This window comes from Streptomyces sp. C1-1 (assembly GCF_050214755.1).
In the GTDB taxonomy this organism is placed as follows: Bacteria; Actinomycetota; Actinomycetes; order Streptomycetales; family Streptomycetaceae; genus Streptomyces.
On record NZ_CP189826.1, the window covers coordinates 9,527,124 to 9,582,151 of the forward strand.

Here is a 55,028-nt window from a genome sequence, read left to right on the forward strand (position 1 = left end):
CCGCGATGCGCCACTTTCCGCCCAGTCGGCCACGCGTGCGGCGGTAGGCCCACACCTGGGCCCTGGACGCGTACTTGAAGATCTTGGGCAGCAGCGGGGAGTCGAGCTGACGGGGGCGCGGACGCTGACGTGGCACGGATCGCCTCCTGACGAGCGCTGAGTGGTCGTGCCTGAGTGGGCGCCGCGCGGCAAGGGGGTTCCTACCGTCGCCCTGTGCGGAAGCAAGTTCCTACCGTCACCTTGTGCAGAAGGCAATGGGCACGACACCCCCTTCAGTGTTGACGCTTCGGGCGCGCGTGGTGAGGCCGGTCAGGAACAGAGTGAGCCAGCGGCTGCGGACGGCGGCTGGCCGGCCGGTGGGGGCGGTGGCGAAGAGCAGGTACATGTCTTCGATGGCCGAGAACCTCGAGGCCGCCGAGCTGTCCCTGTCCGTTGACGACGTGGCGCGGCTGAATGCGCCGGCTTGACGGGCGACCCACCTGCTCTGATGGCCAAGGCTTCAGCAGGCGTCAGAGGGGTGGCGTGATAGCGCCGCTTCGGGGCACTCGGGAGGTAACGTCCGGTCACGCCAGGAGGTACGTCATGATCGCGCTCGGCATCATCCTGCTCATCGTCGGTTTCCTCACCGGCATATCGATCTTGTGGACCATCGGCATCATCCTGGCCGTGGTCGGCGCCGTCTTCTGGCTCCTGGGATCCATGGGGCACGCCGTCGCCGGCCGACGCCACTATTGGTGACCGTGACACTCCTCGAGCGGAGCCCGACCTGACTCAAGCTTCCAGAGGACACCTCGCCTCCTTCGTGGCCGCCGGCCGCCTGGTCTCAGAGCCAGGGGCCGGCGGCCCGGCGCTGTTTCAGGCATCTCCCTCACCGTGCTCCCTCCCGACCTGTCTCGGGCAGGACCCGGTCCTGCGCGTCGCGGAATTCATGACGTGGCCCAGAAGATTCGCCCGCCGCTGTGCAAGAGGTTGCTGGATGGGTACCTGCGTTCGGTGGCCGGCCGACGAAGGGTGCCTGCCGGTTCTGTTCTGTGACGCAGGGGGAGGGTGAGTTGAGGTTGCGTGAGAGGCACGACGGAGGGCCCACGCGGTGCAATGCCCGGATACTGGCGGGCCGTTACCGCTTGGACGGGATGATCGGCTGGGGTGGCGCGGCGGACGTGCACCGCGGCTTCGACCTGCAACTGCGGCGGCCCGTGGCCGTGAAGATCTTCCGGGCCGGTACCGGCTTCGACACCGAGGAGAGCTTCCGCAGCGAGGCGGTCATCCTGGCCCAGTTGCAGCATCCGGGGCTGGTGACCGCTTATGACGCCGGAAGGCACGACGGCGACGCCTACCTCGTCATGCAACTCGTCGACGGCCCCACCCTCAAGACCCGCATCGCCGAGCGCCCGCTGTCGCCCGAAGTCACCGCCATGCTCGGGGCCGACCTCGCAGACGCCCTGGACCACGCCCACGAAAAGGGGATCATCCATCGGGACGTCAAACCGTCGAACATCCTCCTGGACGCCTCCGACAGTCCTCATCTCACCGATTTCGGTATCTCCCGGCTGCTGGACTCCACCGCATACACCGCCACCGGCGCCCTCGTCGGCACGGCCGCCTATCTGTCCCCCGAGCAGGTACTCGGCAGGCCCGTCGGGCCGCCTGCCGACGTCTACGCCCTCGGACTGGTCCTCCTCGAGTGCGTCACCGGCAGGCTCGAATACGAAGGCGGCCCCCTGGAGGCGGCCATCGCTCGACTGCACCGCCGACCCGCCCTCCCCGACTTCCTGCCCGAAGCGTTCGGTGACCTGCTGCACCGGATGACCGCTCTGGAAGAACACGACCGCCCCACGGCACGCGACTGCGCTTCGGCACTGGCCCACCTGGCCGACGTCACGCCCGCTGCGGACGCGGTTCCGCCAGTGGCCTCAGTCATGAGCAGCGCCGTATCGGGGTCGACCGCGCACGACAGGGACAGGGACAGGGACAGGGACAGGGACAGGGACAGGGACGGTGACAGCGGCCGTACGCACCGCAGCCTGCTGCCGAGCGCACAGCCGCTCGGTGCCGCGGCCGCTGCGGCCGGTCTTCCCCGGGCGGCATCCCGGCCCGTCTTCGCCCGCAGTCGTGTGGCGATGTGCGGATCAGCGGCCGCACTGGTCGCCGTGATGACCGCCGGCTTCATCGCCACCGACGGCTTCTCACAGCACAGCGCCAACGGCGAAGCGGCTCCGTCCGCCAGTGATCACTCCGCCCCCTCCACGTCCCCGAAGACCCCCGCCGACGGAGGCAGCCCCGCCGAACCGAAGACCTCGCCGTCCTCCCGCTCGGCCGCTGCCCGGCCCCTCCGCGCAACGGTTCCGGACAGCAGTGCCCTCTCATCCCCGGGTGACCATCCAACGCGGCACCTGACCGATCCCGCTTCCCGGACCTCTGGTGACGGCAAGACAACCGACGGGACCCGAGGGAAGGCGGCAGGCAAGAAGAAGTCCCCTGCGGACGCCTCGGGCCAGACGCGAAAGGGCCGAGGGCAGCAGCGCGCACATGAGTGACGGGGCGGAGCGTCATCCCTTCATGTGATGGTCTCGCCGTCGTGGGTGACGCCCTCGCAGTACTTGGTGAACGTGCCGTCCCCGACCGCGTTGATGATGATCACCCCGCCGCCTCTGGCGCAGTCCTGCGCGGAGATGTCCGCGCCAGCCTGTACGGGAGCTGCGGCGAGGCAGAGTGACATGGTTCAGCGCCCCGAGCGGAATCGCCGACGACAGCTTCGTGGGAACCCCGTTTCCGTCCGGTGGCGGGACCGCCGTAGCAGCGTCGCCGTCATCGGGGCCGGTCGCGGCCGGCGCGGGCCACGCGAGGGACACCGGAACCGCCTGCCCCGCCCGCGCCTCACAGCGATGTCAGCCAGGCGGCGGTGTCGTGGGGATGGGCGAAGCGGAGGGTATGGAGCGGGGCGAAGCGGGGGTCGTTCACCCGGCGCTCGATTTCGCGGTGGCGGGTGCCGTGTTGGGACCATGCCCACCAGACCGGGTGTTCCCGGCTCAGCCAGTCCTTCCAGGTCTCCCTGTTGCCGCCGAAGAGGACCTCGCGTGTGACGGTGCGCCGGAAGGACCGGCGCAGGACGCGAGGCATGATGACGCGTTTGGGATATTCGAGCCAGATCACCGTGTCGGCCCGGTTCCACAGCAGGTCACGGACCTCCGGATAGCCGATGGAGTCGATGACCCAGCGCGGCTCGGCGGTGAGCCTCGACACGTCTTCGGTGAGCGCGTCGTTGACGGCCCAGTCGGGGCCGTTGAAGTACAGGGCGTCCATCTCGTGGTGCGGCAGGTCCAGACGACTGCTCAGGGCTTGGGCGAGGGTGGACTTGCCCGCGCCGGTGACGCCCACCACCAAGATCCGTTCCAAGGTCCGTTCCATGGACGCCCCCCACTCCTGACCTGCCACTGCCTACACATCATGGGGCGCTTGAGGAACGGGGTGCCAGCCCAACTCGGGGGCGATCAAGTGCCGTACGTCGTGCAGGATCTGTTCGTACTCCTCGCGGTGGAACTCGTACGGCAGCTCCAGGCGCAGCTCCGACACCTGCGCGAGGACGGGATCGGCCGCCAGCTGCTCCAGGATCTGCTCCGCGGTGCCGACCACGTCCGGGGCGAACAGGATCCGCTTCGCGCCCGGCGACGCAACGGTCTGCGGCTTCAGGGTGCGCTCGTGCCGACCGGCCGCGTAGTCCCGGTAGCGGGCCCGGGTGGCGGCGTCGGCGCTGTCGAACGGCACGATCACCCGCCCGAGCGCCACCCGCGCAGCCCGCCGGGCGTCGCCCAGACCGCGCCGGTACTCGGAGAGCAGTCGCAGCTGGGCGGTGGTGAAGTCGTCGCTGTCCGCGCCGGAGACGATGTTGCCGGACAGCAGGTGGAGACCGTTCTGGGCGGCCCAGCGGACCGATCGCAGGCTGCCTCCGCCGTACCAGATCCGCTGCACCAGACCCGGGTTGTGCGGCTGCAGTCGAGGTCGCTGGATGTTGCCGGGTGAGTGGATCACGGTGTCCGGGCCGCCGAGGTGGTCGCCGCGCAGGTTGTCGACCAGGCGGGCGATCCTGCCGTACGACAGGTCGAAACCGCGCCAGTCCCCGTCGTACACCAGGTCGCCGAGGAGTTCGGCGTGCGGCATGCCGGTGCTGAAGCCGACCTGGAGGCGGCCGCGGGACAGTACGTCGGCCAGCGCCAGGTCCTCGGCCAGGCGGAACGGGCTCTCGTATCCGATGGGGATGACCGCGGTACCCAGCTCGATCCGCTCGGTGCGCTGGCCGGCCGCGGCGAGGAACACGGCGGCCGAGCCGACGCCGTGTTCGAGGTGCCGCTGGCGGATCCAGGCACCGTCGAAGCCCAACCGCTCCCCGTACTCGAAGAGTTGGAGTGTCTCCTCCAGACCTGTGTACGGATCGTCGTCGGCGAAGTTGCCGGGGGTGAGAAAGGCCAGCGAGGTGATGGTGGGTGTGGTCATGCGGTCGTGGTCCTCAACTCGTGCGGCCGGGCCGGGTTCAGGAGCCGCCACGTTCGCGGGGGATCTTCTGCCCGGCCTCGATGGCCACCGGCAGCCGGTTCTCGGCAGGGGGCAGCGGGCAGGTGGCCAGGTCGGTGTAGGCGCACGGCAGGTTCGAGGCCCGGTTGAAGTCCAGGACGACCGTGCCGTCGGCGGCGGGCGCTTCCACGCTCAGGGCCCGGTTGGCCGCGTACGTGGTGACGCCGGAGGTCGCGTCGGTGAACAGCACCAGCAGCCGGCCGCCGCCCGTGCCGGGGAACGCGGTCAGCGACAGCTGCCGCCCGTCCAGCTCGAACTCGATCCTGCCCGGAGCGTCGTAGACGTGCTCCAGTCCCTCGACCGCGGCGCCCACGGTGGTCGGCCGCGGTGCGTCGAAGGGGATGTAGCGGCCGGTCACCGCCCAGCGGGGGTCGGGGGCGTAGGCGGGCGTTCCGGTGAAGGCCGTGCGCAGCGGTGCGTCCGGGTGCCGGGGTCGCACGATGTCGTGTCCGCCGCGCCGGGCGACCTCGATCACGGCGTCTCCCCAGACGGCGTTGACGCCGCCGCGCTCGGGGATCACACCGAAGCGGTGCTCACCGCGCACCGGCGTTCCGTCGACGGCCAGTTCCTCGCCGTCGTCCAGGGCTACGACGACCCCCTCGGGGCCGGTGTGCCAGGCGCCGGGCGCGTCCGGGAAGCGCTGCGGCCGGTCGTCGAGCCAGTGCAGGCCGGTGACCGCCAGGAACCCGTGCGGGTCGGCGAGCCGGGCCTCCTGGGCGCGATACCACTCCAGCCATGTCTCGGTGAAGGCATGGAGGTCCGTCGTGGTGGCCTCGGTGGTCATGGGCGATCTCCTCTGGATCGGGGGTGAATTGGTGCGAGCCGGCGGCGGGCGCCCGGCTCGACGGGCGTGTTCAGCGGGCCAGTTCGCCCAGGAGCCGCCAGGTGCGTCGGCGGTCCGCCTCTCCGGCGATCTCGGTGGACGAGAACACGACCTCCGTGGCGCCGGCGTCGCGGTAGCGCCGTACCTCGGCCTCGACGGTCTTTTCGTCGCCGATCACCGCCAGATCGGCGGCTCGCCGGCCGCCCGACAGCTCGATGACACGGGCGTAGGACGGGATCTGTTCGTAGAACGCGAGGTTCTCGGTGAACCTGGCCCGCACCGCGTCCACGTCGTCCGTGACGACACCGGGCACGAGCGCCACGACCCTGGGTGCCGGGCGGCCCGCGGCCTCGGCGGCGGCGTGCAAGGCGGGCACGATGTGGTCCGCCAGGGCGCGCGGTCCCGCCAGGTAGGGCAGGATCCCGTCCGCCAGCTCGCCGCTGACCCGCAGCGCCTGCGGTCCCATCGCGGCGACCAGCAGCGGCACGCCTCTCTCCGCGCCCGGTACCCGCGCCGGGACGGGGGTGGTGGCCGTGAGCAGCTCGCCGTGGAAGTCGGCCGTGCCGGTCTCGGTCAACTGGCGCAGGGCGGTGAGGAATTCGCGCAGTCGGGCGATGGGCCGTTCGAAGGGCAGGCCGAAGCCGGTCTCCGTCAGCAGCTTCGTGCCCAGGGCCAGCCCGAGGTGGTAGCGGCCGTGGGTCGCGGCCTGGGCGGTCTGGGCCTGGCTGGAGACCAGCAGCGGGTGCCGGCCGAAGACGGGGATCGCCGACGTGCCGACCTGCAGACCGGGCACTTCGCGTCCGACGATCGCCGCGAGCTGGGGTGAATCCGCGCCGAAGGTCTGCCCGAACCAGGCCGACGCGAGTCCGGACTCCGCGGCCTCCCGGGCCAGTTGAACGGTGGCGTCGACCTGGTTGGGCGCGTCGGCCGCGTTGAGCGCTACTCCAACAGTCATGTCAATCCAGAACGGGCGCCGGACGCAGCCGCATTCCGGTCCGCGTGTGACAACTTCTTGTCAGTCATGTGTCCTGGACCTGTGTCGAGAGGTGCGCGCAGGCCGAGGTGTTCGCGCAGGGTGGTGCCGGTGTACTCGGTGCGGTAGACCCCGCGTTCCTGCAGTTCCGGGACGAGCAGGTCGACGATGTCGTCGAGGCCGTCGGGGACGAGGTACGGCGTGATGGTGAAGCCGTCGATCGCGCCGTGCCGCACGAAGTGGGCGAACTTGTCGGCCAGGCCGGACGGAGTGCCGACGTGTCCGCGCTGCGGCCCGAGCGCGATGACGGTCTCGCGCAGCGACCAGCCGTGTGCCTCCGCCGTCCACGGTGCGTGCCGTTCGAGGTCGCCGACGCGCTCGGCGCCGGTCGACTCCGGCGTGTCGAGCGCCACCTCGAAGGCGGCCCGTTCCACCGCGCCGATGCGGCCCACCGAATCCGGTGCGGCGCCGGGCGGCAGCACGCCGTCGTCCAAGGTGATCAGGGTGAACCCGGCATGCTCGGCGACGGCGGCGACCTGGGCCACGCGGCCCGGGGTGAGCAGCTGTTCGGGGGAGTGGGCGGCGCGGCGCCAGGCCGCGGGATGGGTTCCGTCACCGTCGATCTCGACGGCGAGGTGCAGGGCAGGGCTGGACAACGGGGTTCCTTCCGGGAAACACAGGAGGACTCGCGGCGACAGGGCCACGAGGGGACGGCCGGCGGGACGGCCGGCAGATGTCAGACGTGTACGGAAGGACAGACCGCGGAGGAGGTACGGCAGAAGTCGACATGCCGTCGGGTGATGAGTCGCGCACCGGTGCACGTACCGCGCGGTGCCGCGCCCAGTACGTGCATCAAAGCCTCCGGTGGTCAGGGATTTCCTTTTCAACGTACGTCGCCTGCCCCGGCGAGTGTCAAGGTCGGACATGGCGGAGTCACATCCGACCGGACGTGTGCGGCACTGCGTGTCCGCAATGCAAGACCCGACCGGGTAGGCATTGACCGACGAGGTGGGTGTCTGCTGGACTCCCCTGCCATGAACCCGCGCGTGGACCTGACTCGGCGGCGCCACATCGATCTGGCGCACGTCTCCAGCGCGTTTTGTTGTCGCTGACCCGGCGAGTGGTCGTCGGTAGCGGCGGGGCGCGTAGTCGGCCCGCGGCGGCCCGAGGCGTGTGAATCCGCCCCTTCCGCATTGCCTCCCCACGGGATCGAAGTACCCATCTCCCTGTGAGCTCTTCGCGCCGTACGAGCGGGGAGCGCGTCGGCGTACGTCAGCGCGGTCGCTGAGACAACGGCCGTGGCGATCCGGGAGTACGCACATCCTCTGAACCGGCCCGGACGACTCCGTACGCCGGTCGATCAGTCCTGCGCACTGTCAGCGCCGGCACCAAACCGTCGGCACACCTCGGTGTGTCCATCCGTCCGAGAGGGACCCCTCATGCCTCTGTCCATCCGTAAGCTCACCGGCCGTATCGGCGCAGTCGTCGAGGGCGTCGACCTCACGACGTCGCCGGACTTCTCGACGATCACCACGCTCCGAGACGCCCTCAACGAGCACAAGGCGATCGTGTTCGACGACGTGCGCCTGGACAACGCCGACCAGGAGCGCGTGGCCGGCTGGTTCGGCGAGCTGACGACCGCTCATCCCAACGTGCCGGCGGCGGACGGCACGACGAACGTGCTCGCCGTCGACAGTGAGACCTCCAAGGCCAACGAATGGCACACGGACGTCACCTTCGTCGTCAACCCGCCCCAGTTGACCACGCTGCGATCCGTGGTGGTCCCGCCGTACGGCGGCGAGACGCTCATCGCCAACGCCGCCGCGGCCTACCGCGACCTCCCCGAAGCGCTGCGCTCCCTCGCGGACTCACTGCGCGTCGTGCACACGAACCAGTACGACTACGCGCGACCCCCGGCCGCGACCGCCGAACGGCAGGAGTACGACCGCGTCTTCGTCTCGACGCCGTACGAGGCGGAGCACCCGGTCGTGCGGGTACATCCGCTGACGGGTGAACGCGGCCTGTTCATCGGCGGGTTCGCCAAGCGGATCGTCGGCCTTTCGAGCGGCGAGTCGGCCGATCTGCTGCGCGTCCTGCAGTCGTACGTGACGCGTCCGGAGAACATCCTGCGCTGGAGGTGGTCCCCGAACCAGCTGCTGATCTTCGACAACCGGATCACCCAGCACTACGGGGTCGACAACTACGACGGCCACCCGCGCCGCCTCAACAGGGTGACGGTCGCCGGTGAGGTGCCCACCGGTGCCGACGGCCGCCGCAGCGAGCAGCTCGTCGGCGATTCCTCGCACTACAGCGCTTTGCTGGCGGTGGCGGCATGACCGAGCTCGGCCTCAAGGCACCGGCCGCCACCGAGCGTCCGGCCGCCGGGACGACGAGCGCGCGGGAGGTGTTCCTGCCGCGCGGCGCCCGCCGCCGAACACCTTTCAGCAGACTGCGCGAGCGCCTGCGCTGGCCGCTGGGCATCTACACGACCCCGGTCGTGGTCCTCATCGCCTGGGAGGTGCTCGCCCGGGCCGGGGTGGTGTCGAAGACGTACGCTCCGGCGCCGACCTCGGTCGTGCGGTCGGCTGTCGACCTGTGGCAGCAGGGCGTCCTCGGACCCGACCTGGCCGTCTCGCTGCAGCGGGCCGGTATCGGTCTCGCCATCGGCCTGACGGCAGGCATCGTCACCGGCGTGCTCGGCGGCCTGCTGCGCAGCGGCGAGTACCTGTTCAACGGGCTCGTGCAGGTGCTCAACACGATCCCTCTCCTCGCCGTGCTGCCGCTGATGATCGTGTGGTTCGGCATCGACGAACTCACCAAGGTGCTGCTGATCTCCTTCGGCGCCGGCGTGCCGATGTACCTCAACCTGTTCGCCGCGATCCGGGGCGTCGACCAGCGGCTGATCGAGATGGCTCGCACGACGGGCGCGGGCAACTGGCGCCTGGTGACGCGCGTGCTGGTGCCCGGAGCCCTGCCGGGGTTCCTGGTCGGCCTGCGATTCTCCCTCGCGTACAGCGTGCTGGGCCTCGTCGCGGCCGAGACGGTCAACGCCGACAAGGGGCTCGGCTTCCTCATCACCCAAGGGCAGACGTATCTGCAGACCAACCAGGTCTTCGTGGGGCTGGTCATCTACTCGCTCCTCGGTCTGCTCGCCGACCAGTTCGTCCGGGCTCTCGAGCGGGTGCTGCTGCGGTGGCGCCCCGGTTATGAGGCGTCATGAGCAGCACGATCGCACCGCGGTTTCGTCAGCAGACCGGAGTTGTCGTCGAGCAGGTGGTTCGCCGGTTCGGTGACCGGACGGTGCTCGACGGCCTCGACCTCACCATCTCGGACGGGGAGTTGGTGATCCTGCTCGGGCCCTCGGGCTGCGGCAAGAGCACCCTGCTGCGTCTGCTCGCCGGCCTCGACCGGCCCGACGGCGGGCGGGTGGAGGTCCCGGCCCGGCGCGCGATCGTCTTCCAGGCCGACCGGCTGCTGCCGTGGCAGCGGGTGCTGCGCAACGTCACGCTCGGACTGTACGGGTCCGACGCCGAACAGCGGGCCCGCGACGTGCTCGCCGAGGTCGGACTCGCGGGCCGTGAGAAGGCGTGGCCGAAGGAACTCTCGGGCGGGGAGGCCCAACGGGTGTCGCTCGCCCGGGCGTTGGTCTCGGAACCCGAACTCGTGCTGCTCGACGAGCCGTTCGCGGCGCTCGACGCCATCACGAGGCTGCGCATGCACGACCTCGTACGCGCGCTGCGCAGCAGGCACCAGGCCGCCATGCTGCTCGTCACGCACGACGTCGACGAGGCGATCGCCCTGGCGGACCGCATCGTCGTCATGGGCAACGGCCGCATCGGCGCCTCGCACGAGGTGGACCTCCCCGCCCCCGACCGCGAAGCGAGCGTCGCCCGCGAGGAACTCCGCGCACGGCTCCTGGCGGACCTCGGCCTCGCCGGCCGCCACTGACCTCCCCCAACACCCTCACCCGGCACAGAAAGCACGACAACCATGCGAAGAAGAACAAGCAGACTCATCGCCACCATCGGCTCGCTCACCCTGGCGGGCACTCTCGTCGCCTGCGGATCGTCGTCGTCGGACACGGCCGCGCCTCTGAGCAACGCGGCCGACGCCGGCGACGTCAAGCACCCCGAGTGGAGCAAGTACACCTTCACCATCGGCGACAACGGCGGTGACGGCAGCCAGGAACTCGCGAAGGTCACCGGCGTGTTCGACAACGCCCCCTACAAGGTGAAGTTCGCCCGCTTCACCTACGGCCCGCCGCTCGTGCAGGCCGCCGCCTCGGGCGACATCGACCTCGGCAGCGTCGGCGACGTACCACCGATCACCGGTGCCGCGAAGGAGTACGGCTTCAAGATCGTGGCCGTCAACCGCTCGCTCACGCCCGACCAGGCGGTGGAGAACATCATCGTGCCCAAAGGCTCCAAGCTGAGGATGGCCGCGGACCTCAAGGGAAAGAAGATCGCCGTCCCGCAGGGCAGTTCGGCCCACGGTCTGGCCCTCAACGCCCTGAAGAGCGTCGGCCTCACCCCCAAGGACGTGAAACTGGTCTTCCTCGACCCGGCGGCCGGCGCGACCGCGTTCAACACCGGCAAGGTGGACGCCTGGTCGATCTGGAACCCGCAGTCCGCGATCGCGGTCAAGAACGGTGCCCGAATCCTGGTGAAGGGGCTGCCCCCGATCGACCAGACGAGCAGCTACTACGTCGCCAATGACTCCTCGCTGAAGGACAGGACCAAGCGTGCGGCTCTCACGGACGTCCTGAAGAGGCTGTCCCGGGAGTTCGCCTGGGCCGTCAAGAACCCGGACAAGTACGCGCAGGCACTGTCGAAGGAGCAGGGCATCCCGCTCGCCGACGCCAAGGCGTCCCTGGCCGCCTACTCGAACCGGGTCACCCCGGTGGCGCAGTCGGACATCGAACTGGAGCAGAACCTCGCCGACGCCTTCCTGGACGCGGGCCAGATCACCACGAAGGTCGACGTCGAGTCGATCACCGACAACCTCCTCCCGGCCGGTTACGACAGCTCCAAGCTCAAGGTCACCTCATGAGCGCCGGACGGCGGCGGCAGCTGCACCTCAACGCCTTCCTCATGGAAGCGGGCCACCACGAGGCGGCGTGGCGGCTCCCGCACAGCAATCCCCGCGCCGACTTCGACCTGCGGCACTGGATCGAACTTGCGCGCCTCGCCGAGAGCGCCAAGTTCGACTCGTTGTTCCTCGCCGACGGTCCGGCCCTCATCGGCACCGGCGAGTTCCGGCCGCCGGGCCAGCTGGAGCCGCTCACGCTGCTGACAGCGCTGTCGCAGGCGACCAGCAGGATCGGCCTCATCGCGACGGTGTCGTCGACGTACAACGAGCCGTACAACCTCGCCCGCCGGCTCGCGTCCGTCGACCACGTCAGCGGCGGCCGCGCCGGCTGGAACATCGTCACCTCGGCGGGCGCCGTCGAGGCCGCCAACTTCGGCCTCGACGACCGCCCCGGTCACGCCCAGCGCTACGCCCGCGCCGACGAGTTCCTGAAGGTCGCCAAGGCGCTGTGGGACAGCTGGGAGGCCGAGGCCGTCGTCGCGGACAAGGCGGCCGGGCGTTACGCCGACCCCGCCCGGCTGCACCGGCTCGGTCATGAGGGCACGTACTTCAAGGTCGCCGGTCCGCTCAACGTCGAGCGCCCGCCGCAGGGTCACCCGCTGCTCGTCCAGGCGGGTTCCTCGGAGGACGGCAAGGACTTCGCGGCCCGTCACGCCGAGGCCGTCTTCACCGCGCACACCACGTACGAGCGCGCCGCCGCCTTCTACGCCGACATCAAGGCACGCACCCGGGCCGCCGGGCGCGATCCGGACGGTGTGATCGTCCTGCCGGGCATCGTCCCCTACATCGGGTCGACCGAGGAGGAAGCCCGCGCCCTGGCACGGCAGCTCGACGAGCTGCGCATCCCGGAGTACGGGCTGCGCCAGCTGGCCGCGGTGTTCGAGACCGAGCCGTCGGTCTTCGAACTCGACCGGCCGCTACCGCAGTCCATCCTGGCGAGGCCGAAACTGGAGGGTTCGCAGAGCCGCTCCGACCTCATCATCGACCTGGCGGCACGCGAGAGGCTGACGGTGCGGGAGATCATCTCCCGGCTCGGCGGCGGCCGCGGGCACTTCGAGTTCGTCGGTACGCCCGAGCAGGTCGCGGACACGATCATCGCCAGGTTCGAGGGCGGTGCCGCGGACGGCTTCAACATCATGGCCCCGGCGCTGCCGTCCGGCCTGGCGGCCTTCGTCGAGCAGGTGCTGCCGATCCTGCGCGGCAAGGGCCTGTTCCGAGAGGAGTACGAGGGCACGACCCTCCGCGAGCACTACGGGCTCCCGGTCCCGGCGAACCAGTTCCATGTCTGACCCCTCCCGTGCCGGCCGGGTGCCTTGAGCGAGCGAGCCGCCGTCCACCGGGATGTCCGCGATGCGGGACGGCCCCCTTGACGTCGGTGGCCGTCAGATCGACACTCAGTAAGGAATCCTAGTGAACAGGTAGGGAAATATGAGGCGCCTTGATCCGGTCACCGTCCGAGTGAGCCGTTCGCCTCTGCTGACCTCCCGACGTCACATCGACCTGCTCCGCGTCTGCAGCGCGCTCGGCCCCATGGGCTGACCTGCGCCCTTCCCGCGCCGACGGCTTCCCCTGGAACGTCGTGCCGTTCGGCGTGCCCAGGTGAGCCCCGCTCCTGGGGTTCCGTCGTCGCATCCCCGTAGCCCAGGCGGGCCCGGCACCGAGTGCCGGGCCCGCCCGCCGGGTGGAGGAGGGGATGCGGCCACGGGGCCCAGCCCGATGTCGCATCCGCCGCGCGTACGTCCGCGCCCGCTTTCGGGGAGAGTCATGACCGTCACTTCGCCGGCCGCCCACGTGTCCGTCCGGCCCGCGCCCGCCTTCCGTGGCCGCATCGGCAGGGACGCACGCAGCGGCCACTACGCCGTTCCCGGCCGCTACCGGCTCCATCTGTCGACCGCGTGTCCCGACGGGCTGCGCATCGCCGTCACCCACACCCTGCTCGGCCTGGACGCCGTCTGTCCGGTGACCTATCTGCCCGCCGTCCCCGACTGTCCCGAGGGCGGCCACTCGGCCCTGCGTCCGCTGTACGAGGCGAGCGCGCACCACTACCGCGGCCCGGCCGCGGCGCCGGTGCTCAGTGACGGCTGGTCCGGGCGGATCGTCAGCACCCACGACCGGGACATCATGCGCGACCTCGCCCACCGCTTCGACACCGGCGGTTCCTCGCTCTACCCGTGCGGCGCGGAGTCGGAGATCGAGGCCGTGGAGCGGATGTGCGTGGAGGGGATCGAGCGGGCGGCGCAGCGGGCCGGGGCCGTGGGCGGGGAAGTGGCGGAACGTGACATGGCACTGGCCACGCTGCTGCAGACCCTCGGCGCCCTCGACCGCTGGCTCGACGGCCGCACCTACCTGCTCCGCGACGAAGTCACCGCCGCCGACGTCGAGTTGTGGGTCGCGCTGGTCCGGCTCGACACCGTGCACCGCCACCACCTCGACGCCGCCGCGGTCCAACGCATCGCCGGCCACCCGGTACTGTGGTCCTACGCCCGCCGTCTGACCGCCCACCCGGCCTTCGGCGCCCACCTCGACCTCGACGGCATCGACCGCCGTCACCACGCCCAGTGCCGGGGGCTGGAGGCCGCGGGATCGGCCGTCCAGATCCTCGACTGGGCGGCGCACTCGACCCGTTAGCCGTTCCACCTGCTGGACCGGCGTTGACATACGTTCGGGCAGTTGTCTTAACTACGGCCCAGAACGGTCATGAGTGTCAGCGACAAGCCCTGGCTTGCTGACCGGCAACCCTCGCACCGCGGTGGGGTGCCCCAGGTGACGACCCGGCCGATGACACATCGGTAAGCGCGAGGCCCACAGGGCCGGAACAGTGACGGTGACGCCATGTACGCAGCTCCCAGAACGGCCGCACGCCGTTCCCAGGGCTGCGTACGGACGTACGCGAACGTGCTCGTCGCGAACCGCGCCGTCGATCTGCTCCGCGTCAACAGCGCACTGTGTACCGCATCGGGCCGTGCCCGCTGTCGGGGCTGACACCCTCCCCGCAGCCCCGCACTCCCCGACGAACACCGCCCGCGCGGTGTGCCGTTGCCCTCCCCACCCCCGGTCCTGCGCCGCCGTGTGCGTCCCCGCACGCCGCCGCGCCTCCGGGGTGTGCCCACCCAGCCGGAGCCCACCATGAGCGAACCCCCTGGCGCCACCGTCACGTTGCCCGAGGCGCCCACCGCCGCCGAACCGCCCAAGGTCCTCACCGCCCAGCGGGTGCTGCCGCTGCGGCGGCCGGGACGCTGGATCGCCACCGCGGTCGTCCTGATCCTGGTCGCCCAGTTCGTCCACGGACTGGTGACCAACCCCTTCTACCAGTGGGACCGCTGGAGCTACTGGTTCCTGCGGCCGACCATCCTCGACGGCCTCCTCATCACCCTCGAAGTCGCCGCCTACAGCGCCGTGTTGGGCCTGATCGGCGGCATCCTGCTCGCCCTGGCCAGGCTGTCGAAGAGCCCGGTGCTGCGTGCGGTCAGCTGGACCTACGTGTGGGCGTTCCGCTCCATCCCGCTCATCGTCGTACTGATCTTCCTCTACAACTTCAGTGCCCTGTACAAGACGTTGAGCGTCGGCATCCCCTTCGGGCCGGCCTTCTTCTCCTTCGACGAGTCGAAACTCGCCACCGACATGGTCGTCGCCGTCGTCGGCCTCAGCCTCAACGAGGCCGCCTACGCGGCCGAGGTGGTGCGCGGCGGCATCCTCTCCGTCGACCAGGGCCAGCACGAGGCGGCCGCGGCCCTCGGCCTCCCCAAGGGCTACCAGTTCCGCAGAATCGTCTTTCCGCAGGCGCTGCGCTCCATCATCCCCAACTACGTCAACCAGCTCATCGGCCTGATCAAGGGCACCTCGCTGGTCTTCTACGTCTCCCTGCTCGACCTGTTCGGCTCCGCGCAGACCATGGGCTCCACCTACCCCGGCGACATCGTGCCGCTGCTGCTGGTCGTCACCGTCTGGTACCTGATCCTGACCAGCGTCGTCTCCGTCATCCAGTTCTACGTCGAGCGGTACTACGCCCGCGGTGCCACCCGGAGCCTGCCGCCGACGCGACTGCAGAAGCTCCGCACCGGTCTCACCGACCTGCGGGCCCGCATCCGCCGGGAGGCCGCCGTATGACCGCCAAGACCCTCGACGCCCTGGCGGACGTCGAAGCCGCCACCGTCGAGGTCCACGACGTGCACAAGTGGTACGGCACCCACCGGGTTCTGGACGGCGTCGACCTGACCGTCCGCCCCGGCGAGGTCACGGTGATCCTCGGCCCTTCAGGCTCCGGCAAGTCCACCCTGCTGCGGGTCATCAACCACCTGGAGAAGCCCGAGATCGGCCACGTCAGCATCAACGGCGAGCCGATCGGCGTGAAGCGGCAGGGCGAGCGGCTGAAGGAGCTGAGCGAGCGGGCCATCCTCACGCAGCGCGGACGGATCGGGTTCGTCTTCCAGAACTTCAACCTCTTCCCGCACCTGACGGTCCTGGACAACGTGGCCGCGGCCCCGGTCGCCACCGGCCGCCTCGGCAGGCCCGAAGCGCAGGAACTGGCCCGCGAACTCCTCGGCCGCGTCGGCCTCGCCGACAAGACCGGCGCCTACCCGCGCCAGCTCTCCGGCGGCCAGCAGCAGCGCGTCGCCATCGCCCGCGCCCTGGCCCTGCGCCCCGGCGTCATCCTCTTCGACGAACCCACCTCCGCCCTGGACCCCGAACTGGTCGGCGAAGTCCTCGCCGTCATCCGGGACTTGGCGTCCAGCGGCACCACCCTCGTCATCGTCACCCACGAGATCGGCTTCGCCCGCGAGATCGCCGACCGGGTCGTCTTCATCGACGGCGGCAAGATCATCGAGCAGGGGCCGCCCTCCGAGGTCCTCGACACACCGCGGCACGAGCGGACCAGGGACTTCCTCAGCAAGGTCCTCTGACCCTGCGCACCCACGACTTCCCCCCACGCCACCACTCTCATCACCGCCCCTGAGCGACAAGGAACGGCCATGCGCACCCACTTCACCCGACGCAGCCTGATACGCGGCATCACCGCGGCGACCGCCGTCGCCTCCCTGGCCACCGGGCTCGCCGCCTGCGGTGGCGACAGCGACGCGGCCACCACCACCGACAGCGCCGCCAAGTCCGGCGAGGTCGTCATCGGCCAGGTCTCCAACGGCGCCGCCAAGCAGACCGCCATCAAGGTCTCCGAGGTCAAGTCCATCAGCGCCGAACTGCCCGCCGCCCTCAAGAAGAGCGGCAAGCTGGAGATCGGCATCGGCGCCCTGCCGGCCGGCTTCCCACCGCTGGCCTATGTGGGCAGCGACCAGAAGACCCTCACCGGCGCGGAGCCCGACTTCGGCCGCCTTGTCGCCGCCGTCCTCGGCCTCAAGCCCGAGGTGAAGAACTCCACTTGGGAGAACCTCTTCGTCGGCATCGACAGCGGCAAGGTCGACGTGGCCTTCTCCAACGTCACCGATACCGAAGAGCGCAAGAAGAAGTACGAGTTCGCCTCCTACCGGCAGGACAACCTGGCCTTCACCGTGCCGAACAAGAGCGCCTGGAACTTCGACGGCACCTACGAGAACCTCGCCGGCAAGACGGTCTCCGTGGGCTCCGGCACCAACCAGGAGAAGATCCTCCTGGAGTGGAAGGCGAAGCTGGCCAAGGAGGGCAAGAAGCTCACCGTCAAGTACTTCCAGGACAGCAACAGCGTCTACCTGGCCCTGTCCGGCGGGAAGATCGACGCGTACTTCGGCCCCAACCCCGGCATCGCCTACCACAATCGGCAGACCGCGAACACGCCCAACGCCACCCGCACCGCGGGCACCTACTCGGGCGCCGGCGCGAGCCTGCAGGGGCTGATCGCGGCCACCGCCAAGAAGGACAGCGGCCTGGCCAAGCCGCTCGCCGACGCCATCAACCACCTGATCAAGAACGGTCAGTACGCCGAGTGGCTCAAGGCCTACAACCTCTCCAACGAGGCCGTGGCCAAGTCCGAGGTCAACCCGCCCGGACTCCCGCTCGACAACTCCTGACCACCGCGTGCCGGGAACTCCGCCACCACCCCGCGGTGGAGTCCCCGGCACGCCGGACACCCCGAGCCGCACCCCGGAGACCGCCACGCCATGTCCGTGACCACCATCGACGCCACCTCCTCGCACGTCCTGGACAACCCCGCCTGGGCCGCCCTCACCGGCCCCCACGCCCACTTCGCCGAACGCATCGGCCACGCCGCCCGCTACCACCGGGACGTGGCCCCCTTCCACGCCCTCTCCGACGAGGACAACCCCCGCGCCTGGGCCGACCTGGCCAGACTCGTCGGCCCCGGCGGCACCGCCGCGGTACGAGGCGTCACCGAGGCGCCGGGCGGCTGGGAGGTCGTCAGCATCGGACACGGCGTCCAGCTCGTGGACACGTCCCTGCGCGCCGAGCCCGACCCCGAGGCCGTACTCCTCGGCCCCGACGACGTGCCCCAGATCCTCGACCTGATCGCCCGCACCGAGCCCGGCCCCTACCGGCGACGCACCGTCGAGATGGGCACCTACCTCGGCATCCGCCACCGCGGCCGGCTGATCGCCCTGGCCGGCGAGCGGCTGCGCCCGCCCGGCTGGACCGAGATCAGCGCCGTGTGCACCGACCCCGACCACCGAGGCCGGGGGCTGGCCACCCGTCTGGTCCGTGCGGTGGCCGCCGGCATCAAGGAGCGCGGCGAACACCCCTTCCTGCACGCCGCGGCCGCCAACGCCAACGCGATCCGGCTGTACGAGTCCATCGGCTTCACCCTGCGCTGCAGCACCGTCTTCTCGCTCGTCCGGCACACCGGCGCCGCGGCCCTGGAAAGAACGGCATAGGCATGCCGACGTCCCTCTCACCGAACCTCCAGGAAGGCACCTTCGTGTCCGAAACTCCTCCCTCTCCGCTGCACCTTGCCGTCGCCCTCGACGGAACCGGATGGCACCCCGCCTCCTGGCGCGAGCAGGTCGCCCGGCCCCGCGACCTGTTCACCGCCGGACACTGGGCGGACCTCGTCGCCGAGGCCGAGCGCGGACTGCTCGACTTCGTCACCTTCGAGGACGGCCTCGGCCTGCAGTCCTCCCTCTCCCAGTCTCGACTTCGCTCGAACGGGGGGACCCCCATCGGCGAACTCGACGGCCGTACCGACCAGGTCCGCGGCCGGCTGGACGCCGTACTGACCGCGGCCCGGATCGCACCCCTGACCCGGCACATCGGCTTGGTGCCGACCGTGATCGCCACCCACACCGAGCCGTTCCACATCTCCAAGGCGATCGCCACCCTCGACTACGTCAGCACCGGCCGCGCGGGCCTGCGGGTGCAGATCTCCGCCCGGCCGCACGAGGCCGACCACTTCGGCCGCCGCGCCCTTCCCCCACTGAGCCTGCGGGAACTGCAGACGCCGGCCGGGCAGGAGCAGGTGGCCGACCTGTTCGACGAGGCCGCCGACTACGTCGAGGTGGTGCGCCGGCTCTGGGACAGCTGGGAGGACGACGCGGAGATCCGGGACGCCGCCACCGGACGCTTCATCGACCGCGACAAGCTGCACTACATCGATTTCCAGGGCAAGCACTTCAGCGTCAAGGGACCCTCCATCACTCCGCGCCCGCCCCAGGGCCAGCCCCTGGTCACCGCGCTCGCCCACCAGACCGTTCCGTACCGGCTGGTGGCCCGCCAGGCCGACATCGGCTACGTCACTCCGCAGGACGCCGAGCACGCCCGGGCGATCGTCGCCGAGATCCGTGCCGAGCAGGAGACGGCCGGTCGGGCCGGTGAGCCCCTGCACGTCTTCGGTGACCTGGTGGTCTTCCTGGACGACGAGCAGGCCGCCGCGGAGGACCGGCGGGCACGGCTCGACGCCCTCGCGGGGGAGCCGTACACCAGCGACGCCCGGATCTTCGCCGGAACGCCCGCTCAACTCGCCGATGTGTTGCAGGAGTTGGCGGCGCAGGGGCTGAGCGGCTTCCGGCTGCGGCCCGCCGTCGCCGGACACGACCTGCCGGCCATCACCCGCGGCCTGGTCCCCGAACTCCAGCGCCGGGGTGTCTTCCGCACCGCCTACGAAGCCGACACCCTGCGCGGCCTGCTGGGCCTGCCCCGCCCCGCCAACCGCTACGCCGCCGCCTGAGCCGGAAGGACCCGCACCGACATGACCAGCAAGCCGCTGAAGCAGATCCACCTGGCCGCCCATTTCCCCGGCGTCAACAACACCACGGTGTGGAGCGACCCGAAGGCCGGCAGCCACATCGAGTTCAGCTCCTTCGCCCACTTCGCCCGGACCGCCGAACGCGCCAGGTTCGATTTCCTCTTCCTCGCCGAGGGACTGCGACTGCGCGAACAGGGCGGACAGATCTACGACCTGGACGTCGTCGGCCGCCCCGACACCTTCACCGTCCTCGCCGCGCTCGCCGCCGTCACCGAGCACCTCGGCCTGACCGGCACCATCAACTCCACCTTCAACGAGCCCTACGAGGTGGCCCGCCAGTTCGCCAGCCTCGACCACCTCTCCGGCGGCCGTGCGGCCTGGAACGTCGTCACCTCCTGGGACGCCTTCACCGGCGAGAACTTCCGCCGCGCCGGCTTCCTGCCGCAGGAGGAGCGCTACTCCCGCGCCAAGGAGTTCCTGGCCACCGCCAACGAGCTCTTCGACTCCTGGCACGGCGACGAGATCGTCGCCGACCAGGCGACCGGTGTCTTCCTGCGCGACGCGAAGGCCGGCTCCTTCGTCCACACGGGACAACACTTCGACATCCACGGCCAGTTCAACGTCCCGCGCTCCCCGCAGGGCCGCCCGGTGATCTTCCAGGCCGGCGACTCCGAGGAGGGACGCGAGTTCGCCGCCTCCAGCGCCGACGCCATCTTCAGCCGACACGCCACCCTGGAGGGCGGTCAGGCCTTCTACACGGACGTCAAGAACCGCCTCGCCAAGTACGGCCGCCGCCATGACCAGTTGCTGATCCTGCCCGCCGCCTCCTTCGCGCTCGCCGACACCGACGCCGAGGCCGAGGAACTCGCCAGGGAGGTGCGCCGCCAGCAAGTCAGCGGCGCCACCGCCATCAAGCACCTGGAGTTCGTCTGGAACCGGGACCTGTCCTCCTACGACCCGGAAGGTCCGCTGCCCGACATCGACCCGGACGTCAGCGACAACCACATCTCCAAGGGCCGTGCCCAGGTGCGCATGTACCGCGACCCGCTGGCCACCGCCCGCGAGTGGCGCGAGCTGGCCGCCGCCAACAACTGGTCCATCCGTGACCTGGTGATCAACACCGGCAACCGACAGACCTTCGTCGGCTCCCCGACGACCCTCGCCAAGACCATCAACGACTACGTCCAGGCCGACGCCAGCGACGGCTTCATCCTCGTGCCGCACATCACGCCCACCGGCCTCGACGACTTCGCCGACAAGGTCGTCCCGCTCCTGCAGGAACAGGGCGTCTTCCGCACCGAATACGAGGGTCCCACCCTCCGTCACCACCTGGGGCTCGCGCACCCCGACGCAGCCGACGACCGGGTCGCGTCGTGAAGTTCCCGGACCCGCCGTCCGCGGGGGGACCTGTGCTTCCGACCAAACCACTCACCCAGGAGTCCCTCCATGTCTGACATCGCCCTCGGCGTTCTCGATCTGGTCCCGATCCCGTCCGGCTCGACGGCAGCCGATGCCCTGCGCAACTCCATCGACCTCGCACAGCAGGCCGAGCGCCTGGGATACGCCCGCTACTGGTTCGCCGAGCACCATCTCAACCCGGGCGTGGCCGGCACCTCGCCCGCCGTCGTCCTGGCCCTGACCGCATCGGCCACCTCGACCATCCGGCTCGGTTCCGGGGCCGTGCAGCTCGGGCACCGCACCGCGCTGTCCACCGTGGAGGAGTTCGGCCTGCTCGACGCGCTGCACCCGGGCCGCTTCGATCTGGGCCTCGGCCGCTCCGGGGGCCGCCCGCCGGCCCAGTCGGACGCAACGCCGCCCACGGCGACCCCGGTCGTCGACGGCCGCACCCCGAACGGCCTGTTGATCCCACCCCCCTTCTCCTTCGCGCATCTGCTCGGCTCACCCCGAATCGCCCTGCAGCGCAAGCTCCTTCTGCTGCCGGGCGCCGAATCGCAGGACTACACCGAGCAGATCGACGACATCCTCGCCCTGCTCGCCGGCACCTACCGCTCCCCGGAGGGCGCCGAAGCGCACGTCGTGCCGGGAGAGGGCGCCGATCTGGAGGTGTGGATCCTGGGCAGCAGTGGTGGCCAGAGCGCCGCCGTGGCGGGCCGCAACGGCCTGCGGTTCGCGGCGAACTACCACGTGAGCCCCGGGACGGTCCTGGAGGCCGTGGAGGGCTACCGGTCCTTCTTCCAGCCCTCCGAGGTGCTCGACAAGCCCTACGTCAGCGTCTCGGCCGACATCGTCGTGGCCGACGACGACGCCACCGCCCGCGAACTCGCCACCGGCTACGGCCCCTGGGTCCGCAGCATCCGCACCGCCGAGGGCGCCATCGAGTTCCCCACGCCGGAGGAAGCGCGCGCCCACAGCTGGACCGACGAGGACCAGGCCCTCGTCCAGGACCGCCTCGACACCCAGTTCGTCGGCTCGCCGGGCCGGGTGGCCGACCAGCTGGAACAGCTCCAGGAGGCCACGGGCGCGGACGAGTTGCTCATCACGACCATCACCCACGACCACAAGGACCGGGTCCGCTCGTACGAACTGCTCGCGGAGGAATGGCGCCGCAGGGGCCACTCGTCCCAGCCGCCGAGCTGATGCTCACGCGTGTCCCCGACGAAGCCCACCCCGACCAACCGAAAGGTCCTCCCATGGCCACCATCCTGTCCGTCTCCGGAAGCCCCTCCGCCACCTCCCGCACCGCACGGTTGCTTCGCCACCTCGACGAGCGGCTCACGGCCCAGGGTCACGAGGTGATCCCGCTGGACGTGCGTACGCTCCCGCCGGAGGCCCTGCTGCACGCCGACTTCGGCCATCCCGCGATAGCCCGGGCCGCGGCCCTGTTCGAGCAGGCGGAAGGCGTCGTGATCGGCACCCCCGTCTACAAGGCCGCCTACTCCGGGCTGTTGAAGGCGCTGCTGGACCTGCTGCCGCAGTACGCGCTGGTGGGCAAGACGGTCCTGCCGCTGGCCACCGGCGGCAGCACGGCCCACGTCCTGGCCATCGACTACGCCCTGCGCCCGGTCCTGGCCTCCATGGGGCCCGCCCACATCACCCCGGGCTGGTTCACCCTCGACAAGGACATCACGGTGGGCGACGACGGCACGCTGACCGTCGCGCCGGGTTCGGCCGAGGCGCTGCTCCAGGTCACGGACCAGTTCTCGGCCGCGCTGGGCGGTCGTACGACGCTGCTGGCGGCCACCGGATGACCGGCGCGGCGAGGTGCACCCCGCCGCTGCCTTGTGTGACGCACACCGACAACCGGCCGATCGGAGCCCCGCGTGTCCCTGACCTTTCACTGGTTCCTGCCCACCAACGGCGACAGCCGCCATGTCGTCGGCGGCGGTCACGGCACCCCCGCCACCGCTTCCGGACGGGACCGGCCGCCGACGGTCGCCTACCTCAGCCGGATCGCCGGCGCCGCCGAGGAACTGGGCTTCGTCGGCGTACTCACCCCGACCGGCGCCTGGTGCGAGGACGCGTGGCTGACCACCGCGTTGGTCAGCCGGCACACCGAGCGACTGAAGTTCCTGGTCGCCTTCCGCCCCGGATTCGTCTCGCCGACGCTGGCCGCCCAGATGGCCTCCACCTTCCAGCGGCAGAGCGGCGGACGGCTGCTGCTGAACGTCGTCACCGGCGGCGAGAGCCACGAGCAGCGGGCCTACGGCGACTTCCTCGACAAGGACGCCCGCTACCGCCGTACCGGCGAATTCCTGCAGGTCGTACGGGAGTTGTGGGAGGGGAAGGCCGTCGACCTGCACGGCGAGCATCTCCGGGTCGAGGACGCCAGGCTGGCCCGGGTGCCCGACCCGGTCCCCGAGGTGTACTTCGGCGGGTCCTCGCCGATCGCCGGTGAGATCGCCGCGCGGCACGCCGACGTCTACCTCACCTGGGGCGAGCCCCCGGCCCAGGTCGCCGAGAAGATCGCGTGGGTGAAGGGGTTGGCAGCCGCGCAAGGGCGCAACCTGCGTTTCGGCATCCGGCTGCACGTCATCACGCGCGACACCTCCGAGCAGGCTTGGGCGGAGGCCGACAGGCTCCTTGAGGGCTTCGACCCGGAGACCGTGAAGTCCGTGCAGGCCGGGCTCGCCCGCAGCGAGTCCGAGGGACAGCAACGGATGCTCGCCCTGCACGGCGGCGGCAATCGGGACGGCCTGGAGATCCACCCCAACCTGTGGGCCGGTATCGGCCTGGTGCGCGGTGGCGCGGGCACCGCCCTGGTGGGCAGCCACGACGAGGTCGCCGAGCGGATCAAGGAGTACCACGCCCTCGGTATCGACGAGTTCGTGTTCTCCGGTTACCCGCACCTGGAGGAGGCGTACTGGTTCGGCGAGGGCGTGCTGCCGAGGCTCGCCGCGCACGGCCTGTGGCGGCACCCCTTCGACAGGCCCGCCGCGCCCGCCGCGCAGGTGCCGTTCGCCTGAACGCGCCCCCGATGAGCGTGAACCAGCCAGATCGCGCTTCTATCCCTAGTATTCCTATCGAATTACTAGGAAAGTATTGACGGGGGTCGGCGGGGAGGGTGAGCATGACGAAACCGACGTGCCACCACACCCCGCCACCTCCATGCCGCGTTCGCTTCGCCCTGTGAAGGAAGACCCGATGACCACATCACTGAGCTGTGGCGACAGCCGCAGTCGTACGACGCGGGTCCGCGCGTGACGGTCACGGCGGACGAGGCGACCGAAGCGGCGCCCGGGCCGCAGGCCGACTGGACGCACATCGCCCGTGAGGTGGCGGACGATCTCGCCACGGACACGGTCGAACGCGAGCAGGCCGGCAAGGCGCCGCTCGACGAGGTCACCCGGCTGCGCGAGTCGGGACTGCTGTCGGTGCTGGTGCCGGCCGAGTACGGGGGAGGGGGCGCGGACTGGCGCACGGCCTGCACGGTCGTGCGGACGGTCGCCGCGGCCGACGGGGCCATCGGCCACCTGCTGGGCAGCCACTACTTCCTCTCCTTCAGCGCCCGGTTCTTCGCCGGGCCCGGCCAAGCCGCCCGAATCCAAAGGGAGTCGGCGGCGGGGCAGTGGTGCTGGGGAGGGGGCATCGCCGCGCACGAACCGCCGCTCATGCTGATTCCCACGGCGGACGGCCATCTGCTCGACGGCTACCAGAGGTTCGCCACCGGAGTCGGGATCGCCGACCGCCTGTTGGTCCGCGCCTTCAGATCCGGCACCGGCGAGCCGCTGGCCGTCCTCGTCGACCCTGCCCGCCCGGGCGTCGTCACCGGCAGCGGCGGGGACACCTTCGGCCAGCGGCTGGCGGCCGGTGGGAGCGTGGAGTTCGACTCCGTGCCGGTCGCGGCGGACGACGTACTCGGTTCCCTCTCGCCGGACGAGGGCGTCCTGTCGCCCTTCGCCTGCCTGGCCGCACCGACCGCGCGCCTGGTCTCCGCCCAGTTCTGTCTCGGCGTCGCCGAGGGAATGCTCGACGAGGTCCGCGAGTACGGCCGGGTCGTGAAGTCCCCCTGGCAGCCCTTCTCCGCACAGCCCTGGCCCGACGGCCCGCCCCAGGACCCCCACGCACTGGTCGCGTACGGCGAACTCGCCGTCGCCGCGCGGGCCGCGTCCGCCCTCGCCGACCAGGCGGTGGAGGCCCTGCTGCGCGGCCTCGGCCGGGGCGAGGCCCTCGACGACGAGGAGTGCGCGGAGATCACCGTCCTCGCCGGCGCGGCCGAGGCCACCGCCTCCCGCGCCGTGCAGGACATCACCACCCGCGCCCTGGACGCCATCGGCGCCCCTGCCGCCTCCTCCCGCCTCGGATTCGACCGCTTCTGGCGCAACGCCCGCACCCACACCCTCCGCGAACCCCTCACCCACAGACTGCGCGAGGTCGGCGACTACTTCCTCAACGGCACCCACCCACCCTTCACGCTTCCGGCGTGACCGGTAGGGCGTCGCCCGGCCCGAGGCCGGCTCACGGTCACGGGGGGCCCGCGGTTCCCGTCGCGAGCCGTCGATAATCACTTGCCAGACCCGCTTCGCGCAGGCCAACGTGGCCGCGAAGGCGACGAAGGCAGAGATGATGACCACGCAGATCCAGCAGGTCGACAACGAGTTGATCCAGGCCGCGGCCCAGGTCGCGCGCACGCGGTGCCGGGGGGACAACCACACCATGGCGGCCGCGGGCCGCGCCGGCGACGGGCGGATCGTCACCGCGGTCAACGCCTACCACTTCACCGGAGGTCCGTGCGCGGAGCTGGTCCTCATCGGCGCGGCAGCCGCCCAGGGCGTCTACGAGCTGGACACCATCGTGGCCGTCGGTGACCGTGACCGGGGGGTCGTTCCTCCGTGCGGGCGGTGCCGCCAGGCGCTGCTGGACTACTTCCCCACGCTCAAGGTGATCGTCGGTGAAGGGGACCGCACCCGCACCGTCCACATTGCCGACCTGCTGCCCGAGACTTACGTCTGGGCCGACCACCAGCTCGACGCCGACTGACATCGTGGGCCGACTCGGTCACGACGCCCGTGCCGCGTAGGCCCTGACGTCCGCGTCCGAATCCGTGGTGGCCGTGGCGAGGGCGGCTCGGGCCTCGGGGACCGGCAGGTGTCGGGTCAGGGACAGTACGGCGGCCTTGCGCACGTCGGCATTGGAGTCGGCCAGTGCCTTCGCCAGCGCCGGGACCGCGGTGGCCGGGTCGGCGGCGGACAGGGCCGTGGCGGCGCCGGCGCGGACCTGCCAGGCCCGGTCGGACAGAGCGGTCACCGCGCGGACGGTGAGGGGCGCCGGGCAGCCCATGGAGGCCAGCGCGCCGAACGCGGCACCGCGCACCAGGGGGTCGCTGTCCTCGGTGAGTGCGTCCAACGCCACCGGTGCGACCGTCGAGGAGCCCACGCCGGCCAGCGCCTTGGCCACGGTGACGCGGACCTCGCGGGACGCGTCGTGCGCCGCACGCGCCAATGGCTCGGCCGCGTCGACCGACACGAGCGCACGCACCGCCTCGATCCGTACCGCGACGTCGGAGTCGGCGAGGGCCTCGGCGAACAGCCCGGCGTCCCCCAGGCGCAGTGCGCGCAGGACGTCGAGGGCCGCGGCGCGGACGACGGGATCGGCCTCTGTGAGCGCCGGGGTGAGTGCGTGGCGCAGGGCGGGTTCGGGCGGCAGGGTCTCGACCAGCTCGCGCAGGGATGCCGCCGCGGCAGACCGGACCTGGGCGTCGGGGTCGGCGAGCGCGTCGGCCAGCGCCTGTCCCGTGCCGGGCGGCACGGTCTCGGTGAGGACCGAGACAGCGGTCCGCCGGACGCCCGGGTCAGGGTCGGTCAAATAGGGCTGCAGGATTGAGAGTTCGGGTTCCTCATCGGCCAGCGCGAGCAGGGTCAGGAGCCGGGGGGAGGCGATCTCGCCGGGGCCGGATGCCGCGGACTGCACGTCCCGCGCGCCGGTTCTCGGGCCTGCGGCCATCGGCGCCACCTCCCGCGCCCCCGCCGTGGCCACCGGCTCGGCATGGACCTCGCCGAGGTGCCGGGAGGCACCGCCGACCGGGGTGAACTCCTCGACCGGAACCAGGTAGGGAGCCACGGGACGGACCGTGAACTCCATCGCCCCGGAAGGTGACTTGCGCAGATCGAGATGGTGCAGCCAGGACGTGTCGTCGCGCCGCGGATGGTCGATGCGCTCGTGGTAGAGACCCCAACGCGACTCCGTACGGGCCAGCGAGGCCCGCGCGGCCATCTCCGCGCAGTCGCGGATGAAGTCGACCTCGGCACACCGCATCAGCTCGTGCGGGGTCCGGGCGCCCATCGAGGCGATGTCGGCCCGCATCCGCTCGAAGGCCTCCAGGGCCAGCGACAGACGGGCCCCGGACTTCGGCGGGGCCACGTAGTCGTTCACGAAGCGGCGCAACTTGTACTCGACCTGGGGCTGCGGCGGCCCGTCCGGGTTGCGCAGCGGGCGGTAGACCAGTTCGTGCGCCTCGCGCAGCTGCTCCTGGGGCAACTCGCCCTCGTACGAACGGTACTGGGACGCGTCCGCGCCTGCCAGGTCGCCGAAGACGAACGCGCCGATCATGTAGTTGTGCGGCACACACGCCAGGTCGCCGGCCGCGTAGAGGCGGGGGACGGTCGTACGGGCGTGGTCGTCCACCCGTACCCCCGAGGCCGAGTGGCCGCCGCACAGGCCGATCTCGGAGATGTGCATCTCGACGTCATGGGTGCGGTAGTCATGACCGCGGCCGGCATGGAACGTGCCGCGGGTGGGCCGCTCCGTGGAGTGCAGGATCGACTCCAGGGCCGAGACCGACTCCTCGGGGAGATGGCTCAGCTTGAGGTAGACCGGCCCCCGGTCGCTGGCGACCTCCGCCGCGAACTCCGCCATCATCTGGCCCGACCAGTAGTCGGAGTCGACGAAACGTTCGCCGTGCCGGTTGACCTGGTAGCCGCCGAAGGGGTTGGCGACGTAGGCGCAGGCCGGGCCGTTGTAGTCCTTGATGAGCGGGTTGATCTGGAAGCACTCGATGCCGGTCAGCTCGGCGCCCGCGTGGTACGCCATCGCATAGCCGTCGCCCGCGTTCGTGGGGTTCTCGTACGTGCCGTACAGATAGCCGGAGGCGGGCAGGCCGAGGCGGCCGCAGGCGCCGGTGGCCAGGATCACCGCCCCCGCCCGCACCACCACGAACGTGCCCGTGCGCGTGTTGAAGCCGGCCGCACCCACGGCCCGCCCCTGGGAGGTGAGCACCCGCACCGGCATCACCCGGTTCTCGATGCGGATCCGCTCCCGCATCTCGCGCCGCCGCAGCTGCCGGTACAGGACCTTCTTGACGTCCTTGCCCTCCGGCATCGGCAGCACATACGAACCCGACCGGTGCACCTGACGGACCGCGTACTCGCCGTGCTCGTCCTTCTCGAACTTCACGCCGTACGACTCCAGGCGCTGCACCATGGCGAAGCCGCGGGTGGCGGTCTGGCGGACGGTGGACTGGTCGACGACGCCGTCGTTGGCGCGGGTGATCTCGGCTACGTAGTCGTCGGGCTCGGCACGTCCGGGCACGACCGCGTTGTTGACGCCGTCCATGCCCATGGCGAGCGCGCCCGAGTGGCGTACGTGGGCCTTCTCCAACAGCAGGACATTGGCGCCGTGTTCGGCGGCGGTCAGGGCCGCCATGGTGCCGGCCGTGCCGCCGCCGACGACCAGGACGTCGCAGGAGATCTCCTCCGCGTCACTGAGGACCGGAATCTGCAGGGGAGTGTCCACCAGGGTGCCTTTCACGTTGCGGATCACGTTCCGAGCGAGGACAGGACCTCGCGCCGCAGCGCCACGCGCGCGGGATCGTCGTGGGCCGTGCGATCGCGCGGACGCGGTACGTCTCGTACGGCGGTCAGCCGGCCGTTGCCGAGGAGTGCCACGCGGTCGCCGAGGAAGAGGGCCTCGTCCACGTCGTGGGTGACGAACACGACGGTCGCGCCGGTGCCGTGCAGCACTTCCACCAGGAGGTCCTGCATGCCCGAGCGGGTCTGGGCGTCGAGCGCGCCGAAGGGTTCGTCCATGAGGACGGCGCGCGGCGCCCCGGCGAGGGCGCGGGCCAACTGCGCGCGCTGACGCTGGCCGCCGGAGATCCGGTGCGGCAACTGCCCCGCCAGGTCGGCCAGTCCGACGCGGGCCAGCCACTGCTCGGCCTGGAGGCGGCGCTGCGCGCGGGGGACACGGCGGACGGCCAGCGGGAGTTCGACGTTGGCGCGCAGGGTGCGCCAGGGCAGGAGGGCGTCCTCCTGGAAGACCAGGGCGCGTTCGGCGGACGGTCCGGCCAGGGGCTGCCCGTCCTGGCCGATCCGTCCGGCGAGCGGGGACAGCAGTCCCGCGAGGGTGCGCAGCAGGGTCGACTTGCCGCACCCGGACGGGCCGACGACGGTGAGGATCTCACCGGGCGCGATGTCCAGGTCGACGTCGGCCAGGACGGGAGCGTCGGGGCGGCCGAGTGTGGCGGCGCGGAGGGTGAGGCCAGTGCCGCGTGCGAGGGACGGCGCCCGGTCCGTCGTACGGAGTACGGGTTCGGTGTCAGACGAGGTGCTCATCGCGTGCCTCCTCGGTGCCGGAGGGCTGTGGGGCGGGGGACGGGCCGGCGGGCGGGCGTGAGGGCGTCGGCCGGGCGCCGGTGACCTGGGACGTACGCGGCAACCAGCGGGTCAGCCGCCGGCCGAGGAGTTCCACCGCCGTGGAGGTCAGCCAGCCGAGGACGCCGATCGTGACCATGCCGACGAAGACGCCCGGGTAGTCGACGACCGTGTAGTCCTGCCAGGTGCGGTAGCCGACCCCGTACTGTCCGGAGATCATCTCCGCGGAGATCACGCAGATCCAGGAGACGCCGATGCCGACCGACAGGCCGCCGAAGATGCCGGGCAGCGCACCCGGCAGCACGACCGAGCCGAGGACGCGCCACCGGCCGCCGCCCATGGTCAGCACGGCTTCCTCCCACACCGGTGTCAGCGCCCGAACTGCATGCCGGGTGGAGACCAGGACCGGGAAGAAGGCCGCGGTGAAGGTGATGAAGACGATGCCCTGTTCGTTGGAGGGGAAGAGGAGGATCGCGACGGGGACCAGGGCGATGGCGGGGATCGGGCGGACGACCTCCAGCAGCGGACCCAGCAGGTCCTCGGCGAGCGTGGAGCGCGCCACGAGCACGCCCAACGCCACGCCGGCCACCGCGGCCAGCACGAAGCCCGTCACGATGCGGGTCAGGCTGTCGGTGAGGTCCGTCCAGTAGTCCGCCCCGGCAAGGCGGTCGGCGAAGGTGTGGGCCACGTCGGTCACCGTGGGGAACTGCGAGAAACGCAGCCACAGATCGACGTCCAGGCTGGTCAGCAGCTGCCAGAGCCCGAGGGCGGCCGCGAGGGCGGTCACCCGCAGCGCGTACCGGGTCACGAGGCACGCTCCAGGGCGTCGGCGTAGGTGATGACGCGGGCGCCGGCATGGGCGAGGACGTAGCCGTGTGCGGTCGCCGGGGCGACGAAGGGCAGCAGCCGGTCGCCGTCGGCCACCCAGACCGCCTTGTCGGCGAACCACAGGGTGCCGGTGGTGGCGTCGGGGACATAGGCGGCGCGGATGCCGTCCCGGTGCGCGGACACGTAACTCAGAAGCTGGGCCGGGGACTTGAAGGCAATGGTCTGTCCGGCGCCCTTCGGCCATGCCTCGCTCGCGGCAGGCGGGGGAGTGGCGGCGAGCGCCTTGCCGTACGACGCTCCGAGGGCCTTCTTGACGTACCGGTCGTCGACGAAGGAGTCCACGTCCACGTCGCCGGTCAGCTTCGCCGCCTTCAGGACCGGCACGTCTCGCTTCAGCGCGGCGACGAGCTGCGGCTTGACGGCCGGGTCGAAGGTGGAGATGCCGTGGGCGCCGTTGTAGAGGTAGACGACCTCCGCGGGCAGGCCGGTGGCCTTCGCCACCTTCTGCGCGGCGGTCACGGGATGGGCGTCGAGGTAGTCGGTGGCCTGCGCCTGGGCCTTGAGGAAGGCTTCCAGCACGGTTGGTTCGCGCTTGGCGAAGTCCTCGCGGGCGGTGACGCCGTGGAAGGTGGGCAGGTTCAGCAGGGCGCCGTCGTACAGCGCCTCGGCCTTGCCCTGGTAGGCGAGCAGCCCGGGCCAGGCCACGAACTGCGACAGCGCGTCGACGCTGCCCGCGCTCAGGGCGGAAGCGCCCACCGCGGGCTGCTGGTTGAGCTTCTCCACACCCTTGTCCGGGTCGATGCCGGCACGCTGCAGGGCCCGTACGAGCGTGCCGTCGGCGGCGGAGCCTATGCTCGTGGACACCTTCTTGCCCTTGAGGTCCTTCAGGGAGGCCAGCTTGGAGCCGGGAGTGGTGACGATGGTGTTCAGGCCGCCGCGCAGGTTGTAGCCGGTGACCGAGACCAGGCGGGTGGGGCGGTTCAGCTGCTTGCCACGGGCGGCGTTGATGAGCAGTGGGAAGTCGCCCATCGAGCCGATGTCGATCTTCCCGGCGGTCATCTGGGCGGTGATGGGGGCGCCGGTGGCGTAGTCCTGCCAGTCGACCTTGTAAGTGCGGCCGTCACCGAGGGAGTTGAGCTGCTTCTCGAAGTAGCCGAGCGAGCGCAGCAGGGTTCCCGCGGTGACCGTGTTGATGGTCTTGGACTGGTAGCCGACGGTCACCGTGACGGTGGAGCCGTCACCTCCGGCCGCGGCGGTGCCACCGCAGGCCGTGAGCGGTGCGAGGAGTACGACGACGGCGGCGGCGACTGCTGTGTTCTTCATGGTGGTCGGGACCTCTCACCGGAGCAGATAGGGCATGTTGACCGTGACGGCTCCGGTGGGACAGCGGGCCGCGCACGGGCCGCAGTACCAGCACTCGTCGACGTGCATGTAGGCCTTGCCGGTGCTGTCGTCGATGGCGAGGGAGTCCAGCGGGCACATGTCCACGCAGAGCGTGCAGCCGTCGATGCACTTCGACTCGTCGATGGTCACGGGCACGTCGGCCCGCTGGGGCGCCAAGGGCATGGCTGTCTCCAGGAAGGTGTGCAGGCGGGGTAGGTGTCTTACAGCGACCGGTGGAGCATGCCGCTCATCGTGATGCGGTCGCCGCGGAAGCGAATGAACTCGAGGTCGACGGGCCGGCCGTCGGACAGATGGGTGAGGCGCTCCAGCATGAGTACGGCGGCGCCGTGCGGGGCCTGCAGTACGGCGGCGGAGTGGGCGTCCGCGTTCACCGCCTCCAGGCTGATCTCGGCGTGTCCGAGCGGCCGGCCGGTGAGGGTCTCCAGGAGCCGGAAGATGTCGGTGTTCTCCAGGTCCTCTCCCAGCAGGGCGGCGCCGACGTCGAGGGGGATGTAGGTGAGGTCGAGGGACAGAGGCAGGCCGCCCAGCCGTCGCAGGCGTTCGATGTAGAGGACGTCGGTGCCGGACGGCAGGTGGAGGCGGTCGGCCACCGGCGCGGGGGCGGGTACGGGGCCCATCGTGCGGACCTCGTTGGTGACGCGGCCGTGTTCGCGCAGGGTCTCCGCGAGTCCCATCAGCCGGTCGAGTCCATGCGGGTACTTCTGTGCCACGACGACCGTGCCGACGCCGGGGAGGCGCTCCACGAGGCCTTCGGCGCGCAGGAGGTCGAGGGCCTCGCGGACGGTGTTGCGGGAGGCGCGGTAGTCGGTGGCCAGGACGGACTCGTGGGGAAGAGGGCCCGTGGGGAAGGCGCCGCCGAGGACCTGGTGTCGCAGGAGGTCGGCGAGTTGGCGTGCCCGGTCCGCGCGCAGCCGGCGCCGCGCACGGTGGGCGGCGACGGTGCTCGCGCCCTGGCCGGCGTGGTCTCGGACGCGGTCGCTGGAGGACATGTTCTGGACCATACCTATCCGGTAGGGAATGGGGTGTTGCTGGATTGTTGCGCCACCTGACTCATCAACAGGTGAGCTGCTGACCTGCGGTTTCGTGGCGGGACGGGGGAGATCTGCCAGTGCTCTCCACGGTTCGCGTCGCCCGTGACGTCCGGCGGCACGGCGAACTCTCCGCACATGACAGCACCGGCTCGCGGTGGGGCGGTCATGCCTCTGCGAGCCGGTGCTGTGTGCGCGTGTTCCGAGGTGCTGGGGACCTCGGTGGGGTCGTGGTGGTCGAGGGCCGTTCGGTCAGTTCCTCACGAGCAGGCCGCGGCTGCGCAGGACCCAGCGCTCGAGGGGGCTGAAGACGATCAGGTCGATGGCGATGCCGACGAAGAGGATGAGCAGGATGGCTTCGAAGACCATGGCCATGTCGGAGGCGGTGCGGGCGTTTTCGAGGAGTTGGCCGAGGCCGACGCCGAGGTCGGGGAAGCTGGCGATGATCTCGGCGGCCATGAGGGAGCGCCAGGAGAAGGCCCAGCCCTGTTTCATGCCGGCGACGTAGCCGGGCAGGGCGGCGGGCAGGGTGATGTGCCAGGTGCCCTTCAGGCCGGTGGCGCCCATGGTGCGGCCGGCGCGCAGGAAGAGCGGGGGGACCTGGTCGACGCCGGAGACGAGGCCGTTGGCGATGGAGGGGACGGCGCCGAGCAGGATGACGGCGTACATCATGGAGTTGTTCAGGCCGAGCCAGATGACGGCGGGGGGTACCCAGGCGACCGAGGGCAGGGACTGCAGGCCGGACAGGATGGGTCCGATGGCGGCGCGGACGAACTTCACGCGGGCCACCAGCAGGCCCAGCGGGGTGCCGATGAGCAGCGCGAGGCAGAAGCCGAGCAGGCCGCGCGAGACGCTGGTCCAGATGTAGTCCAGCAGCGTGCCGCTGAGCCAGGAGTCCTTCAACGTGCCGGCCACCGCGCCCGGCGAAGGCAGCTTGGAGGGGTTGTCGACGATCGGGTACAGCACGTACCAGGCGACAAGGACGACGGCGATCGCCGTGACCGGCGGCAGGACCTTGTCGACGAACGTCTTCCGGAACGGCGCCCGTCCGGTGGCCGCGGTCTCCAGGGCGTCGAGGCCTGCTTCGACGCTCCCGGCGTCCTGGGCCGGTGTCGTCTCAGTGCTGGCCATGACGGCGGATCTCCCCACGCAGTACATCGGTGATCTCGAGGGACAGTTCGGCCACGGGCGCGTCCTCGATGCGGCGCGGCTGCGGGATGTCGACCCGCCACTCGCGGGCGATCCGGCCCGGGCGGGAGGACAGCAGGATCACCCGCTGGGCCAGCCGCACCGCTTCGCGCACGTTGTGCGTGACGAACAGCACCGACAGGCCCGTCTCGGCCCAGATGCGGGTCAGTTCGTCGTGCAGCACGTCCCGGGTGATGGCGTCCAGCGCGGCGAACGGCTCGTCCATCAGCAGCAGCCGGCTGTCCTGGGCCAGTGCGCGGGCCAGCGCCACGCGCTGGCGCATGCCGCCGGACAGCTCGTGCACCCGCTTGCCGTGCGCGCCCTTGAGCCGTACCAGCTCCAGCAGTTCCTCGGCCCGCTCGCGCCGCTCGGGCTTGGCCACTCCCCGGAGTTTGAGGGCGAGTTCGATGTTCCTGCCCGCGCTCAGCCAGGGGAACAGGGCGTGTTCCTGGAACATCAGCGCGGGGCGGCCGTCGGTGGTGATGGTGCCGGCGCTGGGCCGGTCCAGGCCCGCCACCAGGTTCAGCAGCGTGGACTTGCCGCAGCCGGAGGCGCCCAGGAGGGTGACGAACTCGCCGGGGGCGACATCGAGGCTGATGTCGTCCAGGACGAGCTGCTGCCCACCGGGCGTCGCGAAGGACTTCGAGACGTGCTCGATGCGGGCGGCGTGCTCGACCGTCTCGTCGGCCTTGGCGAGCGTCGTGATCGTGGCCATGGTCGTCACCTCCTGGGATCTCGTCGGAACCTGTGTCAGCCGACGCCGAGACCGGCGTCGTCGACCGTGCTCTCGCCCTCGGCCTTGAGGACCTTGTTCAGGAGCGTGAGGTCGTAGATGCCCTTCAGGTCGGGCTTGGTGAGCAGTCCGGCCTTGACGGCGTGGGCGGCCTCGGTGTTGAGAGTGGAGGCCAGCGGGTCGTCGGTGAAGCTGATCGAGGACCAGGCCGGGTCCAGGACGTTCGCGGGCAGGGCCTTGCCGGAGTCGGCGGTCAGCTGCTTGTTGGCCGCGGTCTTCGCCGCGTCCGGGTTGGCGTTGATCCACTTGTTGCTCTCGACCGAGGCCTTGAGCACGGCCTCGACGGCCTTGGGGTGGGCGTCGAGGAACTTCTGCGACACGATGATGTTCGTGATCACGAACTTCTTGTCGGGCCACAGGGTGGACTCGTCCAGCAGGACCTTGCCGCCCTCGGCGACCAGCTTGGAGGCGGTCGGCTCGGGCACCCAGGCACCGTCGATGGAACCGGACTTGTAGGCGTCCGGGGTGATCTTGTTGTCGGTGCGTACGACGGTCACGTCGCCCTTGCCGCTCTGCGGGTCGATCTTGTAGCCCTGTTCGGCGGCCCAGTTGAGGAAGGCCACGTCCTGGGTGTTGCCCAGCTGGGGCGTGGCGATCTTCTTGCCCTTGACGTCCTTGAGCGACTTGATCTTCTTGGGGTTGACGACCAGCTTCACCCCGCCGGAGGCCGAACCGCCGATGATGCGCAGGCTCTTGCCGTTGGACTTGGTGTAGCCGTTGATCGCGGGGGAGGGGCCGATCCAGCCGATGTCGATGGAGCTGGAGTTGAGCGCCTCGATCTCCGAGGGACCCGCGTTGAAGGTGGCGTACTCGGCCTTCGTGGCGCCCAGTTCCTTCTGGAACAGGCCCTGCTCACGGCCGACCAGCGCGGTGGCGTGGGTCAGGTTGCCGAAGTAGCCGATCCTGACGGAGCCGAGACCGTCGATCTTCTTCGCGCCGGCGGCGACCTTGGCGGTGTCGTCGCTCTTTGCCTTCGAGCCGTAACCGCAGGCGGTGAGCAGGAGGGGGAGCGTCGCGATGACGGCGAGGGTGCGCAGAGTGGTGAGCGGTCTTGCGGCAGACACGAAGGTGTCCTCTCAGGGGAAGGAAGGGAAAGAGCGTACGGAGCGACGGGGCGTCGAGCCCTGGTGCGCTGATCTGGGGGTGGCCGGTGTGGTGGACGGCCTCAGACAGGGCAACAGATGGCGCTGGACGTACGGCGGAGGTCGATGTGACGCCGCGAGGTCAGCAGAGGCAGCGACAGCTGTGCGAGGTCGCGCGCTCTCATACCCACCCCCGGATCCCTAGTTTTCCTACCTGCTTGCTAGGGATCGTGACAGAAGGAGGCGCTCACCCCAAGAGGATGTTCATATATTGGACAAGTGAATCTCGCATACCGGGATCGGTGAGATTCGCTGAGCTAACGGGCCTGGTCAGGGCCGTCGAGCGGGGGGTGCGGCAAGACCTGGACGATCACGATCCGGTCGTCAGGATCGCGCCCGCGACCACGTCGAAGAGGTGATCGGCGCGTGGCGCCAGCGACGGTTGGTCGCCGAGCCAGGCGAGTGCGGCGATCAGTGCGAACAGATCGGCGCCGTCGATGTCGTCGCGCGCGTGGCCCGCGGCCTGTGCGCGGGCGAGCAGTCGCGCCCCGGCCGTGCGCAGGGTCACGCAGGCGGCGTGGAGTGCGGATTCGTGGTCGTCGATCGCGGCTGCCATCAGTTCGGTCACGCCCCGGTACTCGGTCGTCCAGGCGACGCAGTCGTGCAGCCATGAGACGAGAGCGTCTTCGGGCGAGCTCGATGTCTCGAGCTCGTTCGCCTTGGCCGTGAGCTCCTCGAAGCTCGTCCGCAGAAGCGCGTCGAGCAACGCCTCGCGTGTGGGGAAGTGGCGCAGCAGCGTCGCCAGTCCGACGTCGGCCCTGCGCGCGATGTCGCGCAGGGACACCTCGACGCCCTGCTCGGTGATGGCGCTGCCTGCCGCGGCGAGCAGGTGGTCGCGGTTCTTCCTGGCGTCGGCCCGCATCTGTCCCTCTTGCTATCCGGATCAGTGGTCCATATATTCGGATCAGTGGTCCATTTATGTGGATCGCTGATCCGAATAAGCCTATCTCGCAGTGCGGGCAGGAGAGACCGATGTCGACACACACCATGAAGGCCGTCCGGCTCCACGAACACGGCGGACCCGAGGTGCTGCGTTATGAAGAGGTGCCGATTCCCGAGCCGGGACCGGGGGAGGTGCTCATTCGCGTCCACGCGGTCGGTGTCAATCCCCCGGACTGGTACCTGCGCGGCGGGCTGACCGAGATGCCGGGTGAGAAGGGGGCGAGGGTCGCTCTGCCGGTGATCCCGGGCACGGACGTGTCGGGCGTCGTCGAGGCCGTCGCCCCGGACGTCGACGGCTTCGCCGCCGGGGACGAGGTCTTCGGCATGCTGCGCTTTCCCAGCTTCGAGGGCAGTGCGTACGCCGAGTACGTGGCCGCGCCGGCATCGGATCTCGCGCACAAACCGGCCGGCGTCGACCACGTGCACGCCGCCGCGGTGCCCATGGCCGGCCTGACGGCATGGCAGTTCCTGATCGAGGTCGGCCACGACCACCCCTCGCCCTTCCAGCAGGCCCGGCATCGCCCGACGAGCCTCGACGCCGCCACCACGGTGCTGGTCAACGGAGCCGCCGGAGGTGTCGGCCACCTCGCGCTCCAACTGGCGAAATGGAAGGGCGCCCATGTCATCGCCGTGGCATCGGGCGCGCACGAAGCCTTCCTCCGTGAGCTCGGCGCCGACCGGTTCATCGACTACACCAGGCACCGTCCCGAGGACCTCGTGCACGACCTCGACCTGGTGCTCGACACCGTCGGCGGCCCCGACAGCAGCCGCTTCCTGCGTACGCTCATCCGTGGCGGCTCACTGTTCCCCGTCTTTCCCGGAGACTTCGACGAGAAGGAGGCCGCGAAGCTGGGCGTCACGGTCTCGACCGCGCAGGTCCGCTCCAACGGCGCGCAGCTCGCCGAACTCGGACGCCTCCTCGACAAGGGCACGGTCCGTGTCGCGATCGACAGCACGTTCGCCCTCGCGGATGCTCGGGCGGCACACGAGCGCGCCGCCCGAGGGCACATCCAGGGCAAGGTCGTACTCGAGGTCGCGTGAACACGTCCGTGCCGCGCTCCCGGTGGGTGCGGGTGACGCCGAAGGTGTTGACGCCGGTGCGTAGTTCCGCGTGCTCAGTTGGCCGAAAACCAACGTTCCTGTCGTGAACGAGATTTTCCGTTGCGCGAATCCGGTCGCCTTCTGGCGGGTCGGTGTGGTTGTCCTGATCGGACATCCGGGGGTGTGTCGGGCGCTCGGGATGCGGAACGGTCACTATCACGTCGAACTGTCGAAGCGACGTGATCGCGACGAAATCGAATCTTGGGCGGACTGAGCAGCTTGTCCGATCTCGGGGTGTGGAGGAATGACTAGCATGAGCCGGTGTTCGGTCCTCTGGACCGAACCGTCGCGTGTCGGCCGAGCCCCTTTTCCCGTTCCCAGGACCGAGGACCGCTGAATGTCAGTGCCTGCACCGCCCAGTCAGCATGGGTCAGCCAAGCCGCCCCGTGCCGTGCCGGTCGCACCTCTGGCCGTACTGCTGGTGGGCGCTGCCGCTGCCGGCGCCGCCGTCGCGATGGCGCCCGCGAGCGCCCGTACCTGGACGGTCGCCACGGCCCTGGTCGCCTGGCTCCTCATGGCGGTCGCCGTACTCTCCAGCGCCCTGCTGCTCCGCCGCTCAGGCCGCTCCACCACGGCGTTGACCGCCGAAGTCGCCCAGCTCAAGGCCCAGTTGTCGCAGCAGTCCGCGGAGGCCGCCCACCTGGGCAACGTGACACTGCCCGCGCTCGCCAAGCGGCTGCGGGACGGAGCGGACCCCGCTGAGGCGCTGGCGGGTATGCCCATGCCCTCCGAGCCGCAACTGCGGCTGATCGTCAACGCGTTCGCCTCCACGGTGGAGCAGGACGTGCGGCACGCCGTGGCCCTGGACGCCGAACGGCACCAGATACGGCGCGAGTTGGAGGCGGGCGCCGCCGAACTGGAACGGCTGACGACCGAGACCCTGCCCGCCGCGGTCGCCATGCTGCGCGAGGGCAACTCCGCCGACACGGTGCTTGGCGAACTGGACTGGCCGCGGCTTCCGTTGCTGTACCGGCCCGCCGAGTCGTTCGTGCGCGAACTGGCCCAGAGCGAACGACGGGCCGCCGCCGCGCAGGCGGCCTCGGCCAAGGCGCTCAGCCGGGTGCAGGCCAAGTCCGTCAGCATGCTCGCCGACCTGCGGGACATGCAGGAGCGACACGGCGAGGAGGTCTTCGGCGACCTGCTGAAGCTCGACCACAGCACCTCGCAGCTGGGTCTGATGACCGACCGGCTGGCCCTGCTCATGGGTGGCCGCGCCAGCCGTGCGTGGAACAAGCCGATCGTGATGGAGAGCATCCTGCGCGGCGCGGTCGGCCGCATCGCCGCCTACCAGCGCGTGCGACTGCACTGCCCGACGAACGCCGCGATCTCCGGCTTCGCCGCCGAAGGCGTCATGCACCTGCTCGCCGAACTGATGGACAACGCCGCCAACTTCTCGCCGCCGATCGACGAAGTCCATGTGTACGTCGAGGAACGCAGCGCCGGCATCGTCGTCACCATCGAGGACAGCGGCCTGAAGATGGCCGACGCGGCCATGCGGCGCGCCGAGGAGGCCGTCACCGGACGGATGACCGACCTCGCCACGCTGCAGGGCACCCGGCTCGGCCTGGCCGTGGTCGGCCGGCTCGCCGTCAAGTACGGCATCAGCGTGAACTACCGCCCCTCATCGCGCGGCGGCACCGGCGTCGTCGTACTCCTGCCCCTGCAACTGCTCGCCCAGCAGCGCGAACCCGCACCGCGCGGGACCGTCCGTCCGGCCGCGGCTCCGGCCGCGGCGCCCGGGGCCGCCGCCCCGGAGCCGTCCGCCACCGTGCCGCGGCCCGCCGCACAACCGGCCCTCCCCGAACCCGAGACGCACCAGCGGGCCGCCGGCTCGACGCCGAACGGTCTGCCCGTCCGCGCCCCCGGCCGCACCATGGCCGAGGCCGAACAGGAGCGGCAGCAGCGCAGGGCGCGCGCCGACGCCCCCGCCCCGGACGAGGACCAGTCGGGCGGACGTCCCGCCCCGCGCAACGCGGGCGCCAGCTTCGGCGCCTTCCACCGCGGCCGCCGGTCCGGCACCGGGACCGCCGGCTCCGGGGGCCGCCCCGAGGACGAGCCGCCGCCCACCGCGTAGGCCCACGTCATCCCGTACGGCGCCCAGGGCTCTGGCGCACATGCCCCCGCTCGACCTCATGAGATTGGAGGAACGGGTCGGTGACCGGACAGCCGGGCACAGCCGCCCCATCACCCACCATGCAGACCACCGACAACAGCCTCGTCTGGCTCCTGAAGAACCTTCTGGAGCGCACCCCCGGCACGCGGCACGCCCTCGTCCTGTCCCGGGACGGCCTCAAGCTGTGCTGGACCGAGCACCTGACGCTCGATCAGGCGGACCAGCTGGCGGCGATCTGCTCCGGCATCCAGGCCCTCGCCCAGGGAGCCTCCGTCGAGTTCGGCGACGGGTCCGGCGGCGTCCGGCACTCCATGACCGAGTTCCACGGCGGCCTGCTGTTCATCGTGGAGGCCGGTGAAGGCGCGCATCTCGCGGTCCTCGCCGAGGAGAACGCCGATCCCGGCGTGGTCGGCCACCAGATGACCGAGCTGGTGGAGCAGATCGGCGAGCACCTGCGGGCCGAGCCGCGCAACCGCGTCCAGGAGAGTGCCTCCTCGTGACCCGCAAGCCCGTGGACACCGGTGATCCCGACCGGCTCTACACGGTCACGGGCGGACGCAGCCGCGCGGACGACTCCTTCGACCTGGTCACCCTGGTGGTCAGTGAGAGCGAGCCGACCGGCGGCATGCAGTCGGAGCACGCCCGCATCCTCGACCTGTGCCGACATCCCACGGCAGTCGTCGAGATCGCGGCGGAACTCGGACTGCCCATCACCGTGGTGCGCATCCTGCTCGGCGACCTGCTCGCCATGGGCCGCATCACCGCCCGCCACCCGCGCGCCGCGCAGTCCATCGCCTCGCTCCCCGATTCCGCCCTTCTCAAGGAGGTGCTCCATGGGCTCCGTAACCTCTGAGCTGCCTTCCCGGCGAACGCCCCTGGCCGACGCTGCCGAGACCGGCCTGAAGATCGTCGTCGTGGGCGGATTCGGAGTCGGCAAGACGACCCTGGTCCGCTCGGTCAGCGAGATCCGGCCGCTCAACACCGAGGAGGTGATGACCCAGGCCGGCGTCGGCGTCGACGAGACGCACGGTGTGGCGGCGAAGACCACCACCACCGTGGCCTTCGACTTCGGGCGGATCAGCCTCAACGAGCACATGGTCCTCTACCTCTTCGGCGCTCCGGGCCAGGAGCGTTTCTGGTTCCTGTGGGACCGGCTCTTCTCCGGCACGCTCGGCGCGGTCGTCCTGGTCGACACACGCCGGATGGACGACTCGTGGTACGCCATCGACCGTCTCGAACACCACAAGACGCCGTTCGTCGTGGCCGTCAACCGGTTCGACGACGACCCCTGCCAGTACTCCCTGGACGAGATCCGCCAGGCGCTCGCCCTGCCGGAGCACGTGCCGCTGATCGACTGCGACGCGCGGGTCAGGACATCGGGCAAGGACGTGCTGATCACCCTCGTGAACCATCTCTACGAACTGGCCATGACCCGGGAGACGACATCGTGACCGACGCCGGATCCTCCTCCCCGCCCGAGGCTCCAGCGGGCTGCCCCGCCCACGCGGGCGCGGTGCGCCTGGCGGGTCTGGAGTACCAGCAGACGCCGTCGCAGCTCTACCGCGAACTGCGCAGGAACCACGGCGCGGTGGCGCCCGTGCTGCTGGACGGGGACATCCCCGCCTGGCTGGTCCTCGGCTACTCCGAGGTGAGCTACGTGACCAGCCACGACGAGCTGTTCGCCCGGGACTCGCGGCGCTGGAACCAGTGGGAGCACATCCCGGCCGACTGGCCGCTGCTGCCGTTCGTCGGATACCAGCCGTCGGTGCTGTTCACCGAGGGCGCGGAGCACCGGCGGCGGGCGGGGGTGATCACGGAGGCGCTGGAGGGCGTCGACCAGTTCGAGCTGGCCCGCGACTGCCAGCAGATCGCCGACCGGCTCATCTCGGACTTCGCCGGCAGCGGTCAGGCGGAGCTGATGAGTGCCTACGCGCACGCCCTGGCGATGCGCGCCGCGGTGCGGATGTGCGGGATGCCGGCAACCGGCGGCGACACCCAGCAGCTCGTCGAGGACCTGCGGATCTCCCTCGACGCGGCGGAGGGCGACGACCCGGTGGCCGCGTACGGGCGGGTGGGCGCGCGGATCCAGCAGCTGGTGAAGGACAAGCGGGACAGGCCCGGACCGGACGTCACCTCGCGGATGCTGCTGGATCCGGCCGGGCTGACCGACGAGGAGATCGTCCAGGACCTGATCTCCGTCATCGCAGCCGCCCAGCAGCCGACGGCCAACTGGATCTGCAACACCCTCAGGCTGTTGCTCACCGACGAGCGCTTCGCCCTGAACGTCTCGGGCGGCCGGCTCAGCGTGGGGGAGGCGCTGAACGAGGTGCTGTGGCTGGACACGCCGACGCAGAACTTCATCGGCCGCTGGGCGGTGCGCGACACCCAGCTCGGCGGGCGGCAGATCCGGGCCGGCGACTGTCTGGTGCTCGGGCTCGCCGCGGCCAACACCGACCCGCAGATCTGGCCCGACTCCTATGTGGGGGCGGAGAACGCCGCGCACCTGTCGTTCAGCAACGGCGAGCACCGCTGCCCCTACCCGGCTCCACTGCTGGCCGACGTCGTCGCCCGTACGGCGGTCGAGACGCTGCTGGAGCGGCTGCCCGACCTGGTGTTGTCGGTGGAGCCGGAGGAGCTGACCTGGCGGCCGTCCATCTGGATGCGGGGGCTGACCTCGCTGCCGGTGCAGTTCACCCCGGTGGTGCAGTAGCGTCCGGGCCGGCGCGGGACGGGGTGGGCTGTGGGGCGCCCACCCGCTGGTCGTGCTCAGGGGTCAGTCGGTCACCGGTGTGAACCGCACCGGCAGGGACTGTGGGCCCCGGGTGAAGACGCCCTGCTCCACGGGGTCGTACCCCTCGGCGAGCCGCACGTCGGGCATGGCGTCGAGAAGCTGGTCGACGCCGATCTCGACTTCGGCCTTGGCGAGCAGTGCGCCCACGCAGAAGTGCCGGCCGAGCGCGAAGGCGAGGTGGTCCGCGGCGGCCGAGAAGGCGGTCGCCGACGTCAGGTCCTCGCGGAAGATATTGAACCGGTCCGGGTCGCCGTAGCGGTTCTCGTCCCGGTTGGCGGCGCCGATCAGGCAGGTGACGGTGGCTCCGGGAGGGATGGTGCCGCCGCTGACTTCGACCTCGGTCGCCGACTGGCGCATGATCATGTGGACGGGCGGCGTGTAGCGCAGTGTCTCGGCGAACGCGCGGGCGATCAGGCTGCGGTCCTCGCGGACGGCCGCCAGCTGGTCGGGGTGGAGCAACAGGTTCGCGAAGATGCTGGCGATGGCCTTGTCGGTGGTCTCGCCGCCCGCGGCGAGCAGCAGGCTGCAGAAGGCCTTGATGTCCTCGTCGCTCATCTTCACGCCGTCCACCTCGGCGGCGCACAGCGCGGACAGCAGGTCGTCGCCGGGCTTCTCGCGGCGCTCCCGGACGATGGGGACCATGTACTCGGCGAACTCCACCCGGGTCCGCTCGCCGGCCGCGGTCACCTCGGGGTCGCCGGAGAGGTTGCCGAGGAAGGCGATGACCGAGGTGTACCAGCGGTGGAAACGCGGGTGGTCGGCCTTGTCGAGGCCCAGCATGTCCGCGATCACGTTGACGGGGAATCGAGTCGCGTAGTCGGCCACCAGGTCCGCGGAGCCGGTGTGGCGGAAGGCGTCTATCAGGGCACGGGAGTTGTGCTCGATGACGGGCAGGAACTTCTGCTGCAGGTCGCTGCCGCGGAAGGCCGGGGCGACGAGCGCCCGCCGCACCGCGTGCTCGCGTCCGCTGAGCTGGAGGATGGTCTTGCCGTGGACGGGCTCGATCTGCCAGTTGTAGTTGTCGGTGGTGAACTCGTTCTTCTTGTCCTTGAAGACGCGTTCCACGTCGTCGTAGCGCGAGATGATGTAGCTCTGGGTGGGCTCGTGCCAGATGAGCGGAGCCGTTTCGCGCATGACGCGGTAGGCGCTGTAGGGGTTCGCGGCGAACTCGGGCGAGAGGATGTCGGGGACCTGTTGGGCGGTGGACATGGAGCTCCCTGAGGGCAGTGACGAACCTGTCGCCCCAGGCTATTGATCATCACTCACCCGCAACAGCCGTGTCCTGGCCGACTGTTGAGCACTGGACAACGGCTGGCCAAAAATCGCCGACCGCCGTGCTGGTTCCGGCTGTCGTCCAGTGGATCGTGGCCCCAGTGCACCGGTGAGTGGTGCCGGCGCGTGTCGCGTACGTCCCCCTCGGGGCGCTGGGCGAGATGGCGGTGGATGTAGCCGTTCACCTTGCGCAAGTTTCTTCAGGGCGGAGGGCTTGTGTACCGCCGTACGGCCGGACTTGTCGCTGCGGACCTCGTACTGGGGCTCCTCCGGAGTGGCGTCGACCGTGCGCCGGGCCGCCTTCGTACGCTTGCTGATCTTCTTCTCGACGGTGCCGCTGGTCTCGCTGCCGTGACTGCTCCAGGCGACCTTGTCGCCCTTGGCCGGCTCCTTCTTGTGGCCCCCGGAGCGGGGAGGGTCATGCCTGATGCAGTGCCGTATAGAGAGTCGCGGTCATCGGTGCGGTCACCGGGCCGGGTCCGAGGCGGTCCGTCATCTTCTTCGTCACGGCCGTCCGGAGGGTCTGGGCGTCCGGGCGGGCCCGCAGGGCGGCGCTGACCGGTGTGCCGTTGAGGAAGCCGGTGGCGACGGACGCGGCCGACTCCGCGACGCCGTCCAGTGTGATCTCCTCGGCGTCGGCCAGGGTCAGCCCGGCGGCCGCGAGGTCGGAGGCGACGACGGCCGGATCGGTGTAGCCGTGGGGCACGTCCCTCAGGAACGGGGGCGCTTCGCCGGGCAGGCACTCTTCCAGAGCGCCCTGGAAGGCGGCGTCGAACCCGTGCGCGGCCAGCAGGCCCCAACTGCTGAACAGGAACCGGCCCCGGGGTGCCAGAACCCTGCCCACCTCGGCGTAGGCGGCGGGCCTGTCGGGGAAGAACATCACTCCGAACTGGCACACGACGAGATCGAAAGCGCCGTCCTCGAAGGGGAGTTGTTGGGCGTCCGCCTGCTGCCAGTGCGCGCGCGGCTCGCGTGCGGAGCCCGCGGTGACCATCGCTTCGTTGAGGTCGGTCGCCACCATCGATGCCCCGGGCACGGCGGTGAGCAGGGCCGAGGTCAGCGCTCCGGTTCCGGCGGCGAGCTCCAGGATCGTACGGGGCCGCAGTGCCGCCGCCCGGGTGGCCAGGTCGGCGGCGAAGGGACGGAAGAGGACCGGTACCAGGTGACGTTCGTAGGCCTCGGGCATGGCCCGGGTCCACCGCCGGTTCGCATCGTCTGCGTTCACCCGACGCAGACTAGCCCCGGGGGAGGGGCGGCGACGGACGGTCGCAGCCACCGCGACTTCGTGTCTGCGCAACCGGCGCGGACCGCACCGGCGACGACCGGCCGTGGCCCTCGTCCGGTTACGCCCGCTCGGCGAGGACGCAATTCCCGACACGGGAACCCCCTGCTGGTTACGCTGGCCCACCTTGATCAACGGGAAGGTGCTGCGATGAGCCAGTATTTCGACGTCGGCGACGAGACCCTGTGGAACCCGTCCAATGGAGCCTCCCGCCTGTTTCTGCGGCAAGTGGCTGTTTTCGAGGAGGAGCTGGGATTCGCATCGGGTATCGGATCGATGGAGAACGACGAGTGCCAGATAGATCCGGCCACGTTCGAGATCTTTGTCAACGCCCTCTTGGCTCAGCACCGAAGAACCAGCCACACCATCATGCTGGCCCTCTCCGAAGGCTTCACCGCCACGACGCTGGCCCTGGCCGAGCGGGCCGGCATCAAGGTGGACTGGGCCCGTCTCGGCGCCACCCCTGAAGGCGAGCTCAGCGACGTGCAGGTATCGGCGCCCACCGGGCTGTCCGCTCCGCCGGAAGGAGAGACCTGGGCGTCGCGACTGCGAGAGAGGGCCGGGGAACTGGGCCGTCACATGCCCCGTTGACCGGAGCCGGATGGGCCAGGCGCCATCTTCTTCCGAGCACGATTCATTCGCCTCTCATTTCCACGCACACGGACGGCAGCGCCGCGCGCGACACCGGGACCGGAGGAAGGCCGCTCGGCGGAAATGGACGGGCGGGCATGCGTGGACAGCAGGACGCAACGACTACGGCAGGGAGCTTCTGCGCCGCACTACCTGACGTCTCCGCACCACCGCTGACCCACCCGACGGACCCCCACCGTTCGGGAGGGTGTCTGGACTGGTCATCGAATGTTCCGTATGTCTTCCCTTCGTCCTCCTGCCAGGCACTTTGCTGAGGTGCGCGGACACTGTTCATCACCTCGCGCTCCTCGCAGGCTGTATCCGACCGCGGGGCCGCGAGTGAACCCGCGGCAGACGGTTCAGGCAGGAGACATTCGTGGCGCGTGACAGGGCCGAAGGGTCGGCCCCGGCCTCCAGTGGTGTGGCTCAACTCGCCTTCAATCCACGGGAATTGGACACCCTTGTGCGGCTGTGCAGGGGTGAGACGTACCGTGCCATCGCCCGTGCGCCGTGTGTGACGACGATCCGCGCCCCGGCTTTGGGCGCTGTCAGAGGAGGCATCCGGTGCTGCCGGGGGACGAGAAGGAAGTTCCCCCATTCGGCGCAGACTGGCCGTGTGCGGGCGGGGCATTCGATGATCACCCCGGGCGTGATCCTCCTGGCGCGCCCCGGGGTGTGTATGCGCGGGTGCCACAGCCATCCCCGAGTCGCTGCGGCACACCGCGCACCACACAGCGCACCACTCTGCGGCAGCCCTCCCCTTGTCATGTGCCGAGGGCTGCTCAGGCTCAGGTCGACGACGGTGCGCGGGCGGGGGAGTTGGTTGGGACGCTCACGTTTCCTCGTCCATGCCGGTGACACTGACGCGAAACCTTGGGCCAGAATGCTGCGTCACACGGTACGGGTGATGCACGAACGGGGTGGGCCGTCCGAGGGTTACGGAGGGTCAGGCCCGCGTGCACGGGTACACGCGAGGTGTGAAACGGGGAGTGGAGGCGACGGTGATGGATCCAGGGCCGGCGGTCGGCCGTGACAGTACCGCGCTCCGGCACGGCCTGCGCGACCTGCAGACGTCCGTCGCGTTGGACGGGGACGGCGCCTGCATCGCCAAGGCCCGTCATATGGCGGCGGACTTCCTCGCGCGGGCCCATGCCGAGCGCGGTGTGGAGGTTTCCGCCCGGGCGTCGGACCTGACGCAGCTGGTGGTCAGCGAGCTGGTCACCAACGCCTGCAAGTACGCGCCGGGCCCGATCCTGCTGCACCTGCGAGTGAGCGGTGAGGTGGTCGAGGTCGTGGTGTGGGACTCGGAACCGATGCTGCCGGTGGCACGGGCCGCCGACGCCGACCGGGTGGGGCAGCACGGTCTGGAGATCGTGACGGCCCTCGCCCGCAGCGTCGAGGCCGAGCGCGAACCGGTCGGCAAGCGCATCACCGCCCGTATCACCCTCACCGATACCGACACCTCGCACAGCGCCGCCTCCACCGACCGCCCGCGCCGCTGACACAACAGCGATCGGACCGTTGCTTCCTTCGGGCGCGACGTCCTACGCGCTTTGCCTGACTGGACGGCACTCTCCCACAGGGGTGGCCACGCGGCCGGCCTGTCCGCGCGCCTGCCCGTTGCTGTCCGCGCTGTGCGGGCTGTGCGGGCTGTGCGGGACAGGCACGGGACGCGGTACCCAGGTGCCCGGGACACGGGATCGCCTAGCGTCAACCGCGACGGGGGAACGGAGGGCGTCTCGTGGTGCGGACTGCGGTACGGACGGCGATCATCGGCGCGGGAATCGGAGGGCTGGCCGCCGCCCTCGCGCTGTCACGCAGGGACCTGGCGGTGGACCTCTACGAGCAGGCGCCGGAGCCGGGCGAGGTGGGCGCGGGCCTGCATCTGGGCTCCAACGGCAGCCGACTGCTGCGCCGGCTGGGCCTCGCCGAGGACCTTGAGCGAGTGGCGGTGCGTCCGGTCGCGCTGGAGGTGCGGGACTGGAGTGACGGCCGAATACGGGTGCGGCAGCCGATGGGCGGCGTTTGGGAGGCCTCCTTCGGTGCCCCCTACTACACCGTGCACCGCGCCGACCTGCACCGGATGCTCATCGACCGGTTGCCTTCGGGCACCGTGCGACCCGGGCACCGGCTGACCGGCTTCACGACCGGGGACGACATGGTCCGGCTGCACTTCGCCGACCGCCCCGATACCGAGGCGGACGTGCTGGTGGGCGCGGACGGCGTGCACTCGGCGGTCCGTGCCGCCCTGCACGGCGTCGGCACGCCGCTCCTCACCGGCACCGTCGCGATGCGTGGCCTGCTGCCCGCCGACGCGCTACCCGGCCTCCCCACCGACGCCTTGCTGGTCTGGTCCGGTCCGACCGTGCGTCTGTTGTGCGCGCCGGTCCGCGCCGGGCGGCAGATCGCGTACGTGGCCATCGTGCCCGCCACCGCGCGCGACCGGGAGTCCTGGAGCGCCAGGGGCGACCCCGCCGATCTGCGCGCGGCGTTCGCGGACTGGTGTCCCGATGTCAGGAAGCTGACCGAGGCGGTGCGCACGACCCACCGCTGGACCCTGCAGGACCGCGAGCCCCTGGCCCTGTGGGGCAGGGGACGGGTGACCTTGCTCGGCGACGCCGCCCATCCGATGCTTCCGCACCACGGGCAGGGAGCGAACCAGGCCGTCGAGGACGGCGTGGCCCTGGCCCACTGTCTGGCCCGGGCCACCGATACCGGCCGCGTTGCCTCGGCGCTGCGGCACTACGAGACCCTGCGCCGTCCGCACACCACCCGGGTACAGCTCGGTGCACGGGACGGAGGAAGCGGGCGGTTCGCCGGGCCGGGAGACGAGCGCGGCGTGCGGGGGCTGGTCGAGGACGTCTCCTGGGTCCAGCGGTACGACATCGAGGCGGAACTGGACCGCCGTTAGTCCCTTGCATCTTGATCGGCGGCACCTGGCACGGCCGGGGCCGGATGAGGTCTGACCTGAGGAGTGAGCATGACCCAGAGGACGACGCGCCCCGTAGGGCGGCGTGAGCTGTTACGTGCGGGGGCCGGGACGGCGCTGGCCCTCGGCCTGACCGCGACGGTGGCCGGTCCGGCCGCGGCCGCGGGACGGCGAGGAGCCGAGGCCCTGCCGCCGGTGCCCGGCATGCTGGGCGACCGCAGAGCCAATGAGTTCTGGTACCAGATGGACGAGGTGTCGCTCTACCACCCGACCCAGGCGACGCTCGACGCGTACAAGGCGGTCATCGCATACGCCGGGTCGTTGGAGAAGGGCATCAAGGACACCTGGCTGGCCATGTCCAAGCTCCCCGAGTACCCGGGGAACTACCGGACGTGGGCGCGGCCCATGGAGCAGCCGCTGAGGGTGATCTCCCGTATGCAGCTCGATGTCGTGGACTCCCTCTACTTCCGCAGGGACCCTCGGCTCACCTTGGCCTGGTCGGCCTTCGGGCAGGGCATCCTGTACGACCCGCGGCGGGCCTCGGTGGGGGCCCCGGTGCACACGATGGACGGTCCTCAGGGCTATCACACGTGGCATGCCTACCTGAGGGCGATGATGCTCCTCGGCATCGACCGGGAGCGGTGGGCCGAGATCGCCCCGCTCCAGGGCTTGGCCTGGGCGCTGCAGTCCATCGCCCGGCCCGCCTCGCAGACCGTTAACCCACCGCTGCCGCGCAAGGTGGTGTTCGAGCAGGCGTCGTACTGGCTGCGGCGCTCCGCGAAGGAACTCGACAGCGACTTCCAGTCCGTTCCGTTCCCCAAGGGCATCGGCTGAGACATGAGCGCCGTACACAAGGACATTCAGGAGCCCAGGGGCGAGCGCACCGGCGTCTGGCTGGTGGGCGGACGGGGATCGGTCGCGACCACAGCGATGGTGGGCGCGGCCGCGGTGCGCGCCGGCGCAGCGGCCACGGGATGTGTGACCTGCGGGGAGCCCTTCCAGGAGCTGCCGCTTCCGGGGTTCGGTGACCTGGTCTTCGGTGGGCACGACATCGGAGAGGTCCCCCTGCCCAAACGAGCCGAGCAGCTTGCCGCGGCCGGGGTTTTCCCACGTGAGCTGCCCGCCCTGGTCCATCATGAACTGCTCGCCGCCGAGGGCGAGTTGCGGATCGGCGTCGAGGACGCGGCCGGCGGGCGCCAGGCGGCGGAGATCGAGCGGCTCGCGGCCGACCTGACCGCGTTCCGCGACCGCCTGGATCTCGCCCGGGTCGTGGTGGTGAACGTTGCCACCACGGAACCGCGGCCGTCCCGCTCGCCGGACGGCGTCTCGCTGTCGAGGCTGCGCCGGGCGCTGGCGGACGGCACGAGTCGGCTTCCCGCCAGTTCTCTGTACGCCTGCGCGGCCTTCCGCGCCGGGTGCGCCTATGTCGACTTCACCCCGTCGACCGGTGCCCGGTTCCCGGCGCTGGACGAACTGGCCCACGAACGGGGGCTGCCGTACGCGGGCAGCGACGGCAAGACCGGCGAGACGCTGGTGAAAGCGGTGCTGGCCCCGATGTTCGCCCGACGTGCGCTGCGGGTGACCAGCTGGTCGGGGACCAACCTGCTCGGCGGCGGCGACGGTGCCGCGCTGGCCGCCCCGGAGCGGGCGCGCAGCAAGGCCGCGTCGAAAGGTCTGGTCCTGGAGCATCTGCTCGGGCATCCAGTGGAAGGCGGAGTGCACATCCATCACCTGCCGGACCTGGGCGAGTGGAAGACGGCGTGGGACCACATCGCCTTCGAAGGGTTCCTGGGCACGCGCATGACGATGCAATTCACCTGGCAGGGCTGTGACTCGGCGCTGGCCGCGCCCCTGGTGCTGGACCTCGCCCGCCTCATGTCCCTGGCCCATCGCGCGGGGGTCCGAGGGGCGGTCTCCGAGCTGGGCTTCTTCTTCAAGGACCCGGCAGGCGGGGGCCGACACTCTCTGGAGGAGCAGTACACGGCGCTGCTCGCCTGGGCGCGCCGATTGGGCACGGCGGTCGGGTCCTGATGCCTCGGTCGGGGTTCACGGGCCGCGCCCGGCACCGACGGCACAGCCCGGCCGGAGTGTCCCCGGCCCGTGGGGCTGCGCGCGCCGAGCGGGCGGCGGCGGAGCTGCGACATTGGGGCCGGTTGGTGCGGGCCCCGGCGGCACTGACCGTGCCGGGCGACCTCCTGGCGGGGGCGGCGCTGGCGGGCCGACCGCCGGGACGCTCGCTCACCCGTGCCACGGCCGGTTCGATCGCCCTGTACTGGGCGGGCATGGCGCTCAACGACTTTGCCGACCGGGACATCGATGCGCGGGAGCGGCCCACCCGCCCGATCCCCGCCGGGGAGGTGACACCACGTCAGGCCTTCTGCCTGGCCGCTGCCCTGACCGTGTCGGGCCTGGCCCTGAACCGGGAACGGACGCCTGCCGGACTGTTGGCCGCAACGGTGTGGGCGTACGACTTCGTCGCCAAGGGAACCGCGATCGGCCCCGCCACGATGGCGGCCGCCCGCGCCCTCAACGTGCTCGCCGGCGCGGGCGGCCGCCCCGAGGCCCTGCCCGCCGCGCTCACCGTGGCCGCCCACACCGCCGCGGTGACCCGGTTGAGCCGCTACGAGACGACGGGCGCACCGCCCGCCGTCCTGTGCGAGTCGCTCGTCGTGACGGGGGCGGTCGCAGCCGTTCCGGTGCTGCTGGCGACCCGCAGGGCCGGCGGGCAGCGCCGGTTCGTCACCCCGGCCGCCCTCGCCTACCTCTTGTGGTGCGCCCGGCCCCAGCTCACCGCGCTCCGTGACCCGGCGGCGCCCCGCATCCGCACGGCGGTGGCCGCCGGGATCCACGGGCTCCTGCCTCTGCAGGCGGCGCTCATCGCGGCCGCGGGATCGCCCGGCACGGCGCTCACCGTCATCGCCGGCCACCCCCTCGTGGTCCGGCTGGGCAGAAAGGTCTCTCCCACATGACCGACACCCCGGCCCGTGTACGACCGGGAACGGCGCCGCCCCACGGGACACCCCCGCGTTGGGCCTACGGCAGCAACGGCTTCGGCGACCACACCCTCGACGAGACGTTGGAGGTGCTGGCCGGCCTCGGCTACGAGGGGGTCGCGCTGACCCTCGACCGCCGCCATCTCGACCCCTACGCCGACGATCTGCGTCGGCGGATCGACCGGCTGGCGCGACGGCTGGACGGACTCGGCCTCGCCGTCGTGGTGGAGACCGGCGGCCGCTATCTGCTGGACCCCTGGCACAAGCACCGGCCCACCCTGCTGTCCGGCGAGGGGGCGGGTCGCCGCGTCGACCTGCTGCTGCGCGCCGTGCGGATCGCCGCGGACCTCGGGGCGCCGGTCATGTCGTTCTGGAGCGGTACGGCCCCGCCGCAACTGCCCGAAGCCATGGCCTGGGAGCGGCTGCTGGCCGGATGCGACCGGGTGGTGCGGGAGGCGGACGCGCTGGGGGTACGGCTTGGTTTCGAACCGGAACCGGGCATGTTCGTCGACACCCTGGACCGCTACCAGGAAGCCAGGCGGCGGCTCGGCGACCCGCCGGCGTTCGGCCTGACCCTGGACATCGGACACTGTCGCTGCACGGAAACCCTGCCGGTGCCCGACTGCGTCCGGTGGGCCGGAGAGCGGCTGGCCCACGTACAGATCGACGACATGCGCCGAGGCACCCACGAGCATCTGGAGTTCGGTACGGGTGAGATCGACTTCCCACCGGTGCTGTCCGCACTGGCCGAGACCGGCTACGGCGGCCTGGTCGGTGTGGAGCTGCCGCGGCACAGCCACGACGCCCCGCTCGTGGCCCGGCGCTCCCTCGATTTCCTGCGCACCGCCTGGGGCGGCGCCGAGGTGGCGTCATGAGCACGGCGGAGCGAGGACTCACGTCGTACACCGCCCTGACCGCGGCCCTGGCCCCCGCTGCCCGGGAATGGCTGGAGGATGCGGCCGGCCGGGTCCGGCTCGTCCCCGACGACGTCCACCTGCTGTTCCCGGCGGTCGGGCGGCACTGCGGGCGGAGCAAGCTGACCGGGACCGGGACCATGACCGTCGACGAGGCTGCCCGCGGCGTCCTCCTCGCGTCCCTTCCGCTGCGCGGCGAAGCGTTGGCGGGGGTACTGGACCGGCTCTACCGGCGTGGTGACGCCGCCGAACGGTGCGCGGTGCTCAAAGCGCTCGACCGGCTCCACATCGGCGCGGATCTCGATACCGCCGCGCTGCCCCTGATCGAGGACGCCATCCGCACCAACGACCCACGGCTGCTGGCCGCCGCCCTGGGCGGCTACGCGGCACGCCACCTCGCCCAGCCGGCCTTCCGGCAGGCGGTGCTCAAGTGTGCCTTCACCGGCGTCCCGCTGAGCGGGGTCGCAGGCCTCGAGGAGCGTGCCGACAGCGAACTGGCCCGAATGCTGGCCGCCTACGCGGAGGAACGCGCGGTGGCCGGCCGCGAGGTTCCCCAGGACGTCGCGCACTTCCTCGCCACCCGCGCGGCGGCCCCCTGAGCGCGACGATCCCTCACGACGGAAAGGCGGCCCTGATGCGGCTGTTCGACCCGCACATCCACATGACCTCCCGCACCACCGACGACTACGAGCGGATGGCCGCCGCGGGCGTGTGCGCCGTGGTCGAGCCGGCTTTCTGGCTGGGCCAGCCCCGCACCAGCGTGGGCAGCTTCGTGGACTATTTCGACGGTCTCATCGGCTGGGAGCCGTTCCGTGCTTCGCAGTTCGGGATCCGGCACCACTGCGCGGTCGCCCTCAACCCCAAGGAGGCCAACGATCCGCGACTGACCGAGGTCCTCGGCCTCCTGCCCCACTATCTCGCCAAGGACGGTGTGGTGGCGGTCGGTGAGATCGGCTACGACTCGATGACGCCACAAGAGGACGCCGCCTTCGCCGCACAGCTGCGTCTCGCCGTGGACATGGGCCTGCCCGCCCTCGTGCACACCCCACACCGGGACAAGGCAGCCGGCACACGCCGCAGCCTCGACGTGATCCGCGAGTCGGGCATCGACCCGGCCGCGGTGGTCGTCGACCACCTCAACGAGCTGACGGCCCCTCTGGTCGCCGACAGCGGATGCTGGATGGGCTTCTCCGTCTATCCGCACACCAAGATGAGCGAGGCGCGCACGGTCGCCGTGATCCGGGAGTTCGGCGTCAGCCGCATCCTGGTCAACTCGGCCGCGGACTGGGGCCGCAGCGACCCGCTCAAGACCCGTCGCACGGCAGACGCCATGCTGGCCGACGGGTTCACCGTCGCCGATGTGGAGAAGGTGTTCTGGCACAACCCGGTCGCCTTCTACGGGCGCAGCGGCCGACTCCGATCCGACGATCGGGACACGACGCCGGCCCAGGTGTTCGCGGGCAACTCCGTGCAACGCGGTGGGCAGGAGGACGCGTGCGACTGAGACATCCGGACGGAACCGTCGTCCACCTGTCCTACTGCACCAACGTCCACGCGGCCGAGGACCTGGACGGGGTCGTCGCCCAACTGGGCCGCTGTGCCGAACCCGTCCGCCGCAGACTCGGCAGCGACCGGCTCGGGGTCGGACTCTGGCTCGCCGCGCCCGTCGCCCACCTGCTGGCGACGGATCCGGCCCTCCTCGGTCGGCTCCGGGGGGAGCTCGCCCACCGCGGCCTGGAGGTGGTCACGCTCAACGCCTTCCCCTACGCGGGCTTCCACGCACCCCGGGTCAAGCACGCGGTGTACCGGCCCGACTGGACCGAGGAGGCGCGACTCGCCTACACGCTGGACTGCGCCCGGGTCCTGGCGGCCCTGCTGCCCGAGGACGCCGCCCGGGGCAGTGTCTCCACTCTTCCGCTCGCCTGGCGCACCCCCTGGTCCACCGGCCGGCACGCGCTCGCGAGCAGACACCTGGACCAACTGGCCCGTGACCTGGAGGCGTTACGCGACCGTACCGGCCGTACGATACGGGTCGCGCTGGAACCCGAGCCGGGCTG

General features: G+C 70.9%; 57 protein-coding genes, 2 pseudogenes and 1 riboswitch (2 of these 60 cut by a window edge). Of the genes and pseudogenes, 37 read left to right on the forward strand and 22 right to left on the reverse strand.

Annotated elements, in window-relative coordinates:
* On the reverse strand, window positions 1–136 hold the 5' portion of the coding sequence (locus ACQF4J_RS43420) for a nitroreductase family deazaflavin-dependent oxidoreductase (protein WP_427168246.1). It extends 356 nt beyond the left edge of the window; 136 of the gene's 492 nt are visible here — the first part of the coding sequence; the start codon lies at window positions 134–136; the stop codon falls past the left edge of the window.
* A gap of 446 nt (window positions 137–582) precedes the next feature.
* Between ACQF4J_RS43420 and ACQF4J_RS43425 the strand changes: the two genes are divergently transcribed.
* Both ACQF4J_RS43425 and ACQF4J_RS43430 read left to right on the forward strand, forming a co-directional pair.
* On the forward strand, window positions 583–738 hold the full coding sequence (locus tag ACQF4J_RS43425; protein ID WP_142148474.1) for a DUF6131 family protein: 156 nt from the start codon (window positions 583–585) through the stop codon (window positions 736–738).
* A 386-nt stretch (window positions 739–1,124) separates the two neighbouring features.
* On the forward strand, window positions 1,125–2,537 hold the full coding sequence (locus ACQF4J_RS43430; protein ID WP_427168247.1) for a protein kinase domain-containing protein: 1,413 nt from the start codon (window positions 1,125–1,127) through the stop codon (window positions 2,535–2,537).
* Between the two features lie 20 nt (window positions 2,538–2,557).
* On the opposite strand, the gene ACQF4J_RS43435 is transcribed toward ACQF4J_RS43430, so the two are convergent.
* The 6 genes from ACQF4J_RS43435 to ACQF4J_RS43460 all read right to left on the reverse strand — a co-directional run bounded on the left by ACQF4J_RS43435 (window position 2,558) and on the right by ACQF4J_RS43460 (window position 7,021).
* Entirely contained in the window at window positions 2,558–2,719 is a 162-nt protein-coding gene (locus ACQF4J_RS43435) for a hypothetical protein (protein WP_427168248.1), read from the reverse strand.
* 158 nt (window positions 2,720–2,877) lie between these two features.
* Window positions 2,878–3,396 carry an adenylate kinase gene (locus ACQF4J_RS43440; protein WP_351804967.1) on the reverse strand — a complete coding sequence of 173 codons (519 nt, stop codon included), beginning with the start codon at window positions 3,394–3,396 and terminating at the stop codon, window positions 2,878–2,880.
* Between the two features lie 42 nt (window positions 3,397–3,438).
* Window positions 3,439–4,491 (reverse strand): LLM class flavin-dependent oxidoreductase, encoded by a 1,053-nt coding sequence (locus ACQF4J_RS43445; RefSeq protein WP_351577483.1) that lies wholly within the window; start codon window positions 4,489–4,491, stop codon window positions 3,439–3,441.
* Between the two features lie 37 nt (window positions 4,492–4,528).
* Window positions 4,529–5,353 (reverse strand): DUF1684 domain-containing protein, encoded by an 825-nt coding sequence (locus tag ACQF4J_RS43450; protein WP_427168249.1) that lies wholly within the window; start codon window positions 5,351–5,353, stop codon window positions 4,529–4,531.
* Between the two features lie 70 nt (window positions 5,354–5,423).
* Window positions 5,424–6,347, reverse strand: coding sequence for an LLM class F420-dependent oxidoreductase (locus ACQF4J_RS43455; protein WP_351577489.1), 924 nt, complete (start codon window positions 6,345–6,347; stop codon window positions 5,424–5,426).
* Window positions 6,344–7,021, reverse strand: coding sequence for a hypothetical protein (locus ACQF4J_RS43460; RefSeq protein WP_427168250.1), 678 nt, complete (start codon window positions 7,019–7,021; stop codon window positions 6,344–6,346). Before ACQF4J_RS43460 ends, ACQF4J_RS43455 begins: the two co-directional genes overlap by 4 nt.
* 783 nt (window positions 7,022–7,804) lie before the next feature.
* On the opposite strand from ACQF4J_RS43460, the gene ACQF4J_RS43465 reads away from it, so the two are divergent.
* From ACQF4J_RS43465 to ACQF4J_RS43550, 18 genes are all read left to right on the forward strand, one after another.
* Complete coding sequence (locus ACQF4J_RS43465; RefSeq protein WP_351577499.1) at window positions 7,805–8,701, forward strand: TauD/TfdA dioxygenase family protein; 897 nt, start codon at window positions 7,805–7,807, stop codon at window positions 8,699–8,701.
* Window positions 8,698–9,585: an ABC transporter permease gene (locus tag ACQF4J_RS43470; protein ID WP_427168251.1), complete on the forward strand. Its 888-nt coding sequence runs from the start codon at window positions 8,698–8,700 to the stop codon at window positions 9,583–9,585. The genes ACQF4J_RS43465 and ACQF4J_RS43470 overlap by 4 nt, the downstream gene beginning before the upstream one ends.
* Entirely contained in the window at window positions 9,582–10,313 is a 732-nt protein-coding gene (locus ACQF4J_RS43475; protein ID WP_427168252.1) for an ABC transporter ATP-binding protein, read from the forward strand. Before ACQF4J_RS43470 ends, ACQF4J_RS43475 begins: the two co-directional genes overlap by 4 nt.
* A gap of 42 nt (window positions 10,314–10,355) precedes the next feature.
* Window positions 10,356–11,414, forward strand: a complete 1,059-nt coding sequence (locus tag ACQF4J_RS43480) for an aliphatic sulfonate ABC transporter substrate-binding protein (protein ID WP_427168253.1) — start codon at window positions 10,356–10,358, stop codon at window positions 11,412–11,414.
* On the forward strand, window positions 11,411–12,742 hold the full coding sequence (locus tag ACQF4J_RS43485; protein ID WP_427168254.1) for an LLM class flavin-dependent oxidoreductase: 1,332 nt from the start codon (window positions 11,411–11,413) through the stop codon (window positions 12,740–12,742). The genes ACQF4J_RS43480 and ACQF4J_RS43485 overlap by 4 nt, the downstream gene beginning before the upstream one ends.
* A 139-nt stretch (window positions 12,743–12,881) precedes the next feature.
* Window positions 12,882–12,992, forward strand: coding sequence for a putative leader peptide (locus tag ACQF4J_RS43490; protein WP_351577512.1), 111 nt, complete (start codon window positions 12,882–12,884; stop codon window positions 12,990–12,992).
* A 225-nt stretch (window positions 12,993–13,217) separates the two neighbouring features.
* Entirely contained in the window at window positions 13,218–14,081 is an 864-nt protein-coding gene (locus ACQF4J_RS43495; RefSeq protein ID WP_427168255.1) for a glutathione S-transferase C-terminal domain-containing protein, read from the forward strand.
* A 65-nt stretch (window positions 14,082–14,146) separates the two neighbouring features.
* Window positions 14,147–14,255, forward strand: a riboswitch (SAM riboswitch).
* Between the two features lie 324 nt (window positions 14,256–14,579).
* Window positions 14,580–15,560: an amino acid ABC transporter permease gene (locus ACQF4J_RS43500; protein WP_427168256.1), complete on the forward strand. Its 981-nt coding sequence runs from the start codon at window positions 14,580–14,582 to the stop codon at window positions 15,558–15,560.
* The gene (locus ACQF4J_RS43505) at window positions 15,557–16,354 is read left to right on the forward strand and encodes an amino acid ABC transporter ATP-binding protein (protein ID WP_351583616.1); all 798 of its coding nucleotides are present in this window, start codon (window positions 15,557–15,559) and stop codon (window positions 16,352–16,354) included. Before ACQF4J_RS43500 ends, ACQF4J_RS43505 begins: the two co-directional genes overlap by 4 nt.
* A 69-nt stretch (window positions 16,355–16,423) precedes the next feature.
* A complete protein-coding gene (locus tag ACQF4J_RS43510; RefSeq protein ID WP_427168257.1) occupies window positions 16,424–17,452 on the forward strand; it encodes a transporter substrate-binding domain-containing protein in 1,029 nt (342 codons plus the stop codon).
* Between the two features lie 90 nt (window positions 17,453–17,542).
* Window positions 17,543–18,268, forward strand: a complete 726-nt coding sequence (locus ACQF4J_RS43515; protein ID WP_427168258.1) for a GNAT family N-acetyltransferase — start codon at window positions 17,543–17,545, stop codon at window positions 18,266–18,268.
* A 44-nt stretch (window positions 18,269–18,312) separates the two neighbouring features.
* On the forward strand, window positions 18,313–19,557 hold the full coding sequence (locus ACQF4J_RS43520) for an LLM class flavin-dependent oxidoreductase (protein ID WP_427168259.1): 1,245 nt from the start codon (window positions 18,313–18,315) through the stop codon (window positions 19,555–19,557).
* A 21-nt stretch (window positions 19,558–19,578) separates the two neighbouring features.
* Entirely contained in the window at window positions 19,579–20,952 is a 1,374-nt protein-coding gene (locus tag ACQF4J_RS43525) for an NtaA/DmoA family FMN-dependent monooxygenase (protein ID WP_351583608.1), read from the forward strand.
* Between the two features lie 69 nt (window positions 20,953–21,021).
* A complete protein-coding gene (locus ACQF4J_RS43530; RefSeq protein ID WP_351804955.1) occupies window positions 21,022–22,173 on the forward strand; it encodes an LLM class flavin-dependent oxidoreductase in 1,152 nt (383 codons plus the stop codon).
* 53 nt (window positions 22,174–22,226) lie between these two features.
* Window positions 22,227–22,784, forward strand: a complete 558-nt coding sequence (gene ssuE / locus ACQF4J_RS43535) for an NADPH-dependent FMN reductase (protein ID WP_351583602.1) — start codon at window positions 22,227–22,229, stop codon at window positions 22,782–22,784.
* 72 nt (window positions 22,785–22,856) lie between these two features.
* The gene (locus ACQF4J_RS43540; RefSeq protein ID WP_427168260.1) at window positions 22,857–23,999 is read left to right on the forward strand and encodes an LLM class flavin-dependent oxidoreductase; all 1,143 of its coding nucleotides are present in this window, start codon (window positions 22,857–22,859) and stop codon (window positions 23,997–23,999) included.
* Between the two features lie 234 nt (window positions 24,000–24,233).
* Complete coding sequence (locus ACQF4J_RS43545) at window positions 24,234–25,460, forward strand: acyl-CoA dehydrogenase family protein (RefSeq protein ID WP_351583596.1); 1,227 nt, start codon at window positions 24,234–24,236, stop codon at window positions 25,458–25,460.
* Between the two features lie 139 nt (window positions 25,461–25,599).
* Window positions 25,600–26,013: a cytidine deaminase family protein gene (locus ACQF4J_RS43550; RefSeq protein ID WP_351583625.1), complete on the forward strand. Its 414-nt coding sequence runs from the start codon at window positions 25,600–25,602 to the stop codon at window positions 26,011–26,013.
* An 18-nt stretch (window positions 26,014–26,031) separates the two neighbouring features.
* On the opposite strand, the gene ACQF4J_RS43555 is transcribed toward ACQF4J_RS43550, so the two are convergent.
* From ACQF4J_RS43555 to ACQF4J_RS43605, 11 genes are all read right to left on the reverse strand, one after another.
* The gene (locus ACQF4J_RS43555; RefSeq protein WP_427168261.1) at window positions 26,032–28,791 is read right to left on the reverse strand and encodes a fumarate reductase/succinate dehydrogenase flavoprotein subunit; all 2,760 of its coding nucleotides are present in this window, start codon (window positions 28,789–28,791) and stop codon (window positions 26,032–26,034) included.
* Window positions 28,788–29,582, reverse strand: coding sequence for an ABC transporter ATP-binding protein (locus tag ACQF4J_RS43560; RefSeq protein ID WP_427168262.1), 795 nt, complete (start codon window positions 29,580–29,582; stop codon window positions 28,788–28,790). Before ACQF4J_RS43560 ends, ACQF4J_RS43555 begins: the two co-directional genes overlap by 4 nt.
* Entirely contained in the window at window positions 29,566–30,429 is an 864-nt protein-coding gene (locus tag ACQF4J_RS43565; protein ID WP_427168263.1) for an ABC transporter permease, read from the reverse strand. The genes ACQF4J_RS43560 and ACQF4J_RS43565 overlap by 17 nt, the downstream gene beginning before the upstream one ends.
* On the reverse strand, window positions 30,426–31,772 hold the full coding sequence (locus tag ACQF4J_RS43570) for an ABC transporter substrate-binding protein (protein ID WP_427168264.1): 1,347 nt from the start codon (window positions 31,770–31,772) through the stop codon (window positions 30,426–30,428). The genes ACQF4J_RS43565 and ACQF4J_RS43570 overlap by 4 nt, the downstream gene beginning before the upstream one ends.
* A gap of 15 nt (window positions 31,773–31,787) precedes the next feature.
* Window positions 31,788–32,015, reverse strand: a complete 228-nt coding sequence (locus tag ACQF4J_RS43575; protein WP_030180763.1) for a 4Fe-4S dicluster domain-containing protein — start codon at window positions 32,013–32,015, stop codon at window positions 31,788–31,790.
* Window positions 32,016–32,053: 38 nt separating this feature from the next.
* Window positions 32,054–32,842 (reverse strand): GntR family transcriptional regulator, encoded by a 789-nt coding sequence (locus ACQF4J_RS43580; protein WP_427168265.1) that lies wholly within the window; start codon window positions 32,840–32,842, stop codon window positions 32,054–32,056.
* Between the two features lie 291 nt (window positions 32,843–33,133).
* A complete protein-coding gene (locus tag ACQF4J_RS43585; RefSeq protein WP_427168266.1) occupies window positions 33,134–34,012 on the reverse strand; it encodes an ABC transporter permease in 879 nt (292 codons plus the stop codon).
* Window positions 33,999–34,784 carry an ABC transporter ATP-binding protein gene (locus ACQF4J_RS43590; RefSeq protein WP_427168267.1) on the reverse strand — a complete coding sequence of 262 codons (786 nt, stop codon included), beginning with the start codon at window positions 34,782–34,784 and terminating at the stop codon, window positions 33,999–34,001. The genes ACQF4J_RS43585 and ACQF4J_RS43590 overlap by 14 nt, the downstream gene beginning before the upstream one ends.
* A 35-nt stretch (window positions 34,785–34,819) precedes the next feature.
* The gene (locus tag ACQF4J_RS43595) at window positions 34,820–35,926 is read right to left on the reverse strand and encodes an aliphatic sulfonate ABC transporter substrate-binding protein (protein ID WP_427168268.1); all 1,107 of its coding nucleotides are present in this window, start codon (window positions 35,924–35,926) and stop codon (window positions 34,820–34,822) included.
* 101 nt (window positions 35,927–36,027) lie between these two features.
* Window positions 36,028–36,129, reverse strand: coding sequence for a putative leader peptide (locus tag ACQF4J_RS43600; RefSeq protein WP_351583028.1), 102 nt, complete (start codon window positions 36,127–36,129; stop codon window positions 36,028–36,030).
* 185 nt (window positions 36,130–36,314) lie between these two features.
* Complete coding sequence (locus ACQF4J_RS43605) at window positions 36,315–36,866, reverse strand: TetR/AcrR family transcriptional regulator (RefSeq protein ID WP_427168269.1); 552 nt, start codon at window positions 36,864–36,866, stop codon at window positions 36,315–36,317.
* A 110-nt stretch (window positions 36,867–36,976) separates the two neighbouring features.
* Between ACQF4J_RS43605 and ACQF4J_RS43610 the strand changes: the two genes are divergently transcribed.
* The 7 genes from ACQF4J_RS43610 (at window position 36,977) to ACQF4J_RS43640 (ending at window position 42,870) form a co-directional block, all read left to right on the forward strand.
* Window positions 36,977–37,987, forward strand: a complete 1,011-nt coding sequence (locus tag ACQF4J_RS43610; RefSeq protein WP_427168270.1) for an NADP-dependent oxidoreductase — start codon at window positions 36,977–36,979, stop codon at window positions 37,985–37,987.
* A 103-nt stretch (window positions 37,988–38,090) separates the two neighbouring features.
* On the forward strand, window positions 38,091–38,261 hold the full coding sequence (locus ACQF4J_RS43615) for a hypothetical protein (RefSeq protein ID WP_351582993.1): 171 nt from the start codon (window positions 38,091–38,093) through the stop codon (window positions 38,259–38,261).
* 123 nt (window positions 38,262–38,384) lie between these two features.
* The gene (locus tag ACQF4J_RS43620) at window positions 38,385–40,121 is read left to right on the forward strand and encodes a sensor histidine kinase (protein ID WP_427168271.1); all 1,737 of its coding nucleotides are present in this window, start codon (window positions 38,385–38,387) and stop codon (window positions 40,119–40,121) included.
* Window positions 40,122–40,240: 119 nt separating this feature from the next.
* A complete protein-coding gene (locus ACQF4J_RS43625) occupies window positions 40,241–40,660 on the forward strand; it encodes a roadblock/LC7 domain-containing protein (RefSeq protein ID WP_351583025.1) in 420 nt (139 codons plus the stop codon).
* A complete protein-coding gene (locus ACQF4J_RS43630) occupies window positions 40,657–41,013 on the forward strand; it encodes a DUF742 domain-containing protein (RefSeq protein ID WP_351806627.1) in 357 nt (118 codons plus the stop codon). The genes ACQF4J_RS43625 and ACQF4J_RS43630 overlap by 4 nt, the downstream gene beginning before the upstream one ends.
* On the forward strand, window positions 40,994–41,611 hold the full coding sequence (locus ACQF4J_RS43635; RefSeq protein ID WP_427168273.1) for a GTP-binding protein: 618 nt from the start codon (window positions 40,994–40,996) through the stop codon (window positions 41,609–41,611). Before ACQF4J_RS43630 ends, ACQF4J_RS43635 begins: the two co-directional genes overlap by 20 nt.
* Window positions 41,608–42,870, forward strand: a complete 1,263-nt coding sequence (locus ACQF4J_RS43640; RefSeq protein WP_351582981.1) for a cytochrome P450 — start codon at window positions 41,608–41,610, stop codon at window positions 42,868–42,870. The genes ACQF4J_RS43635 and ACQF4J_RS43640 overlap by 4 nt, the downstream gene beginning before the upstream one ends.
* 63 nt (window positions 42,871–42,933) lie before the next feature.
* On the opposite strand, the gene ACQF4J_RS43645 is transcribed toward ACQF4J_RS43640, so the two are convergent.
* From ACQF4J_RS43645 to ACQF4J_RS43660, 4 genes and pseudogenes are all read right to left on the reverse strand, one after another.
* A complete protein-coding gene (locus tag ACQF4J_RS43645) occupies window positions 42,934–44,160 on the reverse strand; it encodes a cytochrome P450 (RefSeq protein WP_427168274.1) in 1,227 nt (408 codons plus the stop codon).
* Window positions 44,161–44,303: 143 nt separating this feature from the next.
* Window positions 44,304–44,420, reverse strand: a pseudogene (locus ACQF4J_RS43650) (DUF3140 domain-containing protein); the annotation flags it as partial.
* Window positions 44,419–44,652, reverse strand: a pseudogene (locus ACQF4J_RS43655) (DUF2945 domain-containing protein); the annotation flags it as partial. The pseudogenes ACQF4J_RS43650 and ACQF4J_RS43655, both read right to left, overlap by 2 nt.
* Entirely contained in the window at window positions 44,642–45,409 is a 768-nt protein-coding gene (locus ACQF4J_RS43660) for a class I SAM-dependent methyltransferase (protein WP_351806639.1), read from the reverse strand. The gene ACQF4J_RS43660 and the pseudogene ACQF4J_RS43655, both read right to left, overlap by 11 nt.
* A 246-nt stretch (window positions 45,410–45,655) precedes the next feature.
* On the opposite strand from ACQF4J_RS43660, the gene ACQF4J_RS43665 reads away from it, so the two are divergent.
* From ACQF4J_RS43665 to eboE, 10 genes are all read left to right on the forward strand, one after another.
* Window positions 45,656–46,096, forward strand: a complete 441-nt coding sequence (locus ACQF4J_RS43665; RefSeq protein ID WP_427168275.1) for a DUF6086 family protein — start codon at window positions 45,656–45,658, stop codon at window positions 46,094–46,096.
* A gap of 1,043 nt (window positions 46,097–47,139) precedes the next feature.
* Window positions 47,140–47,637, forward strand: a complete 498-nt coding sequence (locus tag ACQF4J_RS43670; RefSeq protein WP_351583017.1) for an ATP-binding protein — start codon at window positions 47,140–47,142, stop codon at window positions 47,635–47,637.
* Between the two features lie 239 nt (window positions 47,638–47,876).
* Window positions 47,877–49,046, forward strand: coding sequence for an FAD-dependent monooxygenase (locus ACQF4J_RS43675; RefSeq protein WP_427168276.1), 1,170 nt, complete (start codon window positions 47,877–47,879; stop codon window positions 49,044–49,046).
* Window positions 49,047–49,115: 69 nt separating this feature from the next.
* The gene (locus tag ACQF4J_RS43680) at window positions 49,116–49,898 is read left to right on the forward strand and encodes a hypothetical protein (protein WP_351582969.1); all 783 of its coding nucleotides are present in this window, start codon (window positions 49,116–49,118) and stop codon (window positions 49,896–49,898) included.
* 3 nt (window positions 49,899–49,901) lie between these two features.
* On the forward strand, window positions 49,902–51,095 hold the full coding sequence (locus ACQF4J_RS43685; RefSeq protein ID WP_427168277.1) for an inositol-3-phosphate synthase: 1,194 nt from the start codon (window positions 49,902–49,904) through the stop codon (window positions 51,093–51,095).
* A gap of 125 nt (window positions 51,096–51,220) precedes the next feature.
* Window positions 51,221–52,033 carry an SCO3242 family prenyltransferase gene (locus ACQF4J_RS43690; RefSeq protein ID WP_427168687.1) on the forward strand — a complete coding sequence of 271 codons (813 nt, stop codon included), beginning with the start codon at window positions 51,221–51,223 and terminating at the stop codon, window positions 52,031–52,033.
* A complete protein-coding gene (locus ACQF4J_RS43695) occupies window positions 52,030–52,932 on the forward strand; it encodes a sugar phosphate isomerase/epimerase family protein (protein ID WP_351582963.1) in 903 nt (300 codons plus the stop codon). The genes ACQF4J_RS43690 and ACQF4J_RS43695 overlap by 4 nt, the downstream gene beginning before the upstream one ends.
* Window positions 52,929–53,570, forward strand: a complete 642-nt coding sequence (locus tag ACQF4J_RS43700) for an EboA domain-containing protein (protein WP_427168278.1) — start codon at window positions 52,929–52,931, stop codon at window positions 53,568–53,570. Before ACQF4J_RS43695 ends, ACQF4J_RS43700 begins: the two co-directional genes overlap by 4 nt.
* Before the next feature lie 35 nt (window positions 53,571–53,605).
* A complete protein-coding gene (locus ACQF4J_RS43705) occupies window positions 53,606–54,475 on the forward strand; it encodes a TatD family hydrolase (RefSeq protein WP_427168279.1) in 870 nt (289 codons plus the stop codon).
* Window positions 54,466–55,028 carry the start of a metabolite traffic protein EboE gene (gene eboE / locus ACQF4J_RS43710; RefSeq protein ID WP_427168280.1) on the forward strand. It continues 637 nt past the right edge of the window, so 563 of the gene's 1,200 nt are visible here — the first part of the coding sequence; its start codon is at window positions 54,466–54,468; the stop codon falls past the right edge of the window. Before ACQF4J_RS43705 ends, eboE begins: the two co-directional genes overlap by 10 nt.

What these genes read in the sequence shown, in the direction of transcription:
- ACQF4J_RS43425 (WP_142148474.1), top strand. Translation starts at nt 583, where the DNA reads ATGATCGCGCTCGGCATCATCCTGCTCATCGTCGGTTTCCTCACCGGC.
- ACQF4J_RS43435 (WP_427168248.1), bottom strand. Translation starts at nt 2,719, where the DNA reads ATGTCACTCTGCCTCGCCGCAGCTCCCGTACAGGCTGGCGCGGACATC.
- ACQF4J_RS43445 (WP_351577483.1), bottom strand. Translation starts at nt 4,491, where the DNA reads ATGACCACACCCACCATCACCTCGCTGGCCTTTCTCACCCCCGGCAAC.
- ACQF4J_RS43450 (WP_427168249.1), bottom strand. Translation starts at nt 5,353, where the DNA reads ATGACCACCGAGGCCACCACGACGGACCTCCATGCCTTCACCGAGACA.
- ACQF4J_RS43455 (WP_351577489.1), bottom strand. Translation starts at nt 6,347, where the DNA reads ATGACTGTTGGAGTAGCGCTCAACGCGGCCGACGCGCCCAACCAGGTC.
- ACQF4J_RS43465 (WP_351577499.1), top strand. Translation starts at nt 7,805, where the DNA reads ATGCCTCTGTCCATCCGTAAGCTCACCGGCCGTATCGGCGCAGTCGTC.
- ACQF4J_RS43470 (WP_427168251.1), top strand. Translation starts at nt 8,698, where the DNA reads ATGACCGAGCTCGGCCTCAAGGCACCGGCCGCCACCGAGCGTCCGGCC.
- ACQF4J_RS43475 (WP_427168252.1), top strand. Translation starts at nt 9,582, where the DNA reads ATGAGCAGCACGATCGCACCGCGGTTTCGTCAGCAGACCGGAGTTGTC.
- ACQF4J_RS43480 (WP_427168253.1), top strand. Translation starts at nt 10,356, where the DNA reads ATGCGAAGAAGAACAAGCAGACTCATCGCCACCATCGGCTCGCTCACC.
- ACQF4J_RS43485 (WP_427168254.1), top strand. Translation starts at nt 11,411, where the DNA reads ATGAGCGCCGGACGGCGGCGGCAGCTGCACCTCAACGCCTTCCTCATG.
- ACQF4J_RS43490 (WP_351577512.1), top strand. Translation starts at nt 12,882, where the DNA reads ATGAGGCGCCTTGATCCGGTCACCGTCCGAGTGAGCCGTTCGCCTCTG.
- ACQF4J_RS43495 (WP_427168255.1), top strand. Translation starts at nt 13,218, where the DNA reads ATGACCGTCACTTCGCCGGCCGCCCACGTGTCCGTCCGGCCCGCGCCC.
- ACQF4J_RS43500 (WP_427168256.1), top strand. Translation starts at nt 14,580, where the DNA reads ATGAGCGAACCCCCTGGCGCCACCGTCACGTTGCCCGAGGCGCCCACC.
- ACQF4J_RS43505 (WP_351583616.1), top strand. Translation starts at nt 15,557, where the DNA reads ATGACCGCCAAGACCCTCGACGCCCTGGCGGACGTCGAAGCCGCCACC.
- ACQF4J_RS43510 (WP_427168257.1), top strand. Translation starts at nt 16,424, where the DNA reads ATGCGCACCCACTTCACCCGACGCAGCCTGATACGCGGCATCACCGCG.
- ACQF4J_RS43515 (WP_427168258.1), top strand. Translation starts at nt 17,543, where the DNA reads ATGTCCGTGACCACCATCGACGCCACCTCCTCGCACGTCCTGGACAAC.
- ACQF4J_RS43525 (WP_351583608.1), top strand. Translation starts at nt 19,579, where the DNA reads ATGACCAGCAAGCCGCTGAAGCAGATCCACCTGGCCGCCCATTTCCCC.
- ACQF4J_RS43530 (WP_351804955.1), top strand. Translation starts at nt 21,022, where the DNA reads ATGTCTGACATCGCCCTCGGCGTTCTCGATCTGGTCCCGATCCCGTCC.
- ssuE (WP_351583602.1), top strand. Translation starts at nt 22,227, where the DNA reads ATGGCCACCATCCTGTCCGTCTCCGGAAGCCCCTCCGCCACCTCCCGC.
- ACQF4J_RS43550 (WP_351583625.1), top strand. Translation starts at nt 25,600, where the DNA reads ATGACCACGCAGATCCAGCAGGTCGACAACGAGTTGATCCAGGCCGCG.
- ACQF4J_RS43560 (WP_427168262.1), bottom strand. Translation starts at nt 29,582, where the DNA reads ATGAGCACCTCGTCTGACACCGAACCCGTACTCCGTACGACGGACCGG.
- ACQF4J_RS43570 (WP_427168264.1), bottom strand. Translation starts at nt 31,772, where the DNA reads ATGAAGAACACAGCAGTCGCCGCCGCCGTCGTCGTACTCCTCGCACCG.
- ACQF4J_RS43575 (WP_030180763.1), bottom strand. Translation starts at nt 32,015, where the DNA reads ATGCCCTTGGCGCCCCAGCGGGCCGACGTGCCCGTGACCATCGACGAG.
- ACQF4J_RS43580 (WP_427168265.1), bottom strand. Translation starts at nt 32,842, where the DNA reads ATGTCCTCCAGCGACCGCGTCCGAGACCACGCCGGCCAGGGCGCGAGC.
- ACQF4J_RS43585 (WP_427168266.1), bottom strand. Translation starts at nt 34,012, where the DNA reads ATGGCCAGCACTGAGACGACACCGGCCCAGGACGCCGGGAGCGTCGAA.
- ACQF4J_RS43590 (WP_427168267.1), bottom strand. Translation starts at nt 34,784, where the DNA reads ATGGCCACGATCACGACGCTCGCCAAGGCCGACGAGACGGTCGAGCAC.
- ACQF4J_RS43600 (WP_351583028.1), bottom strand. Translation starts at nt 36,129, where the DNA reads ATGAGAGCGCGCGACCTCGCACAGCTGTCGCTGCCTCTGCTGACCTCG.
- ACQF4J_RS43605 (WP_427168269.1), bottom strand. Translation starts at nt 36,866, where the DNA reads ATGCGGGCCGACGCCAGGAAGAACCGCGACCACCTGCTCGCCGCGGCA.
- ACQF4J_RS43610 (WP_427168270.1), top strand. Translation starts at nt 36,977, where the DNA reads ATGTCGACACACACCATGAAGGCCGTCCGGCTCCACGAACACGGCGGA.
- ACQF4J_RS43620 (WP_427168271.1), top strand. Translation starts at nt 38,385, where the DNA reads ATGTCAGTGCCTGCACCGCCCAGTCAGCATGGGTCAGCCAAGCCGCCC.
- ACQF4J_RS43625 (WP_351583025.1), top strand. Translation starts at nt 40,241, where the DNA reads ATGCAGACCACCGACAACAGCCTCGTCTGGCTCCTGAAGAACCTTCTG.
- ACQF4J_RS43635 (WP_427168273.1), top strand. Translation starts at nt 40,994, where the DNA reads ATGGGCTCCGTAACCTCTGAGCTGCCTTCCCGGCGAACGCCCCTGGCC.
- ACQF4J_RS43645 (WP_427168274.1), bottom strand. Translation starts at nt 44,160, where the DNA reads ATGTCCACCGCCCAACAGGTCCCCGACATCCTCTCGCCCGAGTTCGCC.
- ACQF4J_RS43660 (WP_351806639.1), bottom strand. Translation starts at nt 45,409, where the DNA reads ATGCCCGAGGCCTACGAACGTCACCTGGTACCGGTCCTCTTCCGTCCC.
- ACQF4J_RS43665 (WP_427168275.1), top strand. Translation starts at nt 45,656, where the DNA reads ATGAGCCAGTATTTCGACGTCGGCGACGAGACCCTGTGGAACCCGTCC.
- ACQF4J_RS43670 (WP_351583017.1), top strand. Translation starts at nt 47,140, where the DNA reads ATGGATCCAGGGCCGGCGGTCGGCCGTGACAGTACCGCGCTCCGGCAC.
- ACQF4J_RS43680 (WP_351582969.1), top strand. Translation starts at nt 49,116, where the DNA reads ATGACCCAGAGGACGACGCGCCCCGTAGGGCGGCGTGAGCTGTTACGT.
- ACQF4J_RS43685 (WP_427168277.1), top strand. Translation starts at nt 49,902, where the DNA reads ATGAGCGCCGTACACAAGGACATTCAGGAGCCCAGGGGCGAGCGCACC.
- ACQF4J_RS43695 (WP_351582963.1), top strand. Translation starts at nt 52,030, where the DNA reads ATGACCGACACCCCGGCCCGTGTACGACCGGGAACGGCGCCGCCCCAC.
- ACQF4J_RS43700 (WP_427168278.1), top strand. Translation starts at nt 52,929, where the DNA reads ATGAGCACGGCGGAGCGAGGACTCACGTCGTACACCGCCCTGACCGCG.
- ACQF4J_RS43705 (WP_427168279.1), top strand. Translation starts at nt 53,606, where the DNA reads ATGCGGCTGTTCGACCCGCACATCCACATGACCTCCCGCACCACCGAC.